The 57,671-nt window shown below is 53.6% G+C and carries 45 protein-coding genes and 1 riboswitch (2 of these 46 cut by a window edge); of the genes, 37 read left to right on the top strand and 8 right to left on the bottom strand.

From position 1 onward, the window contains the following. Positions 1 to 630: the 5' portion of a hypothetical protein gene (locus tag DEP07_RS14900; protein ID WP_287102670.1), read on the bottom strand. The gene continues 693 nt to the left of window position 1, outside the view; only the first 630 of its 1,323 coding nucleotides appear in the window; the start codon lies at positions 628 to 630; its stop codon lies off the left edge, out of view. A gap of 292 nt (positions 631 to 922) precedes the next feature. Here DEP07_RS14900 and DEP07_RS14895 point away from each other — a divergent pair, with 292 nt between their 5' ends. The 16 genes from DEP07_RS14895 (at position 923) to DEP07_RS14820 (ending at position 19,528) form a co-directional block, all read left to right on the top strand. After that, on the top strand, positions 923 to 1,966 hold the full coding sequence (locus DEP07_RS14895; RefSeq protein WP_122962311.1) for an extracellular solute-binding protein: 1,044 nt from the start codon (positions 923 to 925) through the stop codon (positions 1,964 to 1,966). A 12-nt stretch (positions 1,967 to 1,978) separates the two neighbouring features. Beyond that, positions 1,979 to 2,794 (top strand): ABC transporter permease, encoded by an 816-nt coding sequence (locus tag DEP07_RS14890; RefSeq protein ID WP_122962312.1) that lies wholly within the window; start codon positions 1,979 to 1,981, stop codon positions 2,792 to 2,794. Further along, the gene (locus tag DEP07_RS14885) at positions 2,794 to 3,585 is read left to right on the top strand and encodes an ABC transporter permease (protein WP_122962313.1); all 792 of its coding nucleotides are present in this window, start codon (positions 2,794 to 2,796) and stop codon (positions 3,583 to 3,585) included. Before DEP07_RS14890 ends, DEP07_RS14885 begins: the two co-directional genes overlap by 1 nt. Further along, positions 3,586 to 4,638: an ABC transporter ATP-binding protein gene (locus tag DEP07_RS14880; RefSeq protein WP_229049777.1), complete on the top strand. Its 1,053-nt coding sequence runs from the start codon at positions 3,586 to 3,588 to the stop codon at positions 4,636 to 4,638. It abuts the gene before it with no gap. Positions 4,639 to 4,648: 10 nt separating this feature from the next. Next, positions 4,649 to 5,449 (top strand): sugar phosphate isomerase/epimerase family protein, encoded by an 801-nt coding sequence (locus tag DEP07_RS14875; RefSeq protein ID WP_173598943.1) that lies wholly within the window; start codon positions 4,649 to 4,651, stop codon positions 5,447 to 5,449. A gap of 48 nt (positions 5,450 to 5,497) precedes the next feature. Further along, positions 5,498 to 8,731, top strand: a complete 3,234-nt coding sequence (locus DEP07_RS14870; RefSeq protein ID WP_287102669.1) for a glycerophosphodiester phosphodiesterase family protein — start codon at positions 5,498 to 5,500, stop codon at positions 8,729 to 8,731. 151 nt (positions 8,732 to 8,882) lie between these two features. Next, a complete protein-coding gene (locus DEP07_RS14865) occupies positions 8,883 to 10,751 on the top strand; it encodes a sigma-54-dependent Fis family transcriptional regulator (protein WP_281868589.1) in 1,869 nt (622 codons plus the stop codon). 28 nt (positions 10,752 to 10,779) lie between these two features. Continuing rightward, positions 10,780 to 11,613: a lipoyl protein ligase domain-containing protein gene (locus DEP07_RS14860; protein WP_287102668.1), complete on the top strand. Its 834-nt coding sequence runs from the start codon at positions 10,780 to 10,782 to the stop codon at positions 11,611 to 11,613. Between the two features lie 358 nt (positions 11,614 to 11,971). After that, complete coding sequence (locus DEP07_RS14855) at positions 11,972 to 12,964, top strand: thiamine pyrophosphate-dependent dehydrogenase E1 component subunit alpha (RefSeq protein ID WP_217022013.1); 993 nt, start codon at positions 11,972 to 11,974, stop codon at positions 12,962 to 12,964. 18 nt (positions 12,965 to 12,982) lie between these two features. Further along, entirely contained in the window at positions 12,983 to 14,020 is a 1,038-nt protein-coding gene (locus tag DEP07_RS14850; protein WP_173597241.1) for an alpha-ketoacid dehydrogenase subunit beta, read from the top strand. Between the two features lie 91 nt (positions 14,021 to 14,111). After that, complete coding sequence (locus DEP07_RS14845; RefSeq protein WP_287102667.1) at positions 14,112 to 15,398, top strand: dihydrolipoamide acetyltransferase family protein; 1,287 nt, start codon at positions 14,112 to 14,114, stop codon at positions 15,396 to 15,398. Positions 15,399 to 15,409: 11 nt separating this feature from the next. Then, positions 15,410 to 16,789 carry a dihydrolipoyl dehydrogenase gene (gene lpdA / locus DEP07_RS14840; RefSeq protein WP_287102666.1) on the top strand — a complete coding sequence of 460 codons (1,380 nt, stop codon included), beginning with the start codon at positions 15,410 to 15,412 and terminating at the stop codon, positions 16,787 to 16,789. 87 nt (positions 16,790 to 16,876) lie between these two features. Continuing rightward, positions 16,877 to 17,215, top strand: coding sequence for a zinc ribbon domain-containing protein YjdM (locus DEP07_RS14835; RefSeq protein WP_122962323.1), 339 nt, complete (start codon positions 16,877 to 16,879; stop codon positions 17,213 to 17,215). A 144-nt stretch (positions 17,216 to 17,359) separates the two neighbouring features. Then, positions 17,360 to 18,103, top strand: coding sequence for a YwqG family protein (locus DEP07_RS14830; RefSeq protein ID WP_287102665.1), 744 nt, complete (start codon positions 17,360 to 17,362; stop codon positions 18,101 to 18,103). Between the two features lie 29 nt (positions 18,104 to 18,132). Then, complete coding sequence (locus DEP07_RS14825; protein ID WP_122962325.1) at positions 18,133 to 18,684, top strand: NADAR family protein; 552 nt, start codon at positions 18,133 to 18,135, stop codon at positions 18,682 to 18,684. A gap of 25 nt (positions 18,685 to 18,709) precedes the next feature. Then, positions 18,710 to 19,528: a metallophosphoesterase family protein gene (locus DEP07_RS14820; protein ID WP_217022017.1), complete on the top strand. Its 819-nt coding sequence runs from the start codon at positions 18,710 to 18,712 to the stop codon at positions 19,526 to 19,528. Between the two features lie 95 nt (positions 19,529 to 19,623). Here the strand turns inward: DEP07_RS14820 and DEP07_RS14815 are convergent, their stop codons facing one another. From DEP07_RS14815 to DEP07_RS14800, 4 genes are read right to left on the bottom strand one after another with little or no spacing between them, the layout of a single operon-like run. Further along, complete coding sequence (locus DEP07_RS14815; RefSeq protein ID WP_267901855.1) at positions 19,624 to 19,752, bottom strand: hypothetical protein; 129 nt, start codon at positions 19,750 to 19,752, stop codon at positions 19,624 to 19,626. Positions 19,753 to 19,800: 48 nt separating this feature from the next. Beyond that, positions 19,801 to 20,337: a GNAT family N-acetyltransferase gene (locus DEP07_RS14810; protein ID WP_122962327.1), complete on the bottom strand. Its 537-nt coding sequence runs from the start codon at positions 20,335 to 20,337 to the stop codon at positions 19,801 to 19,803. 15 nt (positions 20,338 to 20,352) lie between these two features. After that, complete coding sequence (locus tag DEP07_RS14805; RefSeq protein WP_287102664.1) at positions 20,353 to 22,512, bottom strand: ABC transporter transmembrane domain-containing protein; 2,160 nt, start codon at positions 22,510 to 22,512, stop codon at positions 20,353 to 20,355. A 14-nt stretch (positions 22,513 to 22,526) separates the two neighbouring features. Further along, positions 22,527 to 23,057 (bottom strand): hypothetical protein, encoded by a 531-nt coding sequence (locus tag DEP07_RS14800; protein ID WP_173597300.1) that lies wholly within the window; start codon positions 23,055 to 23,057, stop codon positions 22,527 to 22,529. Between the two features lie 241 nt (positions 23,058 to 23,298). Here DEP07_RS14800 and DEP07_RS14795 point away from each other — a divergent pair, with 241 nt between their 5' ends. From DEP07_RS14795 to DEP07_RS14700, 20 genes are all read left to right on the top strand, one after another. Then, positions 23,299 to 26,793 carry a cyclic nucleotide-binding domain-containing protein gene (locus DEP07_RS14795; protein ID WP_274874598.1) on the top strand — a complete coding sequence of 1,165 codons (3,495 nt, stop codon included), beginning with the start codon at positions 23,299 to 23,301 and terminating at the stop codon, positions 26,791 to 26,793. A gap of 57 nt (positions 26,794 to 26,850) precedes the next feature. After that, positions 26,851 to 27,213 carry a DUF3307 domain-containing protein gene (locus DEP07_RS14790; RefSeq protein ID WP_173598946.1) on the top strand — a complete coding sequence of 121 codons (363 nt, stop codon included), beginning with the start codon at positions 26,851 to 26,853 and terminating at the stop codon, positions 27,211 to 27,213. A gap of 41 nt (positions 27,214 to 27,254) precedes the next feature. Further along, a complete protein-coding gene (locus DEP07_RS14785; protein WP_287102663.1) occupies positions 27,255 to 29,033 on the top strand; it encodes a CHASE2 domain-containing protein in 1,779 nt (592 codons plus the stop codon). A gap of 27 nt (positions 29,034 to 29,060) precedes the next feature. Continuing rightward, entirely contained in the window at positions 29,061 to 32,120 is a 3,060-nt protein-coding gene (locus tag DEP07_RS14780; RefSeq protein WP_287102662.1) for an Ig-like domain-containing protein, read from the top strand. Positions 32,121 to 32,159: 39 nt separating this feature from the next. Next, positions 32,160 to 33,314, top strand: coding sequence for an NHL domain-containing protein (locus tag DEP07_RS14775; RefSeq protein ID WP_287102661.1), 1,155 nt, complete (start codon positions 32,160 to 32,162; stop codon positions 33,312 to 33,314). 198 nt (positions 33,315 to 33,512) lie between these two features. After that, on the top strand, positions 33,513 to 33,938 hold the full coding sequence (locus tag DEP07_RS14770; protein WP_122962334.1) for a hypothetical protein: 426 nt from the start codon (positions 33,513 to 33,515) through the stop codon (positions 33,936 to 33,938). Between the two features lie 235 nt (positions 33,939 to 34,173). Beyond that, a complete protein-coding gene (locus tag DEP07_RS14765) occupies positions 34,174 to 35,142 on the top strand; it encodes an ABC transporter substrate-binding protein (protein ID WP_287102660.1) in 969 nt (322 codons plus the stop codon). Between the two features lie 153 nt (positions 35,143 to 35,295). Continuing rightward, positions 35,296 to 36,300 carry a FecCD family ABC transporter permease gene (locus DEP07_RS14760; RefSeq protein ID WP_217022025.1) on the top strand — a complete coding sequence of 335 codons (1,005 nt, stop codon included), beginning with the start codon at positions 35,296 to 35,298 and terminating at the stop codon, positions 36,298 to 36,300. 47 nt (positions 36,301 to 36,347) lie between these two features. Beyond that, the gene (locus tag DEP07_RS14755) at positions 36,348 to 37,313 is read left to right on the top strand and encodes a FecCD family ABC transporter permease (protein ID WP_279635052.1); all 966 of its coding nucleotides are present in this window, start codon (positions 36,348 to 36,350) and stop codon (positions 37,311 to 37,313) included. Between the two features lie 242 nt (positions 37,314 to 37,555). Then, positions 37,556 to 40,231: a YhgE/Pip domain-containing protein gene (locus DEP07_RS14750; protein WP_287102659.1), complete on the top strand. Its 2,676-nt coding sequence runs from the start codon at positions 37,556 to 37,558 to the stop codon at positions 40,229 to 40,231. Positions 40,232 to 40,355: 124 nt separating this feature from the next. Further along, positions 40,356 to 40,554: riboswitch (cobalamin riboswitch) on the top strand. A gap of 153 nt (positions 40,555 to 40,707) precedes the next feature. After that, positions 40,708 to 40,953, top strand: a complete 246-nt coding sequence (locus DEP07_RS14745; RefSeq protein WP_122962338.1) for a hypothetical protein — start codon at positions 40,708 to 40,710, stop codon at positions 40,951 to 40,953. Next, on the top strand, positions 40,943 to 42,052 hold the full coding sequence (mmgD, locus tag DEP07_RS14740) for a citrate synthase (RefSeq protein WP_122962339.1): 1,110 nt from the start codon (positions 40,943 to 40,945) through the stop codon (positions 42,050 to 42,052). Before DEP07_RS14745 ends, mmgD begins: the two co-directional genes overlap by 11 nt. 39 nt (positions 42,053 to 42,091) lie before the next feature. Continuing rightward, positions 42,092 to 43,522 (top strand): bifunctional 2-methylcitrate dehydratase/aconitate hydratase, encoded by a 1,431-nt coding sequence (locus DEP07_RS14735; RefSeq protein WP_412679198.1) that lies wholly within the window; start codon positions 42,092 to 42,094, stop codon positions 43,520 to 43,522. A 37-nt stretch (positions 43,523 to 43,559) separates the two neighbouring features. Then, a complete protein-coding gene (gene prpB / locus DEP07_RS14730) occupies positions 43,560 to 44,444 on the top strand; it encodes a methylisocitrate lyase (protein WP_409362254.1) in 885 nt (294 codons plus the stop codon). 129 nt (positions 44,445 to 44,573) lie between these two features. Further along, on the top strand, positions 44,574 to 46,265 hold the full coding sequence (locus DEP07_RS14725; RefSeq protein WP_287102657.1) for an acyl-CoA dehydrogenase family protein: 1,692 nt from the start codon (positions 44,574 to 44,576) through the stop codon (positions 46,263 to 46,265). A gap of 30 nt (positions 46,266 to 46,295) precedes the next feature. Beyond that, positions 46,296 to 47,084 carry an enoyl-CoA hydratase-related protein gene (locus tag DEP07_RS14720; protein WP_287102656.1) on the top strand — a complete coding sequence of 263 codons (789 nt, stop codon included), beginning with the start codon at positions 46,296 to 46,298 and terminating at the stop codon, positions 47,082 to 47,084. Positions 47,085 to 47,098: 14 nt separating this feature from the next. Continuing rightward, positions 47,099 to 48,169, top strand: coding sequence for an enoyl-CoA hydratase/isomerase family protein (locus tag DEP07_RS14715; RefSeq protein ID WP_122962344.1), 1,071 nt, complete (start codon positions 47,099 to 47,101; stop codon positions 48,167 to 48,169). Positions 48,170 to 48,327: 158 nt separating this feature from the next. Continuing rightward, positions 48,328 to 49,587: a glycosyl hydrolase family 18 protein gene (locus DEP07_RS14710; RefSeq protein ID WP_287102655.1), complete on the top strand. Its 1,260-nt coding sequence runs from the start codon at positions 48,328 to 48,330 to the stop codon at positions 49,585 to 49,587. 332 nt (positions 49,588 to 49,919) lie between these two features. Further along, positions 49,920 to 51,524 (top strand): bifunctional metallophosphatase/5'-nucleotidase, encoded by a 1,605-nt coding sequence (locus DEP07_RS14705; RefSeq protein ID WP_287102654.1) that lies wholly within the window; start codon positions 49,920 to 49,922, stop codon positions 51,522 to 51,524. 48 nt (positions 51,525 to 51,572) lie between these two features. Further along, positions 51,573 to 52,118: a hypothetical protein gene (locus DEP07_RS14700; RefSeq protein WP_122962347.1), complete on the top strand. Its 546-nt coding sequence runs from the start codon at positions 51,573 to 51,575 to the stop codon at positions 52,116 to 52,118. Between the two features lie 114 nt (positions 52,119 to 52,232). On the opposite strand, the gene gcvPB is transcribed toward DEP07_RS14700, so the two are convergent. The 3 genes from gcvPB to DEP07_RS14685 all read right to left on the bottom strand — a co-directional run bounded on the left by gcvPB (position 52,233) and on the right by DEP07_RS14685 (position 56,079). Next, the gene (gcvPB, locus tag DEP07_RS14695; RefSeq protein WP_287102653.1) at positions 52,233 to 53,822 is read right to left on the bottom strand and encodes an aminomethyl-transferring glycine dehydrogenase subunit GcvPB; all 1,590 of its coding nucleotides are present in this window, start codon (positions 53,820 to 53,822) and stop codon (positions 52,233 to 52,235) included. A 23-nt stretch (positions 53,823 to 53,845) separates the two neighbouring features. Further along, the gene (gcvPA, locus tag DEP07_RS14690; protein WP_287102652.1) at positions 53,846 to 55,231 is read right to left on the bottom strand and encodes an aminomethyl-transferring glycine dehydrogenase subunit GcvPA; all 1,386 of its coding nucleotides are present in this window, start codon (positions 55,229 to 55,231) and stop codon (positions 53,846 to 53,848) included. 65 nt (positions 55,232 to 55,296) lie between these two features. After that, positions 55,297 to 56,079 carry an SDR family NAD(P)-dependent oxidoreductase gene (locus tag DEP07_RS14685; RefSeq protein WP_173597265.1) on the bottom strand — a complete coding sequence of 261 codons (783 nt, stop codon included), beginning with the start codon at positions 56,077 to 56,079 and terminating at the stop codon, positions 55,297 to 55,299. A gap of 282 nt (positions 56,080 to 56,361) precedes the next feature. On the opposite strand from DEP07_RS14685, the gene DEP07_RS14680 reads away from it, so the two are divergent. After that, positions 56,362 to 57,671: the 5' portion of a sigma-54 interaction domain-containing protein gene (locus DEP07_RS14680; protein ID WP_287102651.1), read on the top strand. 445 nt of this gene lie beyond the right edge of the window; 1,310 of the gene's 1,755 nt are visible here — the first part of the coding sequence; the start codon lies at positions 56,362 to 56,364; its stop codon lies beyond the right edge, outside the window.

Below are 57,671 nucleotides of genomic sequence, written 5' to 3'. Positions count from 1 at the left end.
AGTGGTATTCTCCCATTTATTCTGCATCTGAGTAGTGTTTATAATTCTCTTTTTGTTTGGCTCGCTATTGTTTTCCCTCTTCAATTCATCTATTGACTTTCCTTTATCCTTACCTTCAATTACAACGCCATCGTGATTAACTGAAAAATGCTGAAACTGGTTAGAATATAAAGTTTTGTTATTATCGAAATATGAAGAATCAATCTTTTCAAAGGAGAATTGAAGCAGCTCGCCGCTATCGGAGTCCACAATAACGAACCCTTCTGTGAAAATAACAAGAACCTCTGATAAGCGATCTTCCAAGTCATGCACAGGAATAATTTTCTTTACTTTAAATATGCCTTTCTTTATTTGTTCAGCCCAAGGGGATTCTGTATCGACTGCGGAAATAACCATACTCTCCATTAGAGCTTGAGCGGTGCCATTTGCTATTTTTTCAAGATCGTTTGTACTAAGTATTGATTTCCTATTCTTGGGAATATATTTTCCGATTTCTTTTACAAATCGCTCGTTACTACTTTTACTGATGAGCATAGATGAAGAAGACTCTTTTGCTACTCCGGTATCTGGATAAGCTAAAGTTGATAAAAGAAGTGCGCCAGCAACTAGTAAGAGATTTTGTTTACTCATATTACCTCAAAAGTAAAAAAATGTAATTAAATCACTTTGAGTATATTTATTATACATTTTATTGTAAATATTTTACCAATCTTTAACATTCATTAAAAATTGTAACACATTCCCTTAACATTCAAGGCTTATAGTAAAAGCAACAAGCAAATAGCTTCGGAACCATTGGGTGGAGACATGTGAAAACCCATAGTTTCTTCGTACGTGCGCCAGGTGGCATGCGGAAGGACTATGTGTTTTTTTTGTGTCTCCCTTTTTGTGTTCCGCTCAAAACGACAGGAGGAATCAGAGGATGAAACGTGGTTGGCTTGGCTTGACCTTGGCAGTGGCAATGGTGGGTATGGTCGGTTGCTCTGCGGCGGGAAGCGCAACTGGAGCAGCTGGGGGCGCCGGAAAAATGGCGATTGTGTACAACAACTCTGATGAGTGGGCGAGCTTTGGCACGATTCGCCAGGCGTTCAAGGAAAAGACCGGGATCGAAGTACCGAATGACAATAAAAACAGCGGCCAATCCGTGACAGCGATGATTGCGGAAAAAGACAGCCCGATCGCCGATGCGGTCTACTACGGAATCGTCTTCGGCTCTCAGGCGGTCGAGAAAGATTTGGTGGAAGGCTACAAGCCGCCGCATTTTGACGAGATTCCCGCAGCGTTGAAAGACCCTGACGGCAAGTGGATGACAGTGCACTACGGCGCGATCTCGTTCATCGTCAACAAGCAGGCACTGGGCAGCACCCCTGCACCACAATCGTGGGCAGACCTTTTGAAGCCGGAGTACAAGGGCAAAGTCGGATTCCTCGACCCGTCCTCGGCTGCCGTAGGCTACAGCGTGACCGTAGCGGCCAACCTCGCCATGGGCGGCGATTTGGACAACTGGAATCCGGGCATCGATTACTTGAAAAAGCTGGAGGCAAACGGAGTCATCCATCCAAAAGGAACAGCCAATGCCAAAGTGATGAAAGGCGAAATCCCGATCATTATCGACGCCGATTTCAACGGCTACAAGATGAAGTACGAAGAAAACGGCCCAATCGATGTGGTCATTCCAAAAGAAGGCTCGCTGAAGCTGCCGTACGCCATGTCGATTATCAAAAATGCGCCGCATAAAGAGGCCGGACAACAATATCTCGACTTCCTGCTCTCCGACGAAGGTCAGCAAATGTTCGCCAAAGGCTTTGTCCGCCCGATCCGCAACGTGCAGATTCCAGGCGAGGTCGAAAGCAAGTTCTTGCCAGCGGCTGATTATGAGCGCGTCCGCGACGTTGACTTTGCGAAAATGAATCAGGTTCAAAACGCTTTTATCGAGCGTTGGAAGAGTGAAGTTCTTGCCAACTAGAGGAGTTTGTCTATGAAAAGAATGGGCGTTGCCGTCTTTGTCTTACCGATTTTCCTGCTGTTTGCGTTCTTTTTCCTGTATCCGCTCATCGTGCTGGTCGTAGCGAGCTTTCAGCGCGGCGGCGAGCTTACGGCGGGCAATTACGCTCAGATCATCACCAACCCGCAGTATTTGCACTCGCTGTGGAACAGCTTGTGGCTGTCTCTGTCCGTGACCTTGGTTGCGCTGGTTTTGTCTGCTGTGCTCGCCTTCTTTTTGGCCCGGCATTCGTTTCCGGGGAAGACGCTTTACTTTACGCTGCTGACTTTTCCGATCTCTTTTCCGGGCGTTGTCGTTGGCTTCATGATCATTATTTTGTTTGGTTCGACGGGCATTTTGCCGATGTTGTCCGAGCTTTTGACCGGGGAAAAAAAGCTGGTGTTTGCCTACACGATTGCCGGAATTTTTTTGGCCTACCTGTATTTCGAGATTCCGCGCATTGTGATGACGCTGTACGGGGCGATCAAAGATTTTGACCAGACGCTGGAGGAGGCTGCCCGAACTATCGGGGCTACGCCATGGCAGGCGATCCGCTATGTGGTACTGCCGACGCTTTATCCGATCTTTCTCTCGGCGGGAGCACTTGCCTTTTCCACGTCGATGAGTGCATTCGGCACAGCTTTCACGCTGGCGAACGACTTCGATATTTTGCCGATCCTGATGTACAACGAGTTCACGCTCAATTTCAACATTGAAGTAGCCAGTGCGATTGCGGTCGTCATCGGGCTTGTCTGCGTGGGGATTAACCTCGGGTATCGCGTGCTGGTCGAAAAGGAGGGGCGTTCTTGATGCAAACAGCAGGAAAAGCGTTGGTCTACGTGCTGGTTTTTCTGATCAGTGCGCTCATCCTCTCTCCCTTGTTGTTTACCGTTGCCGGATCGTTTGCGGTGTACTGGGGCGCTGACATGTATTCGGCGGGCGTGACCTTGTCCTGGTATGCAAAAGTATTCGAGAAATTTGGGCATACGATTGGCTTTACGCTGGTGCTCGCTTTTTGCACGGTGCTGGTCAATACGGTGCTGGGCACGATGGCCGGCTACTGGTTTTACCGTTGGAAAAGCCGCTGGGTGTTTGTGCTGGAGGAACTGCTGTCTTTGCCGATCGCCGTACCAGGCATTGCGATTGCCCTGGCGCTGATTCAGACGTATCCGGCGATGCGCGCATCCGGTGCCTTGATGCTGGTCGGGCATGTAATCATTACGTTTCCGCTGATGTTTCGGACTGTGCTCGGCACGCTGCGGACAAAAGATTTTCGCACGCTCGACGAATGCGCAGCTACGCTGGGAGCCGGGCCGATGTACCGCTTTTTCCATGTGATTTTTCCGAGCATTCGCGGGGCGATTCTCTCCGGTGCCGTCATGGTATTCATGCTGTCGCTCGGCGAGTTCAACATGAACTTTTTCCTGTACACGCCGCTGACGGTGACATTGCCGATCGGGCTGTACGAAGCGTACTCGACGCTGCGGATTGAATTGGGCAGTGCGTACACGACACTGTTTTTGGCGATGGCGATTCCGCTGATGTACTTGCTGCATCGCCTGAACCAGAGTTCGGCCTTTTCGCGAAACGGAGGGGTGTAGATGGAGGAGAGCACGGTGCAATCGATGGAAATTGCCATTCGTGGCGTATCAAAAACTTTTCAGGATGGAACGACGGCCTTGCAGCCGATCGATTTGCAGGTAGCGGCAGGCGAGGTGCTGGTGCTGCTCGGGCCATCTGGCTGCGGGAAAAGCACGCTGCTGCGGATGATTGCCGGGCTGGAGCAGCCGACAGCCGGACGTATTTTGATCGGGGATCGCGACGTTACCCAGCTTCCGCCGGAAAAGCGGGGGATCGGCTTTGTTTTTCAGCAGTACGCCTTGTTTCCTACGATGACGGTGGAAGAAAACATCATGTTCGGCATGAAGCTGCGCAAAATCGGCAAGCAGGAGCAGAAGGCCAAGCTGGAGGAACTGCTCGCCTTGATGAACTTGACGGAGCTGCGCAAGCGACTGCCTATTCAGTTGTCTGGCGGGCAGCAGCAGCGTGTGGCGATTGCCCGCGTGCTGGCGACTGACCCGATGATTTTGCTGATGGACGAGCCGTTGACGGCACTGGATGCCAAATTGAAGGAGCACCTGCGGTTGGAGCTGGCCCAGTTGTTTCGCAAGCTGCACATTACGACGGTATACGTGACGCATGACCAGACAGAAGCGATGGCGATTGCCGACCGGATTGTCGTGATGAACAAAGGGGTCATCGAGCAGAGCGGTACGCCGAAAGAGATTTACCTCAAGCCGAAATCTTCATTTGTGGCCCAGTTTGTCGGGCAAGTGAACCGCTTGCGGGCAAAGGTCAAGACAGCGGAGCGTGGCAACGTCCTCGATTTGGGATTTTACCAGCTTCCGTACAAAGGGGAGAGCCGGGCAGTCGCGGACATCGACGTGTTCCTTCGCCCGGAGGACGTATATCTCACGCAAGAAGCAGGCTTTTCTGCACGCGTGCAGGACGTGATTTTTCTCGGCGATCATTACCGCGTCATTGCCGAGTCCGGCGGGCAAAAGCTCGTTATCGACGTCGGAAACGACACGCTGATCCACGAAGGAGATCAGGTGCAACTGGAAATACGCGAAGACAAAATCATTTACGCATGAGGTGACGGGGATGAAAAAAGAAATTTGCTACTCCGACTTGGCGCTTTTGACGCAGCCGATTGAGGCGAATATCGAGCTGCTTCTGGAACACGGGGCAGACAAAATCGAGCTTTTGATGGACGGGCTGCAATGGGATGCCATGGACGATCAGATCGCCCGCATGAGCAAAGTGTTGCCCCAGTACAACGCAGGGTACACGGTGCACCCGCCAGCGTGGGACACCAGCTTGACCAGCGAGAACAAAGCGATTCGCGAAGCGTCTTTTTCCGAGTACGCGAAAGCGATCCAGTTCGCGCATAACATCGGGGCAGAGCATGTCGTGATTCACCCCGGCTTTTGCTTCTCGCCCGTCTTTGACAAAGAAATTGCCCAGATGCGAGCGGCTGACGCGATTCATCGCCTGTGCAAAATAGCCGCGCCGCTCGGCGTGAAGCTGGCTGTGGAAAATGTAGGTTACAAAGGCGCGTCGATTTTCAGCGAAGCGGAGTTTGCGGCTTTTCTGGATGGAATGGACAGCGTCGCAGGGTACTTGCTCGACACCGGACACGCTTATTTGAACGATTGGGACATTCCGGCACTCATTCGCAGTATTTCGCACCGACTGCTTGCCGTGCATTTGCATGACAACTACGCAACAGGAGACGATCATTTGCCGATTGGAGAAGGCGGCATCAGCTGGGAGCCTGTTTTTGCCACACTTGCGCAGACCGCGCCGGATTGCCAGCTGATTTTGGAATATGCGCCGGGCACAGAGCTGGTCAAGCTTCAGCAAGGAAAAAGCATGCTGCTGGAGCGATTGCAGCTCGTGTAAGCAAACAAACCGCACTACTACCATGATCAAAAGGAGTGGAGAGGGAGCATGAAAAGAAAGCAGACGAAGCAAACAGGCAAAACAGGAACGCAAAAGAGGGCAACGGCAGCATCTGTACTAGCGTTGACCGTCCTGCTCAGCAATGTCCCGGTGCATGCCGAGAATGCGACAGCGGTCACTGAGACAGAAGCAGGAAGCAGCACAGCAGGCGACACGAAGGCAGAAGAGACTGGGACAGACGCGCCAGAAACCGGAGCAGCCGAAGACGCTACCGCCGGCGAGAACGGCCCAGCAACTCCGGAAGCGCCAGGGGAAGTGCCCGCAGGTGATGCCGAGACGACACCAGGAGAAGCTCCTGCCGAGGTGCCGACTGATGCGCCAGCTCCAGAGGAAATTCCTGCTGTATCGAGCGTGGAAGCTTTGCAGATCACGCAAGACTCGCCGATCAAAATTACGGAAATTTTGTACGATGCAGACGGCTCCGACGATGGAACCGAGTTTTTGGAGATTTCCAATCTGGGAACGAAAACCGTCGATATTAGCGGCTACATGATCGGCGATGAGGAAACAAGAGGCGGCGGCGAGGGAATGTTCGCTTTTCCGCAAGGCACGAAGCTTGCTCCCGGACAATCCATCACGATTGCCCAATCGTCGCTGATCAACAAGGCCAAATACCGCTATACTCCCGATTTTGAGCTTCCGCCTGTCGAGCAGTACAACCCGCAAGACGACCCGGATGTGCCGAATTTGCTGCCGACCGATTGGGCAACAGGGACGATTGTCATGGCAAACGGCGGCGATGACGTGCTGCTGATGGACGACAAGTACAACGTTCTCGACTATGTTCCATACATCAAAGACACGACTTTTAACGGCAAAAAAGTCAAGGCGGCCAAGCCGTTGAACAACTTGGGCGAATCTTTGCAGCGAATCAAGCAAACGGGAGATGCTTCGGTCGACTTTTACTCGCTGTTCCCAAGTCCGGGAACGTGGAGCGACAAGGAGCCGGAAGAACCGGACTTTGGTCCGAGCGACTCTTTGATCATCACAGAGGTTATGAATGATCCGCTGTTTGATGAAAGCACGGGTGAATTTGTCGAGATTACGAACATATCGGATAAAGCTATCGACATTAGCGGCTATTTGATTGGAGATGAAGAAACAAAAGGCGGCAGCGAGGGAATGCACGCGTTCCCGCCGGGGACAATCATTCAACCGTACCAGCCAATCGTTGTCGCCCGTTACGCGGATGGCATCGTAGAGCGTCACCAGACGAAGCCGGACTTTGAAATTTTCGAGTCGATGGACGATGTACCGCAAATGCTGCCGACGAAGTGGGCTACTGGCAGCCTGTATTTGGCTAACAGCGGCGATCATGTGATTTTGGCTGATCCAGAGGCGCGCGTCATTGACGCCATGGTATACGGCGATGCCAAATTCCCGCAAGTAACGGCACACCCGGGAGTGGCAGGCGGTCACACGATGGAACGCTTGACAGGTGAAGATACGAACGACGCTTCCAAAGATTTTGTCGACCAGCCTAGTCCGACTCCGGGAGGTCTTCTGTTCGGCCCGGATGCTCTCGTAGACAAAATTCCGAAATCCGATTTGAAAGACAACGTCCTGATCGTGAAGGAGCCAGAGACTGGTGTCGTATCGCCAGTGACAGTAATTGGCTGCTATCAATCCGGCGATGTCTCGGCATTGGCTTCGTCCGGTGTTTCCTCCGTATTTTTGATGGTGGGCAAAAATATTGACGGACAACTGATTGTGTCGGCGGGAGACAGACCGCTTTTGGCCGATGCCCTCGATCAATTGGCGAACAAAGCGATTCCGATTTTGTCCATCGAATCGAAGGAGCTGGTGCCAGCTGTTGACCAACTGTTGACAGAGCGTTCCTTGACGGATGTGCACATCGTATCGAGCAACCCGGAGATTGTCCGTGCAATGCGGGAGAAAAACGATGAATACCGCGGCGCGATCCTGGACGGTGTGGACGAGCTTGATTTGGCCAAGCAAAAGCAGTTGGTAAAAACCGTGCGCGCCAGCAAATCGAACGTGCTGATTTTGCCTTACGACCGTGTGAATGCGGAAGTGGCTCGCTATTTCCGTCTGCGGGGAATTACGGTATGGGCAATCGAAAAAGCCGGAACCGTGCAGCATCACGATCTGGTCAGCATGGGTGTGCGCGGAATCATCTCTGCACAGCCAGAAACGGTGTTGTCTGCTCTGGCAGCCTATCCGACCGAGACGTTGACACAGCCGCCAATCGTCTACGCGCACCGCGGCATTCCGTCCAAAAAGCCGGAAAACACGATGTATTCGTTCCAGGAAGCGATTGACCTGGGAGCAGATATCGTGGAGACGGACATTCATAAGACGAAGGACGGCAAGCTTGTCCTGATTCACGACTTTGAGCTGGAGCGCACGACAAACGGCACGGGAAAAGTAAAAGACTACACGCTGGCAGAGCTTCGCGCACTGGTTGCCAACAAGCAAGACCCGGAAAACCCGGACTGGTACCAGCCTGAGATTACAGATGCCCGCATCCCTACACTCGACGAGCTGCTGGAAGCGGCAAAAGGCAAAGCCGTACTCGATCTGGAAGCAAAAAGCATCGGCTACGAAAAAGAAATCATCGAAGCCATTGAAGCGCATGACATGGTGGAAGACGTCATTCTTTGCAGCTTCAGCTCGGAAGTATTGAACCGTTTTGCTGCTTTGAATCCGGAAGTCGGGCTGGGCTATGTGCTGAGCGGCTCCAAGCCGGAAACGAAGAAGGATCAATACGCGGAGAAGCTCGTCACAGATGCGATCCAGCTCAATGCCCAATACTTCCTCGACCAGGCGATTTTGACACCGGAGCTGGCGCGCTACGCCAAGCATCGCGGATTGCCGCTCGGCGTGTACACCGTAAACGAAAATGCGCAGATTGAAGAAGCGTTGCGTACAGGTGTGAGCGGGGTTGTTACCGACTACGCACAACGTTTGCTGACAGCGCCAATTCGCGTCGATGCGCCGCAAAGCTCGCTGGAATTGACCGCAGGTGAAGTGAAGCCGCTCGAAGCGATCATCGACTATCGCGTGGCGGAAGACCAGTTGGCGCCAGCCCGCATTCGCCTGATTGACAACCATGACGCCGCAGTGGAAGTGGCAGCAGACGGCAAGAGCCTGATCGCCAAAAAGGCTGGCACAGCCAAGGTTCAACTGAGTGTGGAAGTGCCATCTGGCGGCAAGACGTGGAAAATGGTCACGACCGTGATCGAAGTGAAGGTCAATTAATTGTTTCGCGAAACAGGAGGGGGAGCTGCTTCCCTCTCCTTTTGCTACTATGACGTTTGTGCGAAATCAGAGGACAGACCTTGAAACTTCTGAACATTCGGGATACTCTTGATGAAAAGGCTTGATTCGTAGAGCGGAGGGTGGTTGATGCATGCTCGAGGAAAGCGTTTCGTTGCGGATGTGGAAACGTTTTGTTCAAGAAGGTGTAATTGACTCAGCACGAATCAACAAACGGATTACAGAATCGTGGCATCGCTGCAAAAGCAGCCGGGTAAACCCGTATGCAGGCACAGGGCAGGTTGTACTCGCCGGGGATGCGCTGAAAAGACAACAGGAGAATAGTCGCCTGCTGCTGGAGCTTGCCTTGCCGCAAATTGACCGACTGTCGCCTTTTATCCACGACGTGGGGATGATCGCGCTCGTGATTGACCCCGAGGGCTACGTCTTGAGCATGCGTGGCGAAAAGCGGGCGCTTCACGATGCCAATGCGATCAATTTTGTCGAAGGGGTACGCTGGACAGAGGATGAGGTGGGCACGAACGCAATCGGCACGGCGCTTTTGGCAAAAGAAGCGATCATGGTCAACGGAACCGAGCACTATTCGGTTGCCTCGCATCGCTGGAGCTGCTTTGCGGCCCCCATCCGGGACGACAGCGGCTCGCTGCTCGGAATCATTGACGTATCAAGCCCTGTCGAGCGCAGTCACCCGCAGACGATGGCGACTGTCATGACGCTTGCTTACTCCATCGAGCAGGCTTGGATGAAGCAGCGGCAGCAGGACGAACTGGAATTGCTGCAACGCGCCATGATATTGCCGAACGAAGGACAGCGGCCCATCATTTTTTGCAACCAGGAAGGCCGGGTAGTGTATGCGAGCGCAGATATACGCAAGCGAATCGCCAACTGGACCAATCTGAGAAGACATGAGGTTGCGGAGTACGGCTTTTTCGAAGCGCGGCAAGCGCCGTTGTTTTCCGAACGTCATCCGGGCTTGATTGGCTGGGTGATCGAGCTGGCGACAAGCGATGCGGGACTTGCGCGGATGTTTGTGAACCGTTCCTCCTCATTCCGCTTCCAAGGCGAGCCGGGAACGAGCGCAGCCTTTTGCAACGTCCTGCGGGAGCTGGAGCGGATCGCGCCAACGGACGGGAACGTGGTGATCTATGGCGAAAGCGGCACGGGAAAAGAGTTGGTCGCACAAGCGATACACGACAACAGTCCGCGCCGGGAAGGGCCGTTTGTGGCAGTCAACTGTGGCGCTATACCTCGCGAGCTGATGGAAAGCGAGCTGTTCGGGTATGTGGAGGGGGCGTTTACCGGAGCGCGCCGCCGCGGATATACAGGAAAGCTGGCGCAAGCGAACGGCGGCACGTTGTTTTTGGATGAGATCGGGGAGATTCCCGCTGCCATGCAGGTCGCTTTGCTGCGCGTCCTGCAAGAGCGAAAAGTCACGCCGATCGGCAGTACGGAAGAGCATGCACTGAATATTCGCGTCATCGCGGCTACGCATCGCAATTTGCGGCAACAGGTGGGTGAGGGCAGCTTTCGCGAGGACTTGTACTATCGGCTGCACGTCCTCCCTGTATCACTGCCGCCGCTGCGGGCGCGGAAAGAAGATATTCCGCTGCTGATTCGCCACTACTGTCACAAAAACGGCTATCAGCTTGATTTGCCAAAAGCGTTGCTGGATGAGTTGATAGCGTATGACTGGCCGGGCAATATACGCGAGCTGTACAACGCCGTTGAACGTCTGCGAGTCCTTCCCCGAGAGGATTGGAAGCGGTTACTTTGCGATGTGATGCAGGCAGGAGCTGATTATGAGCTGCGTCCGCAGGCAAGACAGTCGATTCAGCAGCCGTCTTTTTACGAAGCCGACTCGCTCTGTTACCGCGAACAACTGGAGCGGCAGACGATCGTGCAAGCTCTGGAAAAAAGCGGCGGCAGCGCTTCGGTAGCGGCTGAGCTGCTAGGTATTCCGCGCAGCACTTTTTACCGCAAGCTGAAAAAGTATCGGCTCTGACGAAAGAGCACGAGAGGGGGGATCACGCATGCCATTTTGGTGGGAGCAAACGCCTGTTCAACTGCTTGCTACGGTCTCCCGGCCGTATCGCGGGGAAGTGTTGATCCCTTTTAGCGTAGACGAGGCGTATGCCCGGCTATGTTCACAGGAGCCGACGACTGCTCCTGTCATTCACTTGTGGCGGCATGAAAAAGCGATTGTTTTGGGCGCGCGTGATGCCAAGCTGCCGCATGCGGCTGAAGCTGTGCGACAGTTGGAGGCAGCGGGGTATCAGACCGCTGTCCGTCCATCAGGCGGGGCTGCCGTTCCGCTGGCGCCGGGAGTGATCAACTTGTCGCTGGTGATGCCTGTTGCCGCTTCTGATTTGAATCCCGAGCCGTTTTTTCTGCGGATGGTGGAGTTGATCCGGGCGACGTTGGGCGACGACGGAGCGAAAATGAGCAGCGGTGAAGTAGAAGGGGCTTATTGTCCGGGCACTTACGATCTCGCCATTGAAGGATATAAATTTTGCGGGATCGCCCAGCGGCGTTTGACTCGGGCGGTTGCGGTCCAGGCGTTCATCAATGTCGAAGGCTGCGGGCGCACGTACGAAGAGATCATCCAGTCTTTTTACGAAAAGGCAGCTATGGGCGCTCCCGGCGAGCAGTTTCCGCAAGTACAGCCGGGGCGGATGGCAAGCTTGTCCGAGCTGGGAGTGCTCGGGGGAGTGGCAGAGTTTGTCCTGCGCTTGCAGGAACTGCTGCACGCACACGCGGAGTCATCTGTTGCGGTGCTGGATGCTTGTCCAGACTCGCTTGCGCAAGAGGCGAAGAGTGCGCTCGAGCTGTTAAAAGGAAGGCAGCGCCAACTGGTCGGTTCTTAAAAAGAACCGGCTTTTTTTGTGCGTGAAAATCGGTTCGGCTTTTTCATGAAAAACGTATGAAAGCTCATGAACGCGGATGTACCTTTTCGCGTGCAATCACACGGTCATGACGGCTGGATCGTATCTGTACAGTCGGGAAACCGATCTCAAGTGAGCCTTCGCTCCACAAGCTGCTGTGAGAAAAAATGAGACAAAACGGGACGATGTCTCAATTTGTACTACCTGGTGCCGACAGTCCAAGCAGAAAAAGCCGCAAAACCGCGCAGTTGCTGGCTGGCACAGAGATTGCACATAAGAAAAGGGCAAGAGCGATCGACCGGGTCGTTCCAAACAAGTCACGATGGAGGAGGCGTATCTGATGAAAGTAATCCAGGCGGAAGAACAGGTGCTGTCCCGTGAACAGGCGAAATGGATGTACCGCAAAATGCTGGAGATTCGCAAGTTCGAGGACGCTGTTCACGTATTGTTCGGACAAGGCAAGCTGCCGGGGTTTGTCCACTTGTATGCAGGGGAGGAAGCGATTGCGGTGGGGCTTGGCGTCCATCTGAACCAGCAGGACAGCATCACCAGCACACATCGCGGCCACGGCCACTGCATTGCCAAGGAATGCGACTTGAATGGAATGATGGCAGAGATATACGGAAAAGCGACTGGCTTGTGCAAAGGAAAGGGAGGCTCCATGCACATCGCTGACCTGGACAAAGGCATGCTGGGCGCGAACGGGATCGTCGGAGGCGGTTTCCCGCTGGCATGCGGCTCTGCCTTGACCGCCAAGCTGAAAAAGACCAATGCGGTCAGCGTTTGTTTCTTCGGAGACGGAGCCAACAACCAGGGCACCTTCCACGAAGGCTTGAATTTGGCGGCAATCTGGAAGCTTCCCGTCGTATTTGTAGCGGAAAACAATGGCTACGGAGAGGCGACGCCGTTTACATACGCCTCCAGCTGCACACATATCGCTGATCGTGCAAGCGGTTACAATATGCCGGGAGTGCGCGTGGACGGAAAAGATGTGCTGGCTGTTTACCAGGCGGCCGAAGAAGCGGTTGCCCGTGCGCGGCGGGGCGAGGGGCCGACTTTGATCGAATGTGTGACCTACCGCAACTACGGCCATTTTGAAGGGGATGCGCAGAAATACAAAAAAGAGATCGACAAACAGGAGCATCTCAATGAAAAGGATGCGATCACTTCTTTCCGCAATCATTTGACGACATCGCAAACCATGTCTGACACAGAGCTGACAGAAATCGAGCAAGCCGTAGACAGTGCGATCCAGGAAGCGATCCGCTTCGCCGAGGAAAGTCCGTATCCGAGTGCAAGCGAACTGCTGACTGACGTCTACGTGTCGTACTAAGAGAGGGGGATGGAGGACATGACGAGAAAAATCAGCTTTTCCGCAGCGGTTAATGAAGCGATGAAACTGGCGATGAGAGCCGATGAAAACGTGATTTTGCTGGGCGAGGATGTGGCTGGCGGGGCGCAAGTCGACCATTTGCAGGACGATGAGGCGTGGGGCGGCGTACTTGGCGTGACCAAAGGGCTTGTGCAGGAATTTGGCCGCGAGCGCGTTCTGGATACGCCGATTACCGAAGCTGGCTACATCGGCGCTGCGATGGCAGCGGCGGCAACAGGCATGAGGCCGATTGCCGAGCTGATGTTCAACGATTTTATCGGCAGCTGTCTCGACATGGTGATGAACCAGGGGGCGAAATTCCGCTACATGTTTGGCGGCAAGGCACAGGTGCCGATCACGATCCGCACGATGCACGGAGCAGGCTTCCGTGCGGCAGCACAGCACTCGCAGAGCCTTTACGCCATGTTCACGCACATCCCCGGCATCAAGGTGGTTGTGCCGTCCACACCTTATGAGGCAAAAGGCTTGCTGCTTGCCGCCATCGAGGACAACGATCCCGTCATTTTCTTCGAGGACAAGACGTTGTACAACACGACAGGAGAAGTTCCGGAAGAATATTACACCATTCCGCTCGGTGTTGCGGATATCAAGCGTGCGGGCAGCGACCTGACGATTGTCGCCATTGGCAAGCAAGTTCAGACGGCGCTTGCGGCAGCCGAGCAATTGGCGAAAAAAGGAATCGAGGTCGAGGTGGTCGATCCGCGCACGCTGTCACCGCTCGATGAGGATACGATTCTCGCCTCTGTCGCCAAAACGAATCGCCTGATTGTGATCGACGAAGCGAATCCGCGGTGCAGCATCGCAACCGATATCGCCGCGTTAGTCGCCGACAAAGGCTTTGATACGCTGGATGCACCAATCAAGCGGATTACTGCGCCGCATACACCTGTTCCGTTTTCTCCGGTGCTGGAAGATTTGTATCTCCCATCGCCGCAAAAGGTCATTCAGGTCGTGTCGGAAATGATCGGAGACGAATCGATCACGGTCGTTTCCTGATCGACTGGGAGCACTCGGCGTCGGCAGCAGCTAATGCCGGGTGCTTTTCGCGCTGAAAAGGGACAGACAAAATAGGAGAGGAGAGAGCGGGATGGCAGAAAATATCATCATGCCCAAGCTGGGAATGGCGATGGTGGAAGGAACGGTGATCGCCTGGAAAAAACGGGAGGGCGAGGCGGTCAAAAAAGGAGAGGGCATCGTCGATATCAGCTCGGAAAAAATTGAAATGGAAGTAGAGGCTGCAGCAGATGGCGTACTGCTGAAAATTGAAGTTCCCGCGGGTGGCGTCGTTCCTTATGGCACCGTGCTGGGGGTAATCGGGCAGCCTGGCGAATTGGCAGCCACTCCTGCGGTCGTTGCCGAGGCGCACGCCAAAGCCGAATCGGCTGCAACGCTGGCGACCGCTGACGGACAGAGCGCTGCGACAGGTACGAGTGCAGGTGCATCCATAGCCGCGACAGCTGTTCTGGAACGCCCGCGCGATGGCGTGAAAATTTCTCCTGTAGCTCGCAAAATCGCCGAGGAAGCAGGGTTTGACTTCACCACGATTGCCGGGACAGGGCCGCAAGGAAGAATCACCAAGGAAGATGTAGAGCGCGCGATCAAGGCTGCACAGGAAACCGCAGCCCCGGCACAGGCAGCTCCCGTAGCTATCGCAGTAGAAACAACCGACCGCGCAGCGGAAAGCCAGCCGGAACGCATCCCTGTCGCTGGCATGCGCAAGGTGATTGCCGAGCGAATGTATCAGAGCCTCCAGCAGAGCGCCCAGCTGACCATCACGATGCAGGCGGATATTACAGAGCTTTTGCAGCTAAAAGAGAAGCTCTCGCCGGAAATCGAGAGCCGCTATCAGCTCAAGCCGTCTGTCACGGACTGGATTGCCCGAGCAGTAGTCTTGGCGCTTGCCAAGCACAAGCAAATGAACAGCGCGCTTCTGGACGACCGGATCGAGCTGTATGACGACATTCATTTGGGTGTGGCGGTAGCCCTCGACAAAGGTCTGGTCGTCCCGGTCGTCCGCCACGCCGGACAAATGACGCTGGTGGAGCTGTCGCGCCAGCTGAAATCAGTGAGTGCGCGTGCCAAGCAAAATCAGCTCGCACCGGAAGAAATGAAAGGCTCGACTTTTACGATTACCAATCTCGGCAGCTACGGCGTAGACACGTTTACCCCTGTGTTGAACCCGCCGGAAACCGGAATATTGGGCATTGGCGCGGCAAAAGACACTCCCGTGTTCGTCGGTGACGAGTTGCAGCGGCGAAGCCTTTTGCCACTCTCGCTGACTTTTGATCATCGCGTACTCGACGGCGCTCCGGCAGCGGCGTTCCTGGCGACAGTCCGGTCTTATCTGGAAGCGCCGCACAGTCTGCTGATCTAGGAGGGAAGAGCATGTACGATATCGCGATCATCGGCGGAGGCCCTGCGGGTTACGTAGCTGCCATCACAGCGGCGCGTGCCGGGAAACAGGTTGTGTTAATCGAGAAAAAGGAACTCGGCGGCACTTGCCTGAACGAAGGCTGCATGCCGACAAAAGCGCTGCTGGAGTGTGCAGACACGTATCAGCACGTGCTTCATGCCGAGCGCTTTGGCATCGAAAATGCTGCTGACCATGTACAGGTCAATTGGGCAAAAATCAACGCCTACAAACAAAGCATCGTGCAAAAGCTGACCGGCGGCGTGCACTATTTGATGAAGCGCAATCAGGTACAAGTGATACGCGGCAGCGCAGCCTTTGAAAATGAGCGTGCGCTCCTGGTAGAGACAGCCAACGGCACGAGCAAAATCGAAGCAGAGAAGTTCATCGTAACGACGGGGGCGGAGCCGATCGCCCTGCCTTTTGCCCCATTCGATGGCGAATGGATTATGCACAGCAGCCATTTCCTGTCGCTGGAGACACCTCCGCCTGTGCTCGTAATCGTAGGCGGGGGAGTGATCGGCTGCGAGTTCGCTTCCGTATACAGCAGGCTGGGGAGCCAGGTGGTCATAGCGGAGATGGCTGAGCAGCTGTTGCCGGGAGAAGACCCGGACATTGCGGCGTTTCTGGAACGAAGCCTGAAACAGCAAGGAGTGCAGATTCATCTTTCCAGCAGTGTCGAGGCGCTCGATCGCACGACGCGGACGGCGCGCATCCGCACACCCGAAGGAACGGCGGAAATAAAGGCCGATGCTGTGCTGGTTGCGATCGGAAGGAAGCCGCGTTTGGACGGATTGCTGCTTGAGCGGGCAGGAGTCAAAGCTACAGCGCGTGGGATAGAGGTAAACGAGCAAATGCAGACAAGCCAGCCGCATATTTTCGCGGCGGGTGACGCTTGCGGTGGCATCCAGCTTGCCCACGTGGCCTTTCATGAAGGCGAAGTCGCTGCCCGCAACGCATGCGGGGAAGAAGCCATGCTTAACCTGCGCGCGGTGCCGCGCTGCATCTATACGTCGCCAGAGGTCGCTTCCGTCGGATTGACCGAGCGTCAGGCCAGGGAGAAATACGCTGGGCTGCTCGTGGGCGAGTTTCCTTTTTCAGCGAACGGCAAAGCGATGATTTTGCAAGAGACAGCGGGAAAAGTAAAAGTGCTGGTGGAGCCGACGTATCACGAGATCGTAGGAATTACGCTGGTTGGGGCGCGGGCAACGGAACTGATCGGCCAGGCCGCGCTCATGATGCATGCCGAAATGACCGCCGACGCGATGGAAAACTTTATCGCGCCGCATCCGACACTATCAGAGATTTTGACAGAAGCCGTACGCGGTGCGCTCGGGCACGCCATTCATGGCTAATGGGTCAGGGAGCAATTATGCCTCCACCATGCAGGAAAGCTCATCCTATGTTAAAATGAGCCGTAATTGGATGGAGGTATGAAATGCATGAGTAAATTGCCAAATTGCCCAAAATGTAATTCCGAGTACACGTACGAAGACGGAAGCATGCTCATCTGCCCGGAGTGCAGCCACGAGTGGTCACTGCAAGGGGATGCCGAGGATAGCGGAGAAAAAGTCATCAAGGATGCAAACGGAAACGTCTTGCAAGACGGCGATACCGTAACAGTCATCAAAGATTTGAAGGTAAAAGGCACTTCCCTGGTAGTGAAAATCGGGACGAAAGTAAAAAACATTCGCCTCGTTGACGGCGACCACGATATTGACTGCAAAATCGACGGCTTCGGCGCGATGAAGCTGAAATCCGAGTTTGTGAAAAAAGTATAGAGATTGCCAGGCCAGCTTCCGTGGGGGAGCTGGTTTTTTCATTCTTGTTTGCGGGAGGCACTATGATTCGCTAAAATACACGTATGCATTTCCAATAATAGGATGATTTCAGCGATTTCATCAGAAGTGATGAGGTGAGTGTCGATGCAATTTCTTGATGCCAACAAGCAATGGACGCCAGAATTTATGCAATATATCGAGCAAACAGCGAAGCCATCTGTCAAGTTAACGCTCTCCAAAGAGCCTGCGACGATAACCGACAGCAAAGTGGGAGGAACGCCGTGGCTGCCTCCGCAGCTCGCGATCCCGCAGGACGAAGACGGAAGAGATTATTTGTTCATCGCGCAAATCAATTGGGCACAGATGCCACCGCTGGAAGGGTATCCGACGAGTGGACTTACCAGCTTTTTTGTAAAACAGGACGATACTTTCGGCTTGCTCGACCAGGCTTTTCACGTCTGGCATTTTCCTGACGTGATCGACTCGGAGCAGATCGATCCATATCAGCCCGAAGACCCCGACTTGTACAGTCCCGTTTTGGGCGGCCCGTACAAGCTGACGGGCAAGCTGGAAAAACAGCTGATTCCTTACAAAAATCACAGGGCAGATCAGTACCAGCTCCCTACCGATCAGGATGAAGTGGCCTATTCGAAATACTGGGATTTGACAGATGCAAGCGGGTCGCGGATCGGAGGCTACCCTTACTTTTCGCAGGACGATGTCAGAGAAGAAGAAATGGAGCTGCTCTTTCAGCTGGATATGGAAGGCGATCACAAGAGTTACTACGTTTCTTGGGGCGACAGCGGGGTAGCGAACTTTTTCATTCGCAAGCAAGATTTGCTTCGCTTGGATTTTTCCCAAGTTTTTTATACGTGGGATTGCTTGTAATTATTTTGACCAAAAGGGGTGAGCACGCAATGGTGCGTATAGCGGATGTTCAGACTTTGATTCAGGAAGCGAAAAAAACAAGATTCAAATACTTGCTGTTCTGGGGCCACACACCAAAGCAGCAGGGCGTTGTCGATAAAGCGTGCTTCAGCCAGTGGTATCCGGCTGCTTTCGAGGAGGATGGCGTCCGCTACTTGACGGCAGAGCACTACATGATGGCAAAAAAGGCGGAGCTGTTTGGCGATCATGCAGTACGTGAGGAAATTCTCCGCGCACAGCATCCGAAGCAAGCGAAAACATTGGGACGAAAAGTTCGCTCCTTCGATGAAAAAATTTGGGATGCGCACAAAAGCGAGATCGTCCGCCAGGCGAACCTGCTCAAATTCGCGCAACATCCCGATTTGAAACAGTTTTTGTTGAATACACAGGACCGGGTTCTGGTTGAAGCAAGTCCGTACGATCGAATTTGGGGAATTGGTCTGGGGGCGGATCATCCACATGCAGAGCGTCCCGAGCATTGGCGCGGTGAAAATTTGCTCGGTTTTGCGCTGATGGAAGCAAGAGAACAGCTGCGGTCGTGATCAGCCTTCGGGAAGGAGCAGGGGCATGCGAATTACAAAAATGGCGCAGGAACCGATCGAGCAATTCCCCTACCTGACAGCGGGAGCGGGCGACAAAGGAGTCATCCAAAGCTGGCTGCCGATTTATTTGGGGGAAATGGCTGAGATGCCAGATTGGTGCGATGCCGTTATCGTGACATCTGATTTGCAGGGGGTGACGGAATCTGACGAGCATGAGCAAGTGTTGCTGGGAGAAGTGCTGCCAGCCTTTGTTTCGCTGTTGCTGCAAGTCGAGAAGCCGTCGGTACGTTCGGAGCGCACGCTAGTATTGCTGTGCGGCGATTTGTACGCCGATCCGCTAAAAAGGGGAAGCAGCGGCGATCCACTCTCCGTGTGGACTGCTTTTCGCCAAGAGTTCGGGCATGTAGTCGGTGTGGCGGGCAATCACGATTTGTTTGAAGCAGATTCTATCGGGAAGCTGCGCAATATGGAGCGGGTCACGCTCATTTCTGAACCGGAAATCGTACTGGCGAATCAGCTTCGCATCGCGGGTTTGGGAGGAATTATTGGCCGTTCGGACAAAGCGAATCGCCGGGATTTGCCGTCATTTTTGCAATCGCTTGCGGCGCTGCTGCGAAAGGAGCCGGATGTGTTGCTGTTGCACCAGGGGCCAGACGAGCCTGCTCTGGGGCTTCCGGGAGTGGCGGAAATCAGAACGAAGCTGCAACAGCACGCTCCTACGCTGGTTTGCTGCGGACATGTGCATTGGGCGGAGCATTTGGTCGAGTGGACACAAGGGACGCAAGTATTGAATGCGGATGGGAAATTGTTTGTGTTTACGAGGGCAAACGAAAAAAGTGATTGAGCAAGGTTTCCCGTTGCCAACCACTTTTTTCAATTGGAACGGTTTAGGAAAGTCAGAACAGCTACGACAAACATAGCTTGTTCAGCTTTTTGGCGTTACTTCGCGGAAGAAGCAGCAACGCGCAACTGCTCATTTTTCATCAGAAGAGTAGAGAAGTTTTGAACAGAGGCAGAGAAAGGCTTTTTGCCACCTTTACTTTTAAAAGTTGGGACCATAACCATCACGTAGTCCTCCTTTCCTATGGTATGGGAATATCTTCTATAGGATAGCATTTAAGTTTCTTTACCGTCAATTGGCTGTTTGGTCATGCCCAAATAGGCGACAAGTCGGGATAGCTCCACTCTGTAGATGTTTTCCTGACCAAAATGCCCCTCTTGCTCACCGACAACCTGCGCGAATTTGGAATAAAGCCGATTCAGGTAGTCATCTTCACAACGCGCACAAAACTCAACATATCGCGCTTGATGATTGACGGCTTGAATCTGCTCTGCGAGATAGCGAAACCCCCGCAAAAACACTCTGCTGCTTCGATAGTCCAGGGAGACGAAGACAGAGTGGATGAAAGCAGTCTCCCCGTCTGGAGCTGCTTCCCGCTCCGCATTCATGAATTGATAATGCCCCCAGCCAATCACTTTGGTCGACCCCTCCTCGATCAAAATGACTTGCGAGTCGGAAAGAAAACCAAGGAGATGGATGAGAGAGTCGGCGAGCGAAAAGGACGGGCTGAATGCATGACGGTTTTGCAGAAAAAAGAGCGTAAACCTGGCGTAGTCAAGATCGCTGTTACAGCTTCTAAATTGGACGAGCATCCCGTTCCCCTCCTGCTATTTTTTTCGTTCCAGTATGATTTGTCTGACATGGGCATCAATCTCAGGATGTTTGGTCAGGATGTAGAGCAATACTTTGCGTTGCAGCGTCAAACATACGCAAGGCGCAAGGGCCGTCACGGTTGCTGTCCGGGGAACATCCTCCAGGAGAGCGATTTCGCCAAAATGGTCGCCATCTTCCAGAACGGCAAGCCGGATGCGGCCTGACTTGGCCTCGCCAGACTGTTTGCTGACTTCGACACGCCCCCGGGCGATCAGGTAGAACTTTTCACCTGTCTCGCCTTCCGTGATGATCGGCTGTCCGGCTGCGAACGTCTCTGTGTTGAACAGATGGGAAATATCAGCCAGTACGTCGGAACCGACACCGCGGAAAAACGGGAGCATGGACAAGCGCGCCGGATCGATGGTTGCTTCCTGGCCGCTATCCGAGATGGACAAGCCGCTTTGCTTGTCCCACAGCTCTTTGTAGTACCCGTCTTTTGCCAGAAGCTGCATGTGGCTGCCAGCGTCGACGAGCCTGCCTTGTTCAAACACAAAAATTTGATCGACTCCCGTGATGGAAGCGAGGCGGTGTGTGACGGTAATGACTGTCCGATCGCGGGCCAGCCGTTCAAATGTCCGGTTAATCGCCGCTTCCGCTATCGGATCGAGGGCAGAAGTCGCTTCATCGAGCAAAAGCAGTCGCGGATTGCGCAAAATCGCGCGGGCAATCGCCAAGCGTTGCCGTTGACCGCCTGAAAAATTGCTGCCTTCGTCCAACACCATCGTGTCGTACTGATCGGGCAGCGTCATGATGAAATCATGAATTTCCGCCTGTTTGGCGGCTTCGACGATTTCCTGCTGCGTTGCATCCGGTTTGCCGAGCCGAATATTTTCAAGCAGCGACCCGTGAAACAAAAAATGATCCTGCAAAACAATGCCGAGTTGTTCACGGTATGAGCCGCGGTTTAACGATTGCAAGTTTTGACCGTTTAGCCGGATCGCTCCGGAATCAGGCTCGTAAAAGCCGAGCAAAAGCTGGAGCATCGTGCTTTTCCCTGAACCGCTGGCACCGACAAAGGCAGCTTTCGTCCCTGCGGGGATGTGCAGGGTAACATCGCGGATCACCGGATGATCGGCTTGGTAGCCAAACGTAACACCATCTACAGTCACGTCCGGCACAAGACTTGGGAGCGGCGGAGCGTGCGGGTTGTCGAAAGCTTCGCGCTGCTCCGAAAACACTTTTTGGATGCGCTCCATGCTGACTTGCGCATCCGTAATGATCGGGAGTGTAAAAGTCAGGTTAAACACAGCGTTGCCCATCGATGTATACATGGTGAAGAAAGCGACGAGCGAACCGATTGTAATATGGCCTTTGAGGGCGAGATAGGAGCCGAAGCCAATAATCGTGAAGTTGATCAGCAACAGACTGACCATCGGGAGCCGTTCCAATTGCGCGTTCATCATATTTTTGCGGTAGCTGCTGATCAATAGCGACTGGAGCCTCGTGTTGAACTTGGCGATCATGGCTTGCTGCAGGTTGAAGCCTTTGATGACTTTTTGCGCCTTCATGTTTTCCTGCACGTCGCTGGTCAGTGCGGTCAGAAGCTCTTTGTGAGCGGAGTTGATCGCTTGGGCGCGCTTGCCAAGCAAATACGGTCCGAGAAAAATCACGATTGCTCCTGCCAAAATGCACAAGGCAAGCGTCCATTCGAGATAAAACAGGACAATCGTGCTGATGATGACAACCGCGAGAGACTGCAACCCTGTCGTGAACAGGACGCCTATAGCTCCTTCGATGGCGGGGAGATCCACGGAAAAATGCGAAACCAAATCACCGGAGCGGGACTTTTGATAGAAGCCGATCGGCAGATGCTGCATGTGAGCGAACAGCTTTTTTCGCAAATCATTTTGCACACGGGCATTCAGTTTGGCGAGGGCGTAGTCACTGACTACTCCTGCGGCAAGGCAGATGACACCCGTGATGCCGAGCACGAGCATGATCAAGCTGAAAAAGCTCATATCTTTTGGCTCAATCGCTTTGTCGATAATGATTTTGAAACTGAGGGGAGCAAAAGATATGAAAGCGAGGTCAAGAGCGAGCGTGAGGAAAAACAAAGTGGCCAACAACTTGTGGGGACGTATGTAGCCCAGTAAGTTTTTGAGAACAGCCAGCATGGTAACGTCTCCTTCTATGAGTTGAAAAGCGCCGTTTGACGGAATTGGGAAGCATAGCTTTGCCACTCGGAAAAAGAAGCCCGATACTCATCGAGCGGACCAGAGTCCGTTTCCAGGCTGGCAGTGAGCGAGGATATTTTGCTGAACAGCCTGCGCAAAGAGTCGTCGGAAGGGGCAAAAAATCGGAACTCCTGTACCTGTTCCTCGCCATGGGCAAGGTACTGCGTGAAATACTGTAAGGCGTACAGAAACAAACGAGTGCAGCGGTGCTCTTCTGCGATGCAGGCAACTTGGATTTGGACAATATGCCGATCTTCGTACTGGTGTTCACCTGTTCCGCGAATGTACGAAAATGCCCCGATCACCTGATTGTCCTCGTTGCAAATGAGAAAAGCAGCTTCCCCCATGAGCAGAGGGCTGGCAAGGAAGCTCAGCGTAACGGGGAAAGGGTAAGGCAGGCGAATATGCGCGTAATTTTCCAACAAAAATGCCAAATAGGCATCGTAATCCAATTCAGAAGAACAGACGGAAAAGGAGTAGTTCATTTGCTCCAATGCGCCTCCTTGGTTATGTCATTGGTTAAGAATACCGTATTTTGTACGCATGGTAAATTGGTCTGATCACAGAAGCGCTGACCATCTGTCGTTCTTTTTGCAAATTTTGACGCAGATAAAAAGGAATTAGGAGGAAAGGCGCAGAATATTCGATTACCACGATTTTCCCATCCAGCTATCCCGCCTGTTTTCCCATCCAACATGTCGCATCCCATGAAGTGAGGTTACTGCATTGATCAAAGACGTTGTGAGTCGTTTGTTCACGCATGGACAAACGAAGATCGAAGGGCCGCTTTTCCGGCAAGTTTTGCTGCTGACGCTTTTTTACACGCTCATCATGATGGCGACTGTCATCGGGACAACTACGGCAGACACGCTGTTTTTGAGTCACTACGACACGAAGCAGCTTAGCTACATGTATTTGTATATTACGATAGCGGTTGTGATCGCGGGTATCCTTTTCCAGAAGCTTTCCGAACGAATGCCGGCGCATCGCTTGCTGAATCAATCGATTTTGTATGTCGGTCTGTTCAGTGTTTTGACGGGACTGGCGTTGAAAACAGGAGCCGCGTGGATTTATCCGGTGATGTTCGTGGGGTATGAAGCGAACAGTGTGTTGGTTACGATGGCATTTTTTACGTTTATGGCATCCGTACTTGATGCGAGGCAAGCAAAGCTCCACATCGGCACCGTGGCAGCCGGTGGTGTCGGCGGTGCGATTGTCGGTGGCTTCGTGACCAGTACCATGGCTCCCCTGATCGGCACCGAACAACTGGTTTACGTCTTCGCAGCCCTTGTCTTGTCCGGTTTGTGGTTTGTCAGACGACTTTCTGCGGCATATGATACGCATGAAAAGCTCACTCCTCCTGATAGCCCTCCTGGAAATGATCAAGCACCAGACCACCCTCAAGGAAATTTGTTCAAACAAATCCCCATTCTCAAATACATTGCTGTCATCATCGGGACGATATCCGTCGCCATTACCCTTAGCGATTATCAGTTTAAAATGACGTTGGCGCAAAGTTTGACAGAAGAAGAGCTGGCCCGGTTTCTCGGCCAATTTTACAGTGTAGCTGGCATCATCTCTTTCATCTTTCAGATTTTTATCTCGACTCGTCTGCTTACCCGTTATGGAATTGTCCCGTCTTTTCTTGTCATGCCGCTTTGCATGCTGACAAGCTCAGTTGCCTTCTGGTTTGCGCCCGTTCTCGCCGTCGCCGTTGTCATGAAAGGCAGCTACAGGGCTTTTGCCGAGACGATTCACCAATCAGTCAGCGAGCTGATGTACTTTCCGATTCCGGCTCATTTGCGGGGCAGGGCAAAAGGACTGGTCAACGGCGTGATCGACTACGGGATGAGCGGTGTGGCAGCCATCTTGCTCATCGTTTTGGCAGACCGCATCAGCTTGACCAGTTTCAGCTTCATCACGGTGCCCATGCTTGCTGTCGCTGTCATCGCCATTTTTCCCGTGAAAAAAGAATACGTGCACATGCTGCTCGCTACTTTGCGCACCAGACAGGAAGCGGCGGAGCTTGACTTGTCCGTGTTGCAGGCTCCGTATCTCATCAAGGTGATGGAGGATCGCAGCAAAGAGACGTCTGACATGGAGCGGCTGCAAGCATTCCGACTGTTGGCGCGGCTTCCGGGGATTTCGCTGACACGGCATCTGGAAGCGCTTTTGCGGGAAGCTCCGCCCGTGCTGCAAATCGAAGTGTTGCAGTATATCGAGCAAGAGAGAGTACCTTCCTGGAAACCGTATGTGTTCCCTTTGCTCCACGCGGAGAATCGCCAACTGCGCGCGCAAGCTATTCAAACATTTGCGGCATATGCCGATCAAAGTGAAAAAAGAGTGTTGCTGGATTGTTTGCACGACCCTGCCATGGAGATTCAGTTTGCCGCCATTTATGGACTGCTCAAGTATTTTGGCCCGGATGAACAGCTGTACGCTTCGCTCCAGAGCTTGCTGCACGATGTCAGCCCATCTGTGCGGCGCCTTGCACTGGCAACAGCGGGTAAACTGGCCGATGAGCGCTTGCTCCCGGATCTTTTCCAGCAGCTTGCGAACTCCGGATTGAAAAAAGAGGCGCTCGCCGCTTTGTCCGGGTTTCCGGTGGAGACGTTGCTTATGCAGCTTCAAGCCGAATGGGACCGACCGGAAGCCGACGAGACAATCTCCCATTTCACTGCGCGAATCGTAGGACAGCAGGCTGATGCAAAGACGTACCCATTTTTACTGCAAGCGTATGAAAAGGCACCGACGAGCATCCGAAGCGAGATCGCAGATGTGCTGGTCAAGCTGAAGACGGAGGAGCCGCAGGACAGTCAGCGGCTTGCGGGGTTGCTTGAATTGGAAGTGCGGCATGCCCACAATGGACTGCGCGCCTTGCAGGAGCTGAGTCCGCATCCAGACACGGCATTGGTTATGGATGCTTTGCAATACGAAATAGAAGTGAGCATGAAAAATATGTTTGCCTTGCTGGCGCTGCATTACGAGAGAAGATCGATGGAAATGATCCGGTTCAATCTGGAAAGCGGCGACGAGCGGCAAAAGGCAAATGCACTGGAAGCGCTGGATCAATGGCTGTCCAATCAACTGCGTGCGCTAATATTGCCTGTTGTTCTCGCGAAGTACGACAAGCAGTCGATGCTCAAAAAGGCAGATGCGCATGTATGGCAGTCTCTTTTTGCAAAAGGAGATGCTTGGTTGCAGACTTGCCTGACTTATTTGTCCCATGCGGATCGATCCTTCGTCTGGCAGAGCGAAAGAGACTTGACCGAGGAGGAGCACAAACGGCTGACCATCGTGGGCTTCCTCAAACGAACAGGCTCATTCTCCGATTTGCCAGGCGGCATATTGGCAAAGCTGGCTGCGCGCATGTCTCATCGCGATGTGGAAAACGGCACGGCGATCATTCGCCAGGGCGAAATGGGGCAGGCGATGTACTTGCTGCTTCGGGGCGAGGTCGATGTCGTCAAAGATCACCGCGTCCTGCAGCATTTGCAGGAAGGCGAACTTTTTGGCGAGATGTCCCTGTTTGACAGGGAGGAACGCTCTGCCAGTGTAATCGCCGCTTCTCCGGTCACCATTGGCATGATTGACGAGGAAGAATTTGCGGATTTGCTGCACGGCAACATGGAGTTTGCCCTGCGCGTAGCGAGTGTGCTGAGCAGGCGCATCAGGGCGATGAATGAGACGGGCGGGGGGCGGAATTTGCAGAGCAGGGATGTTCCCGAATTACCCGATCAAGCCAGCCGGACGATTCCGGATGAAGCGGAGAGAGCTGCCCCATCATTGACAGAGAAGCTCATGGTTTTGTTCAAGGTAGATATGTTTGCCTCCTTGTCCCATAGCCAATTGGCAGCTTTGGCCGAAGGAACCGCAGAAGTGAGGTATCGCGCAGGTGAAACGATCGTCCATTACGGTGAGACGGGGGATGCCATGTACGGCATTATCGCGGGCAGCGTTCGTGTGGAGCGCGAAGGACGAGCGATTGCCGAGCTGCACCAGGGGGATGTTTTCGGCGAGATGGCTCTGTTGGAGCGTTCCCCGCGCTCGGCAACCGTAACAGCGCTGGAGGATGCGAGACTGGTGAAAATCAGTGATGAGCTGTTTTACGATTTTTGCCTGGAAGACGAGACGGTCATTACAACGATTATCGCGGCACTGGCGGCAAGACTTCGCCGGATGACCGCAGAAGCGGCAAGCGAAGGGGCAGATGTACGCTGAACATGAGCATGGCACAGGAAGCCGCCCCCGGTTGCTGATAAAGGAGACGAAGGGAAAGTGAGTGCATTTAGCCAGTTTGACGTATTGTTTCTCGCCCATTTGATCGGCGACTATTTGCTGCAAACAGAGTGGATGGCCAAGTACAAGGCGCAGCAGTGGAGACCGCTTTTGGCTCATTGCTTTGTGTATACGCTGGTCGTGGGCATTGTAGCGTTTTTGTTTTTGCCGGGAGGACTTTCCTGGTGGGCGATTGGCCTGATTTTTGTGTCCCACGTCATTTTGGACCGCAGAGGGTTCGTCGGTTTTTGGTATCGTCGCGTAATGGGTGTGACAGACGAGAAGAGCAAATGGCTGATGATTATGGTCGACCAAATTTTCCACCTGATCATTCTCGCAGCAGCGGTAAGCATTTCTGTCTGAGTCTGAGTGCAGCGACGATGGAGTAAGGAGACGAAAGAGCGATGAATAAAAAAATCCGGAATTACTTGCTTGCGGGCAACGTCCTGACGTTCCTGCTTTGTCTGGCTTTGCTGTTTACCGGGTCATTGCAGGTGCTGGGCCGGGCCTTGTACGACTACAATCAGCAGACGACGATGACCCACCAGCCGAACGAAGATATTATCGTGATCGAGATCGATCAGGAGTCGCTTGATTTGATCGGCACGTTTCCCTGGCCGCGCGATATTTACATACCGCTGCTGGAGCAGATCGCAGGCGCCAAGGCGATCGGCTTTGACATCACGTTCACGACGAAGAGCGAAGATCCTGCTGTCGACCAGGCTTTTGCTGCCGAGCTTGCCAAGCATAACAATGTCATTATTCCTTCCTATGCCGAGATGGAGAACTTTTTCCGCAAAGAAACCAAGGTGAAAAAGGACGAGCTGGTGAAGGGGCAGGCTCTGTACAAGCCGATACCCGAGATTGCCGCCGCTTCCCAAACCGCGCATATCAACGCGTTGCTTGACGAGGACGGAGCTATTCGGCGCACGTGGCTGATGCTGGATACGCCGGAAGGGCCGATCCCGTCGATGGCGTACAAAATGGCGGAGATGGCCGGGGCCAACGTCCAAAACTTTTTAACCGACAATCCCCAGGCGGAAATCCCGATCAAGTACAACAGCACGACAAAAGATTTCATGAGCATCCCGTTTTACATGGTAGTAAACGGTGAGGTGCCGCCGGAAACTTTTCAGGATCGGATCGTCCTGATCGGCTTTGCGGCAGCAGGAACGGACGCCCATCCTACTCCTGTCGACAACCATATGTACCTCGTATACGCGCACGCCAACATTATCGATCAACTGCTGCGTCACGAAAAAATCACGATAACCGATCAGTGGTACGTGCTGTTGCTGATGCTCGTCATCATGGTCTGCTCGGTCTGGGTAACGTGGCGGACGAAAACAGTAACGAGCATCGCGCTGCATTTTCTCGGTACGGTGGCGCTGCTAGGCGGTCAGTGGCTGCTCTATTCCTCGACTTTGCACCACTTCGACGTGATTTACCCGCTCGTGGCGCTGTGGCTTGTGTACGTGGTGAATCTCGCGGTGAAAACTTTTTTCGAAATGAAGCAAAAGCAGTTTATTACCAAGCAATTCGGGCGTTATCTGTCGCCAGAGCTGGTGAAAGAGATCGCCAAAAGCGATGCGGAGCTGCCCCTTGGCGGCGTCAACAAGGAACTGACGATTTTGTTTTTGGATATACGCGGATTTACCCCGTTGTCTGAAAAGCTGAAGCCGGAGGAGATCGTCGATTTTCTCAATATGATGTTTGACATGATTACCAATCAGGTGCTGGCGAACAAGGGCACGATCGACAAGTTCATCGGGGATGCGGCAATGGTGTTGTTCAATGCCCCTTTGGATGTCGCCGATCATGAGTATTGCGCTGTGAAAACTGCTCACGAGATTCAGAATGGGATGAAAAGTGTGCAGGCACATATTTTGCAAAAATACGGCGTCGAGGTCAGCATCGGCATCGGCATCAACACGGGTAATGTGGTAGTCGGAAACATCGGCTCTTACTTGCGGGTGGACTACACAGCCATTGGAGATGCGGTGAACACGGCCGCGCGCATCGAGTCCAATGCTTCCGCCAACCAGATTCTCGTGTCGGAGGAGACGTACAGGCGGACGAAAGATTTTTTCCACTATCGCGATGTGGGTGAAAAACAGATGAAGGGCAAAAGCGAGGCTATACGGCTGTACGAGGTCGTAGACTTCCTTGCTGCGCCCCGCTAACAAAACGTGAGAGGTGAGTGACAAGTGATGGATCAGCCGATCAAACAACCTGTCGGGCTGGCAAAAGTGTTGACGGTCCTTGGCATGCTCTGTTTCCTCCTGCTGGGAATGGCTGCAGGGACAGAGGCAGAGACGGCCCGGGTAGCCAAGGTCGAGCAAGTGACAGGGACTGTGATGGTGAAAAAGGCAGGCGGCACGAAAGAGTACAAAGCGTTCAAAAGCATGAGCCTGAACAAAGGGGATCAAATATCGACAGGCCCCAAATCAAGTGTAGTGCTCTCCATTGTGGATCGCGATGATGAGATTACCGTCAACGAAAATACGATCATCTCGCTGGCGAAGCTGCAAGAGGCGGCAAATGGCAAGCAAACGAGCGTCCAGGTGACATCTGGTTCAGCGTACATCAAAGTAAAATCGCTGACGAAGCAATCCGATGAATTTTCCATCCAGACGCCGACTGCGATCATGGGAGTGAGAGGGACACAGTTGCAGGTGAGTGTCGACCCGCTGACAGGGAAAAGCAGTGTTTTTGTGGCAGCAGGGAAAGTCCAGGCAGAAAATCGTACGGACAGCAAGCAGGTCATGGTGTACCCGTTGATGCAGCTGTCCATGTTCGATGGAGGCAAGCAACAGCCGCCAGCTTCCCAGGTCGCTTTTATTCGACCGGAGGATCTGCTCAATACGATGTCGCCTGCGCTGCTGGAAGCGATGATTCGCAACAAGGCGATGATGGATCAGGAAAACGATGAGTGGATCGAGCAAATGAAGCGGCATTTGACTGACAAAGCAGCAACAGGAGAGCTTCCGGGCCTTCCGCTGAATGAACAAAGGGATTTGGAAGAATACGCAAATAACATGAACGTCTGGCTGAATAACTTGGTCAAAGAAGCTCTGGCAAACAACAAGGTGTCAGAGAGCGATATCCGCGATCTGATCAATCAGGTCAACAAGGATTTGCAGCGGAAAATTGAACTGAGCGGGAACGTTCCTCCGGTCGAGTGGAGCGAACTGCAGCAGCAAGAAGCACGAAACAAGCTGCTGGAATTGGAGCGGGAACGGCAACGAAAAGCGCTGGAAGAACAAAAGCAGCGCAATGCTGCTAGAGAAAACATTTTGCAGAAAATCCAGGAAGAGCAGGAGCGCCTTGAAAAGCTGAGGGAAGCAGCGCGTCAGCAGGAACTGGACAAGCTGAAAAATAGCATACCGACGGTTCCGACAGGATCAGGTACAGGAACTTCCGGAGGCGGAGGCGGTTCTGGCTCAAGTGGCTCCGGTTCGGGAGGTTCGGGAGGCTCAGGAGGTTCCGGCGGTTCTGGCGGCAAGGACAAGGACCCGGGAAAAATCGTGCGCATCGCTGATCTGGAAGAAACGATTCGCGCAGGAGTCAGCTATCATTTGCCCGGTACAGTCCTGGCTCAAATGGAAGATGGCACAAAAAACAAAGTTTCTGTGACGTGGGAGCAAACGACAATCCATACCGACAAGACGGGAAGCTTCTCTTTTATCGGGAAAGTGAGCGATTACAAAAACGACGTCCGTCTCCTTCTCCACATCTATGCGCCGTTTGGGAAACCAGTCAAGCTGCACAGTGGAACCATGTTGTTCGACAAAGGCTTCGAGCTGGATATGGGAGCCAATCCACTGCCGGAACAGGCAACGGTAACGATTCGAGAAGTGAAGCAGGAAAGTGCGTTGGAACAGGCTGGTCTTGTCCTCAGCTTTGCCTTTGAAGCGATTGAAGTGAAGCAGCCTGTCACATTGTCTTATCCGTTGAAGGCACGAGAGAGCGGGGCGGACGTCGGCGTCTTTTACAAGCGCTCAGATGACCGTTGGGAATACGTGCACGGAACCAGTGTAGTTGATGGCCGGGTCATTGCCAGTGTGGAGCATTTCTCCACGTACGGCGTGTTCCATGCTCCACAGGCAGCGCCAGTGCTTGCTTCGCCAGAGGCGGGATTGGTGGACGGAAATCCTGATATTACACTACAGACAGATACGCCGGGTGCAACCATCTACTATAAAAATGGCGGTCGCTATGAGCGCTACGAGCCGGGTTCGACCATTCATCTGACCACAGGAGCGGTAGAGGCTTATGCCACCGCTGACAACATGCGGGACAGCGAGGTGGCGAGATATGCCTATACCACGGTGTCAGCGAGCGTAAAAGACAGTCAGCATGTCGAGCTTACTTTTTCTGAACCGATTCAAAGCGGCTCGGAAGCTGGCGTTACTTTGCAAAATGGCCGATTCTACCGTTTTGACATCCCGGCAGTGAACGGCTCGCAAACGTTGGCAGTCGCAAGTGGAACGCAAATTTCAGATCACACCGTTCTGTTGACGCTGGCAAGCGATACTTCGACGATGCTGCAAAATCGTTATGTCGTGAAGTTTTACGACGAGTCTGGCAGCTATGCGGCGCAGAGCAATTCGTTTTTGCTCGGCTACGTGCCCGAGCAGCCCAGACCACAACCTGAGCCGGAAGTTGGCACCATCGATATTGATATCGGCCAGGACGGATGGGTTTATATCAGATGGGATCAGGTGCAAGATGCAGAAAGATATGAAATTTGCCTGACGGACAATGCGTGCGAGACGCTTTTGCAGCCCGCAGGCCCAGGTCAGCTGGAGTATGAGTTCAAGGACTTCTCGTATCGGCAAAAGTATACGGTGGACGTGACCGCTTACAATGCGCGCAACCAGATTATTGCCAAAGGAAGAGACTTTTTCAGAGTAGTAGCCGAACCGGAATATATGAACGTAGGAGCAACAGCCACCGGATCATCGGTCAGAGTCACCTGGAATGAGGTGAGCGACACGGTTAAGTATTCGGTTTGCCTGGAAGATACGTGCGAGGAAGTTAGCAATAGTCAGGAATACACCTTCGCCAATGTGTCAGCAGGGAGCTATGAAGTAAAAGTAAGGGCATTTGATGAGTTCGATCAGGTGGTGGGCAGGGGATATGCAGATGTCACCGTGGAAGAGCCGGGCCCAGGTCCGATTCCACCGCCGCCGCCACCTGTCGAGCCAGGGCCAAGCCCGCTCGTTCAGCTCATTCAAAACAGGCCGCTGTTCAGCCAGCTTTTCTAGCAGAGATCATCGAACAGCGGACAAGGAGGGACTTTCGCATTGATACGTAAAAAGCGAAGCATATCGAAGGCAGCTGTGTTGGGCGTGTTTGCTCTGGCTGTATGGGCAGGTGCTGTCCCGGCATTTGCGGCGACAACAGAACCTGCCCCCGTGGCAGACAAAAAGATCGTGGCTGGCTCAGGACAAACGGGCGATGAAAACGGTGCCGCCCTGTCCGCATCGTTTCGCGAACCGTCGGGGATTGTCGTCTTGCCCGACGGCGCCGCCTATATCGCGGACTCCGCAAACCACAGCATTCGCAAGCTGGCTGCCGGACTCGTATCCGATTACGCCGGGCTGACGGTATCCCGCGATGCAAAAGGCTTGCCGGAAGGAATGTGGCTCGATGGCCCACTGAATCAATCGATGTTTCAACAGCCTCAAGGCATGGCAGCAGATGCACAAGGAAACCTGTACATCGCAGATACGGGCAACCATGTCATCCGCAAAATCACCACGCAGGGGACGGTCACGACGCTTGCCGGGGATGGCGTGCAAGGACACCAGGATGGGACAGGAAAAGCAGCGCGTTTCTACTCCCCTGGCGATCTCGCTGTCGCTGCTGACGGAACGATTTACGTGGCAGATACGTTAAACCATGCGATTCGCAAAATTACCGCGGATGGCAAAGTGACGACCTTGAACAGTCTGTCAGAGCGGATTGTGCAACTTGCTCCCGGATATGTGGAACGAGCGGGTGATTTTCGCGACGGAAAGCTGAAAGAAGCCAAGTTCAATGAGCCAACCGGAATCGCCATCGATGGACAAGGCAATCTGTACGTGAGCGACACGGGCAACCAACGGATTCGCTATATCGATCTGAAAAACGGGACGGTAGCTACCGTAGCGGGGGCTGCCACGCTGACTTATCCGCAAGACAGCCTGTACGCAGAGGGAGGTCAGGCAGATGGCGCAGCAAGTTCCGCCCAATTCCAGTTCCCAAAAGGCATCTCAGTAACGGCCGAGGGTGGACTGGTAATCGCCGATAGCCGCAACCATGCGATTCGCTACCTGCATAATGGCAAGGTCACTACGCTGGCTTCCTCGTTTGATCAGCCAGTCGATGTGGCAGCAACAGGGCAAGGGAGCATCTGGGTAACAGATTCGTCCGCCCAGACCATTTCGCAGGTGAGCCTTCCGCCGCAGAGCAAATAGACGTAACGCTTGCAACGACCTCTGATTCATAGAGGTCGTTTTTCTTTTTCAAAAAATCTACGTCTACAGGCGAAAGAACTCCCTGCACAGGTAGAGGAGGGCAAGCTTGATTATTACTATCAAAAGTAACCCCCTGCTACCGTCACTCACCTGTACAAATGACTGCAAAACAAAATGAGCTGAGAAAGGGAGAGGAAAATGGAAATCAAACAAATGGACGGGCAGCCGATTTACAAAGCTGTCGCTGCTACGACCGTAGACGTTCACCAATTCACGCAAGAGCTGGATGGCATTTTGGCAGCGCAAAAGCCTTTCGGGTTGATGATGGTCAAGCCTGCGGAAGCGGGCGAGGAACGCAATCAGGAGGCAGACCGCGAGTTCAGGAACACCATGGCAAAGTGGCTAAAAGCAAACAAGCCGAAAATGAGCACGTATTGCGTCGGTCTGGCGACGATTGCCTCGAACGAAGCGGAATGGCAAAAGTACGCCGAGTCAGCAGCGAAAATGACCAGCAGCATATACGGCTGCCCGGGAGCCATGTACCTGGAGGAAAATGAAGCGGCGGCCTGGTTGCAAGAGCAGATCAACTACTACGCGACCAAATGGAAGCTGAACGAATTTTAACAAAGAAGTGCCGTGAAAGCTTGTCTTGAAAAAGACAAGCTTTTTGCTGTTTGCAGACAAGCATGCCCTAGTCTGTGGGCGCAGCTTTGCCGTAAACAAAATGACGTTAATTATCGCAATGAACTTAAAAGCGTTAATCAGCACAATATTTATTTTGAAAATAGCGGTTGTTACAATAAACCCGTCCTTCATCAATAATAATTCTCATTATCATCAAGAGGGGGTAAACAAAGAAATGAGCAAAAAAAGCAGATTCAGACAGTGGGGGCATCTCGCTTGGAGTCTTGCCCTGGCATGCGCGGTCGTCCTGACCGGATGCGGCAGCAGCGGGACAAAAAATCAGGCTGCCAGCCAGGACAGCGCACAAGCTGCACAAAAACGGACAATCAAGCATGAGCTTGGCGAAACCGAGATCACCGGAGAGCCGAAACGTGTCGTGGCACTGGAGTTTTCTTTTGTCGATGCGTTGTGGGAGCTTGGTGTAACCCCTGTGGGCATTGCTCACGAAAAAGAAACCGACGTAGAGGGACTGCTCGGACAAAAGATCGAATACACGTCTGTCGGCACGCGTCAACAGCCGAATCTTGAAGTCATCAGTACGTTGAAGCCTGACTTGATCATCGGCGATTTGAACCGCCACAAGGACATTTACAAGGAGCTGCAAAAAATTGCTCCGACAATCATCCTGAAAAGCCGCAATTCGACTTACCAGGAAAACTTGAGCTCATTCACTGCAATCGGGGAAGCGCTGAACAAGCAAAAAGAAGCCGAGCAGCGCCTGGTCAAGCATAAGGCTGTCATCGACGAGCTGAAAAAGAACATTCCTGCCGGAGATTCCCGCACCGTGATGCTCGGCGTGTTCCGTGCAGACTCGCTTTCGGCACACGGAGCCAAATCGTTTGACGGTGAATTGCTGGAAATGGTCGGGATCAAAAACGCCATTCAGGATGCAGCAGAACCGACCGTGAAAATCAGCCTGGAGCAAATGGTGCAGTGGGACCCGGACGTCATTTTCCTCGTGGAAGCTGACGATGCGCTGCTCTCGGAATGGAAGCAAAACCCGCTGTGGAACAACATCACCGCCGTGAAAAACAAAGAAGTGTACCAAGTGAACCGCGATCTGTGGACGCGTTACCGCGGCTTGAAATCGGCGGAAAAAATCGTCACAGAGGCCAGCGAGATTTTGTACAGCAAGAAGAAGTAAAGGAAGCATGACACATGGAAAGGAAAGGGGCCGGATTGCGATCTGGTCTTTTTCTGTTTGGTTCTGATGAGAACGCATGAGGCTGCCAGAGCTTCGCAATGGCGCTGCCAAGCCTTCCATGGATCGCGTGCGCAGGAGGTGCTTACTAGCTTGATGACCATGAGACGAACGAATAAACGTTCCCTCGTTCAGACGTGTATTTGCCTGACAGTGCTGCTCGCTATCGGATTATGGCTCAGCCTGTTTACGGGTGTAGCCGCGATTCCGCTTCAGACCGTTCTCAAGCAGTGGAGCTTGGCGGAACCGTCCAAGGAGCTGCTCATTTTTCAAACGATTCGCCTGCCGCGAGCCGTTCTGGGAGCATTGATCGGAGCGAATCTCGCCGTAGCTGGAGCGTTGATGCAAGCCATTACCCGCAATCCGCTCGCTTCGCCGCAAGTTTTTGGCGTCAATGCCGGAGCGTCGCTTGTCGTCGTCCTGGCGATCCTTTTTTTGCCTAGCATCGGTTCGGCAAACTTGATTTACTTCGCTTTTGCCGGAGCGATCCTCGGGGGCTTCACTGTGCTGGGGTTTGCCTCTTCCAGAGGAATGACCAACTTGAAGATTGCGCTGGTTGGGATGGCGGTACATCTGCTGCTGACCTCCATTACAAAAGGATTGATCATTTACAATGAGCACATTTCCGACGTCATGTTTTGGCTGTCCGGCTCGATCAGCGGAGCGACTTGGGCGGATGTCCGAATGATTTTGCCCTGGTCTGTGCTTGGGCTGGCGCTTGCAGCGGGCTTGGCCGGGTCATTGTCGGTCTTTCGGCTGGGCGAGGAAGTAGCGATGGGCTTGGGGCAAAAAATAGTGGTCGTGCGGCTCTTGGCTTGTGCAGCTATTGTAATACTGGGCGGAGCGTCAGTAGCTGTCGCGGGGGCTGTCGGGTTTATCGGGCTGATGATCCCGCACATTGCCAGAAAGCTGGTCGGCACAGATTATCGCGCGGTCATTTTTGCCTCTGCCTGGGGCGGGGCTGTTTTGGTGACGTACTCGGACGTTGTCGCCCGCCTGATTTCGTTCCCGTTTGAGTCGCCGGTCGGGATTGTGACTGCTTTGCTCGGCACGCCCTTTTTTCTTTACTTGGCGCGAAAAAAAGGGAGGGAGCTGGTGTGAAGGTGGATACAACAGCAGCGAGCAGCAAACGGAGTTCGCGTAAAGCCATCGCTCTGTTTGCCCTGGCAGCGGTGACGATTGTGGCGGCGTTTCTCGGCATGAGTGTCGGTTCTGTTTACGTTGCTCCCGGCCTGATTGTGGCGATTTGGACCGGAGAGTCGTCCTCGCTGTCGTTCATCGTGGAAAACTACCGCTTGCCAAGGGCGATCCTGGCGATTTTGGCGGGAGCGGGCTTCGCGATTTCCGGAGTGATTTTGCAAGGGATGATTCGCAATCCGCTTGCTTCCCCGGATGTGATCGGGGTGACAAAAGGAGCGGGCTTGTTCGCCGTAGCGATTATTTTATTTTTCCCCCATGCATCTCCGCTCGTGCTTCCGCTGTTTGCCTTTCTGGGCGCGTTGGCCGTTGCGCTTGCCCTGATCGCGTTTGCCAGAAAGAGCGGGGCGCAGCCGAGTACATTTGCGCTCGTCGGTCTGGGGGTAGGGGCGGTCTGCCAGGCATTGACGGAATTTGTTCTGGTGAAATACCCGATGCAAGCCAACGATTCGCTCGTATGGCTGGCGGGAAGCTTGTGGGGAAAAGGCTGGGATGAAATATACGGCTTGCTGCCCTGGCTTTGTGTCCTGATTCCTGCCGCTTTCGCCTTGCATCGGCAACTGGATATTATCAGCCTGGACGAGCACAGCTCTACGGGGCTTGGCCTTAGGGTCAGCCAGTCCCGCTACGGATTGTTGCTGCTCGCAGTCGCATTGGCAGGCGCTTGCGTCGCTGCGATTGGCTCCATCGGTTTTATCGGGCTGCTCGCTCCGCAAATAGCGCGCAAGCTGTTTGGCAACCAGCACCGGATGTTGTTGCCGGGAGCGGCGATCATCGGGGCGCTGATTTTGCTCATCGCAGACGCGATCGGGCGGGGAGTGAATCCGCCAGTCGAGATTCCCGCGGGAATTTTGACAGCGCTGATCGGTGTGCCCTACTTTTTGTACCTGGTGCGGGTGGAAAAGAAGCGAACATAGCACATGCAGGCAAAAATAACCCAAGAGGAGCCGTCTGTCTTGCGAAACTAGCAAAACAGGCGGTTTTTTCGCTCTATGCGCCGCTGCCTGATCGCCAAAAGGCACAGCCCGCAAAATCATAAAATGACGGACAGGGGCCAATGCTACTATTGGCAGCTTCCTTCCCGCTAATTTCCTTTTATGGTAGACTGTCATGTAAGTGTTTGACGCCCTTCATTCCTAATTAATCAGGTGGTACACACATGCGCTCTATATGGCAGATTTACAAGACGGACTGGATCAATATTTTCAAAGTACCGACGGGGATTTTCCTGATCATCGCGATCATCCTGCTTCCTTGCCTGTACGACTGGGTGAACATCAAGTCAGTCTGGGACCCGTACGCCAATACCCAAGGGGTAAAGGTTGCGGTGACGAGCGAAGACAAGGGCGCGACAGTGATGGACAAAGAGATCAATATCGGGGAAGAGCTGCTAAAAAGCTTGCAGCACAATGAAAAGCTGGGCTGGACGTTCGTGACGAAGGAAGAAGCCGAACGCGGCGTGGATCGCGGCGATTATTACGCCAGCATCCTGATTCCCGCCGACTTTTCCGAAAAGATTACCGGAATCGTCAATGGTCGGCTGGACAGGCCCGAAGTCATTTATACCGTCAACGAAAAAGTGAATGCCGTAGCTCCGAAAATCACCTCTTCGGGTGTATCGGCGATTGCCAAGCAGATCAACGAGAGCTTCACGGAAGCGGTCAGCGAAGCGCTTTTGACCAAGCTGACGGAGATTGGCGTGAAGCTGGAGGAGCAGTTGCCGACCATTCGCAAGATCGAGAGCGGCATTTTCGAACTGGAAAGCAAGCTCCCGGAGATTCATGCGGCAGGTCAGAAAGTGTTGGAGATCGAAAAAAAGCTGCCGGACATTCATGAAAAAGCGCAAATCATCCCGGAAGTGGAGAAGCGCATCCCCGAGATTAACCAGGCGGCCGATGCTCTTTTGAAGATTCAGCAAAACTGGCCGCGCATCAACGACGCTGCTTCCGCCGTCATCGCGATGGAAGAAAAGCTGCCGATGATCGATCAGGCGGTCGGGCGCATCGTCGAGCTGGACCAAAACTTCGGCAAAGTGACCAATGCGGTGACTACGGCCACGCAAAAGGCCAGTCAGGCAATTGAGATAGTTTCGGCGGCGCAAAACGCCTTGCCGCGCATCGGAGAATTGGCTGACAAGGGAGTCGATTTTGCCGATCGGCTCAATCAATTTTTCACGGCGCATGACGGCGCTTTTGAAACAATCGCTCCGCTCATCAAGCAAAATCTCATTTTGGCTCAGCAGGCGTCCGATGCGCTTGTGCAACTGACAGACAGGCTGCTGCAAATCAATCCCGAACGGTTGCCTACAGCTGCCGAAGTGCAGGCTGTGTCTGACAAGCTAGGCAAAGCTGCGCGTATCGTCGAACACACCTCTGCGCTGGTCGACAAGCTGAACCGCTACATTCCGGGGCAGCCGCTGACGCCTTTTTCCGAGCGGCTCCATAAGCTGGAAGAGAAAATGCATCGGCAAATCGAGATTCTCGATACGATAGCGAAAGCGTTGGCAGACGGGAAAAAGCCCGCAAGAGACTTGATCGAGAGTCTGAATCAGTTGGCGAAAAACACGAGTGCGGAGCTGGGAGACATCCTGGCGCGCTACGATAGCGAAATCGTTCCGAAAATCGCGGAGGGCATCGAAAAGCTGAAAACAGTCGTGGGCGATTCCGCCGAACTGCTGCAAAAAGCAAAAGACAGGCTGCCGGATATCGAGGCGATTTTGAAAGAGACAAAAGCCGGACTGGAGCTGGGGCTGGCCGAACTGAAACGAATCGAGCAGGAGCTGCCGCAGATTCAGGCGCGGGTCCATGAACTGGCGCAAACGTTGCAAAGCAAGTCCGAAGCGTTTGCCAAAGCGATCCACACGGCAGCGCCGTTCCTCAAGCAGCATTTGCCAGAAATCAAGCAAAAGCTCGACCAGGCGGCTGGCTTCATCCAAAACGATTTGCCGCAAGCCGAGGCGGAGCTGACCAAGCTGGCTGACTTTGTCCGTAACAAGCTGCCGGAGGTGGAGAACGGCGTCCACAGGGTAGCCGAGCTGGTGCGCGATGATCTGCCCAAGCTGGAGAGTGCGATTGCGCAAGCGGCGGACAAGCTGAGAGAGGTCGAGGCGAACAATCACTTTGCCGATCTCGCCAAGCTGCTGCGCGGGGATATCAAGCGAGAGAGCGAGTTTTTGGCAAGTCCGGTGCAGATCAAGGAAAACCGCAAATATCCGATTCCCAACTACGGTTCGGCAATGTCGCCTTTTTACGGAGTATTGTCGCTATGGGTAGGAGCGACCTTGCTGATTTCTTTGCTCAAACCAGACCCGGAGAACCCGGACGGACGCTACAAGCCGTACCAGCTGTACCTTGGCCGTCTGGGCACATTCGTGACAATCGGGCTGTTCCAGGCACTGTGTATTACGCTCGGTGACTTTTACATTTTGGAAGCGTATGTGGCGGACAAAGTTCCGTTTGTCCTTTTCGCGATGCTCGTCAGTATGGTGTTCGTGACGATCACGTATACGCTGTTGTCGGTATTCGGCAATGTCGGCAAGGGTATCGCGATCATTTTCATGGTCTTCCAGTTTTCCAGCTCCGGGGGCACGTTCCCGATCAGCATGACGGCGCCTTTTTTCCAGGCACTCAATCCGTTTATGCCGTTCACCTACGCGATCAGTTTGTTGCGTGAAGGGGTCGGGGGCGTCCTCTGGGAGACGGCGATTCGGGATATTCTCATGCTGTGCGGCTTCATCGGCATCAGTCTGTTTATTGCGCTGGCCTTGAAACGACCGCTGAGCGGGCTGATTCAAAAATCGATGGAAAATGCGAAGAAAACGAAGATCATCGGGTAATCCGCTCGGCCATGATGCCAGCCTGTCAGTAGATGGGCTGGCTTTTTCTATGGCTGAAATATCCAATATTTAGCAAAGAAAAGAATTGTTAATTTTCAAAATAACTGATATATTGAGAGCAAACTTCATACGTGTACAAACAGGTGCAGATAAATTCAACACTTTTATCTGCTTAAAAGGGAAGTTCGGTTCGAATCCGACGCTGTCCCGCAACTGTAATTGGGAGCGATTCGAAGATACCACTGTTTTCGCCAGCCGAAAATGGGAAGGTTCGAAAAGCGATGATCATAAGCCAGGAGACCTGCCTGTTTGAGCGCAACATCAATACCTACGAGGATAGGGGGTGTTAAGTGCGAGATGGATAGGCGTGTTTTTGATTTTCACAATCAGCATGCTTATTTCGGTATTCATTCGCCTCTTAACAACTTCTGCGGAAGTTGTTTTTTTGTGCGGATTTTCAGGAGGGTACGTGACGGATGAGTGATTTTTTGTTTGGAACGGTGGAGTATTTCACCAACGATTTTCAGGCGTGCATTATGAACAACTTGACGATAGAGAACCCGAGCGCGATCAAAGCGCATTACGCGAAATTAAAAGCAGAGGTCATCAGGCGAGCAGAAAATCAGGCAGATCAAGAAAAGCTTTTGCACAATCTCGACAAGGCTTATCAACGTCTAAAGGTCAACTTAATCGGGGCGGAGGATGAAGAGAATGGGAGCTGAAGAAAAGTTTTTTCCAGGTCTGGAAGGTGTAGTCGCTGCGGAAACGAGCATTTCCTTTTTGGATACGAAGCAAGGGGAAATCGTCATCAAAGGGTACGATTTGATCGAGCTGTCCAAAGCGCATCGTTACTTGGATATCGTCCATCTTTTGCTGGAAGAATCGTTGCCGAACGAACAGCAAAAGCGCGAAGTGGAAGAAAAGCTGAAAGCCGAGTACGACATACCGAACCAAGTATTCGACATGCTCAAGCTGCTGCCGGAAAAAACGCATCCGATGGACGGCTTGCGCACCGGGCTTTCTGCGCTTGCCGGATACGACAGCCAACTGGACAACTGCACGGCGCAAGCCAACAAGGAGCGGGCTTACAAGCTGCTGGGCAAAGTGCCGAACATCGTCGCCAACAGCTACCGCGTGATTCAAAAGGAAGCGCTGATCGCGCCGCTGCCGGAGCTGTCGTACAGTGCGAATTTCCTGTACATGATCACGGGCAAAATCCCGTCCGACTTTGAAGAAGCCATCTTCGACCGTTCGCTTGTTTTGTACAGCGAGCATGAGATGCCTAATTCGACGTTTACGGCACGCGTCATTGCCTCGACGATGTCGGATTTGTACGGGGCGTTGACCGGGGCGGTCGCTTCCTTGAAAGGGAACTTGCACGGCGGCGCGAACGAAGCGGTGATGCACATGCTGCTTGAGGCAGGCTCGGTCAAGGAGTTTGAAGCTTTGCTGGAGTCCAAGCTGGCCAACAAGGCGCGGATCATGGGCTTCGGGCACCGCGTGTACATGAAAAAGATCGACCCGCGCGCACTGATGATGAAGGACGCCCTGAAGCAATTGTGTGATGCAAAAGGCGACGACTTGCTGTACCAGATGTGCGAGGCAGGCGAAAAAATCATGGAGCGCGAGAAGGGCATTTACCCGAATCTCGACTACTATGCCGCTCCGGTTTACTGGATGCTGGGGATTCCGATTCCGCTGTACACACCGATCTTTTTCAGCGCAAGAACAGTGGGGCTGTGCGCACACGTCATCGAGCAGCATAGCCACAACCGCCTTTTCCGTCCACGGGTCAACTACATCGGCCAACGCCACGCCTAAATCCAATCCAAGCAGAAAGGAATGAGTCGCTTGTTGAAAATGAATGATCGCACCAAAACAGACCAGTTGCTGGAGGAGATCGCAGACTATGTGCTGACGAAGGAGATTACGAGCGAGGAGGCGTTCCAGACCGCGCGCTACGTACTGTTGGACACGCTCGGATGCGGCATTTTGGCCTTGTCCTATCCCGAGTGCACGAAGCTTTTGGGGCCTATCGTCCCGGGCACAGTCGTTCCGAACGGCAGCCGTGTTCCCGGCACAGCGTATGTGCTTGATCCTGTGCGCGGAGCGTTCAACATCGGATGCATGATTCGCTGGCTCGACTACAACGATACGTGGCTGGCAGCCGAGTGGGGACATCCGTCCGACAACCTGGGAGGCATTTTGGCTGTAGCCGACTATGTGAGCCGTGTGCGCCTGGCAGAAGGAAAAGAACCGCTCGTCGTGCGCGATGTTTTGGAAATGATGGTGAAGGCGCACGAGATTCAGGGAGTGCTCGCGCTGGAAAACAGCTTGAACCGCGTGGGGCTTGATCACGTCCTGTTCGTCAAAATCGCCACGACTGCGGTCGTGACGAAGCTGCTGGGCGGGGGCCGGGAAGAGATCATTAACGCCTTGTCCAACGCATGGATCGACAATTCCAGCCTGCGCACTTATCGCCACGCGCCGAATACGGGATCGCGCAAGTCATGGGCTGCGGGAGACGCGACCAGCCGGGGCGTGCATCTGGCACTGATGGCGCTAAAAGGAGAAATGGGCTACCCGTCCGCACTGTCTGCGCCAGGCTGGGGATTCCAGGACGTTTTGTTCAACAAAAAAGAACTGAAGCTCGCTCGACCGCTCGACTCCTACGTGATGGAGCACGTGCTGTTCAAAGTATCGTATCCGGCAGAGTTCCACGCCCAAACCGCAGCAGAGTGCGCCGTAACGCTGCACCCGCAAGTCATCGACCGACTGGAAGAGATTGATTCCATCACGATTACGACTCATGAATCGGCTATCCGGATTATCGACAAGGTCGGCCCGCTGCACAATCCGGCTGACCGTGACCACTGCCTGCAATACATTACCGCCATTGCTCTGCTCAAAGGAACGATTACAGCGGAGCATTACGAAGACGAAACCGCCAGCGACTCGAGAATAGACAGTCTGCGCGCGAAAATGAAGGTGATCGAGAACAAGCAGTACACGTACGATTACCTCGATCCGAACAAGCGCTCAATCGCAAATGCGCTACAGATTCACTTCAAGGATGGAACGAAGACGGAGAACGTCGAGTGCGAATATCCGCTCGGACACCGTTTCCGCCGTCAGGAAGCGATTCCGAAGATCGAGGAAAAGTTTTCGGATACATTGCGTACCCATTTCCCAGCCGGGCAGCAGCGCAAAATCGAGCAAGTCTGCTTTGACCACGAGCAATTGGGGCAGATGCGCGTGAACGAGTTTATGAATCTGTTTTTGATCGGATAAGGAGGCGTTTGGCTTGGCGTGGATCGTGGATCAACCTATGACGCAAAAGGAGCTGGCCGAACGACTGCGCTCGCTCATGTCGGCGCCTGACATTTTGCAAATACCCGGAGCGCACGACGCAATGGCTGCTATCGTCGCCAAACAGGCGGGCTTTTCGGCTCTGTACTTGTCAGGGGCTGCCTATACCGCGAGCAGGGGCTTGCCGGATTTGGGCATCGTCACTTCATCCGAAACGGCTGAACGCGCGAAAGACCTCGTACGAGCCACCAACTTGCCTGTGCTGGTCGATATCGATACGGGATTTGGCGGCGTGCTGAACGCGGCCCGCACCGCGCGGGAAATGGTCGAAGCTCACGTCGCGGCGGTGCAGATCGAGGATCAGCAGCTTCCGAAAAAGTGCGGTCACTTGAACGGGAAGCAGTTGGTCACAACCGAAGAAATGGCGCAAAAAATCAGCGTCATGAAAGAAGTTGCCCCTACTTTACTGATTGTGGCACGGACAGATGCGCGTTCTGTGGAGGGACTGGAGGCAGCGATTGCACGAGCAGCGGCGTATGTGGAAGCGGGAGCGGATGCCATTTTTCCGGAAGCGCTGGAATCGGAGGGGGAGTTCCGTTTGTTCGCGGAAAAAATCAAGGTGCCTTTGCTCGCCAACATGACCGAATTTGGAAAAACGCCGTACTATTCGGCGCAGCAGTTTGCCGAGATGGGCTACCAAATGGTCATCTATCCCGTGACGTCGCTTCGGGCAGCCGCGAAAGCGTATGAACGCATTTTCTCAATGATCAAGACGCACGGGACGCAAAAAGCAGCGCTGTCCGACATGCAGACCCGCAGCGAGCTGTACGAGGCGATCTCGTACTACCGATATGAGGAGCTGGACAACCGGATAGCCAAGACGGTTCTCACAGACGAACAATAGCGCCAGGCACATCGTTGACGGCACACCATAAGAGGCGATGATACGCATTCTTGAGCAAAATGACTGCTTGCTGTGAATCGGATCATCGCCGTTTTTCTCGTTTGTTTGCAGGTGAAAGGAGGGGGCAGGATGGAAACAGCCGAGCTGCGCTGGTATCAGGATGGGTTTACGCCCGAAGATTTTACCGAGGAAGATCAGCTTATCGCCAAAACGACCGAGTTGTTTGTCAAACAAGATGTGGCCCCGAAAATGACGGCGATCGAGCAACACGATTATGCCGCAGGGAGTAAGTTGTTTGGCAAGGCAGGCGAGCTTGGCCTGCTCGGGATCGAGGTGCCCGAGCAATACGGCGGGCTTTCCCTGAACAAAAAAGTCGCGGGACTGGTCGCGGAAAAGATGGGGTTTGCCGGGTCGTTCAGCGTGTCCTTCAACATTCATGCAGGTGTGGGAACTTTGCCGTACGTCTATTTTGGCACGGAGGAGCAGAAGCAAAGCTACTTGCCCAAGCTCGCCGCGGGAGAATGGATCGGCGCGTACGCATTGACAGAGTCCAATGCCGGATCTGACGCGCTGCACGCGAGAACGAGCGCGGTGTTGAACGAGGATGGAACTGGCTGGATTTTGAACGGGGAAAAACAGTGGATTACAAACGCGCAGTTGGCGAATGTGTACGTTGTTTTTGCCAATACGAGCGAAGGCATGACGGCGTTTATCGTGGAACGGACGTATCCGGGAGTGTCTGTCGGGCCGGAAGAGAAAAAAATGGGGATCAAAGGCTCGTCCACGGCTACGTTGCTGTTGGAGGATGTGCATGTTCCGCAGGCAAATGTCCTCGGCAAACCGGGGCAAGGCCATCGGGTCGCGCTGAACATTTTGAACATGGCGCGGCTAAAGCTGGCGTTTTCCAACATCGGCTCGGCCAAACAAGCGCTACAACTGGCGGTCACGTACGGAAAAGTCCGCAAGCAATTTCAAAAATCGCTCGTCGACTTCACGATGATCCAGGAGAAAATCGCCAATATGGCGGTGTCCATCTACGGAGCCGAAAGCGCAGCCTACCGGACAGCCGGGGCGCTGGATGACGCTTTGCAAGCCGTAAGCGACAGCGAAGACATGCTCAAAAAGCTTGCCGATTTTGCCATGGAGTGCGCGATCAATAAAGTGTACGGCTCCGAAGTGCAGGATCAAGCCGTGGACGAGGCTGTGCAAATACATGGCGGGTATGGCTACATGCAGGAATACGAGGTAGAACGTCTGTATCGCGATGCCAGAATCAGCCGAATTTTTGAGGGAACCAACGAAATCAACCGATTGACGATTGGCAAAATTTTAATGAAAAAATATGCAGGCAACCCCGAATCACTTCCACTCTCTCCGGTGATCGCTGGCGGTGAAGCCGGGCGAAACGAGCGGTTTGTCGCGTTTGCCAGACGTTTGTGTCAGCAGTCTTTGTACACGATTGGGCATTCCGCGCTACAGGTTGACCAGGAGCAAGAGTATTTGCGCCTCTTGGCTGACATCGTGAAGGACTTGTACGTCATGGAATCGGCACTGCTCCGTACGCAAAAGGCCATCCGTACGAACGGTCCGGGTAAAGAAGCGATCAAGCAAGCCGTCGCAGATGTATTGTGCGAGGAAGGGTATCGGCGGGTAGAGGAAGCGGCGATATCGCTTGTATCCGGCGCGGAGACGGATGCGCAGAAGCGGGCGGAAATCCTCCAGCAAATTCGCAATCTTCCAGTGCCCCTCTACGAAAATCTGTTTGTAAAAAAACGGGCGATTGCCAAAGAGATCACGAATCGCGCGCGTTATTTTGTGTAGCGGGAAGTGTGCAGAACGAAGGGAGGAAAGATGAATATGTACGCATTTGCCAAGGTCAAAAAGGACGCCGGAGTCACAACGGTGGAGATCGATCACGCGCCAGCAAATACGCTATCGTCGGCGTGCATTCATGAGCTGCGCGCCCTTTTTCGGGAGCTGGACCAGGATGAAGAGACGAAGGCCATCATCTTGACGGGAGCGGGCCGCTTTTTTGTAGCAGGGGCGGATATCAAGGAATTTGTTTCGGCATTCGGCGATCCGGCAAAAGCGCTTGCTCTGGCCGCGGCCGGGCAAGCTCTGTGCAATGAAGTCGAAAACATGCAAAAGCCTGTCATTGCCGCAATCAATGGCCCTGCACTGGGCGGCGGGCTGGAATTGGCGCTTGGCTGCCACTACCGGATCGCTGCACAAAATGCGATTGTAGGCTTGCCTGAGTTGAAGCTGGGCTTGATTCCGGCTTTTGGCGGAACACAGCGGCTCAGCAAAGCGGTCGGCACGGCGCTCGCGACGCAGCTCATTTTGAGCAGCAAACAGCTGACGGCGGAGGAAGCGGCCAGCCTCAACCTGGTGCAGGCTGTCGTGCCTTTGGAAGAGCTGCTGCCTACAGCGACGATCGTCGCCCAGTCGCTCATCGAAGGGAAGAGCATGACAAGTGTGACGCGAGCGCTTGCGTGCATTACGCATAGCGGTCAAGGCAGCTTGGCGGAAGGTTTGGAGAAAGAGCGGGAGAAATTCGCCGAGCTGTTCGCGACCGCAGATGCCAAAGAAGGCATCCAAGCTTTTATCGAGAAGCGGCAGCCGCAGTTTACTCATTCCTGACAGGAGGAGATTTGATGACACAAGACGTTCTGTTTTCCGTTGGCGAACACGGTCTGGCGACGATCACGCTGAATCGTCCCAAGGCAATCAATTCGCTTACGCACGAGATGATTGCAGCGATTGGACAACGTTTGCAAGAGTGGGCGAGTGATGAGCAGGTTCGGCTGGTGGTTGTAAAAGGCGAAGGGTCGAAGGGGCTTTGCGCTGGCGGGGATATCAAAGCGCTGTACGAAGCGAATACAAGTGCAGAAGCCATGGAAAAAGCTGTCCGTTTTTTTGCGGACGAATATCAGGTGGACCAGTTGATTTACGAGTTCGCCAAGCCAGTGGTCGCCGTCCTCGACGGGGTGGTGATGGGTGGAGGCGTAGGGTTGACTTACGGTGCCAGCCACCGCATTGTGACGGAACGCACGAAGTGGTCCATGCCGGAAATGAATATCGGCTTTTTCCCCGATGTAGGCGCAGCCTATTTTTTGAATCAAGCGCCAGGACAAATCGGCAAGTATCTCGCCTTGACTGCCGCGATCATTCAGGCTCCCGATGTATTGTACAGCCAGGCAGCAGACGCGTATATGGCGAGTGAGCGGCTGGAATCGTTTCTGCTTGCGCTGGAGCGAAAGGATTGGTCAGCGGCGGGAGACGGAACGGAGGCTGAGTTGAACAGGCTTGTGGCTACCTATGCAGAAAATCCGGCAGGGGCAGGGAGGCTTGCCGGAGTGCGCGAGCAGATTGATCGTCATTTTGCTTTTGCCACGCTGGAGGAAATCGTTGCGTCCCTGGCAGCAGAAGAGAGCGAGTTTGCGAGAGAAACAATCGAGGCTTTGCTGTCAAAATCACCAAGCTCGCTGAAAGTCACCTTGAAGCAGCTGATTGACGGAAAAGGCAAGACGAGAGAAGAATGCTTTGCGACTGACCTCGTGCTTGCGCAAAACTTCATGCGGCATCCCGATTTTTTTGAAGGGGTGCGCTCGGTGCTCATCGACAAGGATCGCTCTCCGCGTTATGCGTACCGCACGTTGGCAGATGTTTCGCCAGAGCTGGTGGAACGGTTTTTTCAGGCGAGCGACAGTGTGGCGTCATCTTGATCGAGAAAAGTGTCTGGCTGGGAAGGAAGCTCCCGGCTGGGCACTTTTTTGCGTGCTGCTTATCCCGCTACGGTTGGATCGCAATGGGTGCAAGCTCCTTTTGATCGCCTGCCTCATATAAATGTACATCGTATGAAATGGCAAAAAGGAGCGTCTACATGTTCATCTACACAGTAAAACCGGGTGATTCTCTCTATTCTGTCGCCGCGAAATTCGAGGTTCCGATGGCGGTCTTGCAATCGACCAACGGTTTGACAGTAACGACGCTCGTGCCCGGGCAGGATTTGGTTATCCCGACAAAAACATACATCGTCCAGCCAGGCGATTCGCTGTATGCCATCGCCCAGATGAGTTTTGTGACTCCAAAGGCGTTGCAGGAAGCGAACGGACTGACTTCGTACGCGCTTACTCCCGGCAAAAGGCTCAGACTGCCAACCAGAGCCAAATATCCGGTGGAAAACTTCAGTTATTTGCTGCTGACGACACCGGAAAATGACGAGAAAATCATCGTCAATTCAGCCGCGAACAACACGTATTACGGCATTTTCGAGCACCATCTTTTACCTGGCGGTGCCCTTAGCCAGCTGGACGATGCGGCTGTCATTCGTGCCAGCAGACGGCATCGTGTTGCGCCGCTGGCCGTCATTACCAATCTGACGGCAACGGGCTTCAATGCAGAGCTGGTTCGGCAAATCCTGAACAGTCGCGAGCAGACCCAACGTCTGATCGACAACATTTACACACTGGTGCGGACGAAAAATTACGCGGGCGTAAACGTTGACTTCGAGCTGGTTCGCCCGCAGGAACGCGATTTGTATACGAACTTCCTGCGCGCTTTGCGGCAGCGGTTGAAGCCGCACGGTTACTTTCTTTCGGTCGCGCTGCCTGCGAAGACAAACGATGAAGTCGAGTGGCTGAAAGGCTACGACTACAAAGGGATCGGCGCGGCAGTGGACTTCGTTTTTCTCATGACGTATGACTACCATGAAGCAGGAAGCGAGCCTGGCCCAGTCGCCCCGATTGGGGAAGTGCGCCGCACGATCGAGTACGCCATTTCCCAGATGAACCGGAAAAAAATCATTTTGGGAGTCGCGCGTTACGGCTACAACTGGATGATGCAGGGAGACAACGTCGTGAGCGCGCAGCCTGTGAGAGTAGCCGATGCTGTCCAGCTATCGATGCGCTACTCGGTGCCGATCCAGTTTTCTGCCGAGTACCAGCAGCCGCATTTTACGTACTGGGATGAAAATGGGAGGAAGCACATTGTCTGGTTCGAAAACGTGCGCGGCCGCGCTGAAAAATACAGGCTGGTTTACGAGTACCGTCTGCGCGGTGTAGGCGCGTGGCAGCTCGGCTTCGAGTTCCCGCAATCGAAAGTGTTGATTCCGTTCTTTTTCACGGTGAAAAAAGTGATCTAGCCAAGCTGGTATGAGACAACAGTCGTCTGTGAGCAGGGCGGCTGTTTTCTGGATTTTGCGTTATTATAGGCACCTTGTTTTACATCGTCCACTTGTTGAAGACGGAGCAGCCGCGAATCATTGAGCAGCGGCTGCAAAGAAGCTTGCGCCGCCCGCCTGACCGGAGCGACAAAAAGCTTGAAGAGCAGGGCATGGATGAACAAATTTGATCGGATCAAACATGGTTGGGACGATTGTCAAATTACCATAAAGCTCTTGTGAAAAGCGGTTTTTCAGCAGGCGAATCCGCTATGATAGGGGAAGAAGCGCGAGAGAGAACGGAGTGAATCAACATGCTGGCACCTGATCAGGAATGCACCTTGACGATTTTGCAAACGAGTGATTTGCACGGGAGCATTTTCCCGCATTCTTATGCCAATCATGAGCCAAAAGAGCTGGGATTGGCCAAACTGGCAACCCGAATCAGGGAAGAGAAACAGCGGGCGGATCAGTTGCTTGTCATCGACTGTGGCGACCTGATCCAAGGTACGCCGCTTGCCTATCATCATGCCCGCATCAGCCACGAGCAGCCGAACCCGATGATTCTCTGCCTGAACGAATTGGGCTATGATGCCGCTATACCGGGAAACCATGAGTTTAATTACGGGTTGCCGTTTTTGCAAAAGGCGATGAGCGAAAGCCGCTTCCCCTGGCTGTGCGCGAATTTGACCGATGCGGACGGAAAGCCCTTTTTTGGCCGGGCGTACACAGTCAAGCGCTTCGCAAACGGACTTGCGATAGGCATAATCGGTCTGACTACTTCTTATATCCCGCATTGGGAAAATCCGGCGCATATTGCTGGCATTCAATTTCGCGATCTGGTCGAAACGGCCCGCTACTGGGTGCGCTTTTTGCGCGAAGAAGAAGCGGTCGACGTTGTTGTGGTCGCCTATCACGGCGGGTTGGAACGGGATGCCGAGACAGGGGAACCGACCGAACCGCTCACTACGGAGAATCAAGGATATGAGCTGTGCGCATCTGTCGAGGGCATCGATGTTTTGCTGACGGGACATCAGCATCGGATGCTCGCTGCCACTGTTCACGGTGTCGCGATCGTGCAGCCGGGGCACGAAGGACGGATGGCGGGAAAAGTCGTCCTGAATTTGCGGGCAAAGGAGTCGCGATGGGAGATTAGGCAAAAACAGGTCAGTCTGCTGTCGGCAGAGGGCGTGCAGCCAGATGCGTCCCTGCTGGAACTGGCAGCGGATTACGAGGCGGAGACGCAGCAATGGCTGGATCAGCCAATCGGTCGAATTGAAGGCAATATGCGCATAACTGATCCGCTGGCGGCGAGATTGCAGGAGCATCCGTTCATCGAGTTTATCAATCGGGTGCAGATCGAGATGTCAGGGGCGGCGATTTCGAGTACGGCGCTGTTTGACAATGCCGCAGCCGGATTTGCGGAAAACGTGACCATGCGCGATATCGTCAGCAACTACATTTATCCGAATACGCTAAAAGTATTGCGTGTGACCGGACAGGATATCAAGGATGCATTGGAGCAGACGGCAGGCTACTTTGATCTGGACGAGACGGGAGAAATCGTCGTCAGCCCGCGCTTTCTCGTACCAAAGCCGCAGCACTACAACTATGACATGTGGGAAGGCATCGAATACCGGATCAATGTCGCGAAGCCGCTCGGACAGCGAATCGAATTTTTGGCGCAAGAGCACAAGCCGCTTGAGATGGCTGCCGAGTACGAGGTCGTCATGAATCATTACCGTGCGGGTGGGGGCGGCAACTACACGATGTTCCAGCACAAGCCAGTCGTTCGCGAGTTGGCGATCGAGATCGCGGAACTGCTGGCGACGTACTTGCTGGAGCGAAAAGTGGTCAAGGCGACTGTCAATGCGAACTGGAGCGTGGTTGCGATTGGCGGGCAGGGGAGCGGCGGGTAAAGCGGAGTATAAGGAAAAAACGTAACGAGATAAGAAGTTCCCATTCGTATGGTTGATATGAGGTTACATATTGCTGTACCTTCAGATGACATCGATTTTCGCTTTATCGAAAGAGAAGCAAACACTTCCTTTTTCTCTATTCAGAACAAAAGTGGAATTCAGAGAGCCATAGATCCAAGCGATAGCAATTTTTTAGAGGCACTTTTGATCACGTATCAAGGTAAGTCAGTATCTGATTTCCGTTTTTGTGATGTCAGGCTGCTAACGCAATTGATTGCCGTGGTTGAGGATTACTACTTGAGTGCCAAAAAAACAATTAGCGAAGACATTTACGGTCTTGGCGTAATTACAATCGGTCTGAGACAAACGGGTGAAAACAAACTGTTGTTAACAGCTGTAAAAGACGGAAATACGATTGTACAGGCTGAATTGCCAGAGAAAGAATGGATAGATAAGTTGTTTGCATTATGTAGAGAGTATTTTTCTTGCCTTATTCAATACGGAATTGCTGAATCGTTTCATACAAAGCAACTATCCGTTATATGTGAGTATGAAAAAAGATACAAGGATACATACAGAAAAAACCTTGGGTAAGAAACAACCAGTGTGGTTCCTTTCGTGGAATCACACTGGTTGTTTTGTCTAACAAAACAATACGAGCTAAGGGTACTGCTGGAACACCATGAAGAAATCAGGGCGCAGAACGCCCTATTCCTTAGCCGTTTTTTTCAGATAGGCTCTCCATGTAATCGCCCACTGTTCGGGATCGTCCAGCACCGATTCGATGACGCGGTGGCCTGTGCTGTTGTGGGGGGCGGTTTGGACGATTTCCGGATTTTCGTATGCTTCCTGGGAGATGTGGGTCAAGGCTGCGATGTATTCGTCCAGCTCGGCTTTGGAATACGACTCGGTCGGTTCCAGCGTGAACGGCTCCGGCACGATATAAGGGTGATGGCTGGTCCAGTAATGGTGGGCGAAGTCAGCCATGCGCCGCTGGACATCGTAAGTCGTGACGCCCGTGTCTTCGGTGAGCTTCTGCCAGCTGTAGCGAACCTGTTCCAGCCGGCGGCCCTTGATATACGGGGCACTGGCGCCGCGAATCTGCAAAATTTTGTGGTACAAGTAATTGTTGTTGAGGCAGGCGATTTTCGCTGCTTCTTCCAGCCCTTCCGCTCCGAGCGCCCGAATCCAGGCGTAGGCGCGCAGGACAGCCGGCGGCACGCCGTAGAAGCTGCGGACTTTGCCGATGCTGTTTTTCAATTCTCGCTTGTAGTAATAACGCTCTCCGTCGAAGTCGACGAGCGGACCCGGCAGGAACTCCTCCAGCTTTTCCGTCACGCCGATGGCTCCAGTCGCAGGGCCGCCGCAGGCATGGGGGATGGAAAAGGTTTTGTGCAGGTTGAAGAAGCACATGTCGAAGCCAGCCTCCAAGGCGCGGGTAATGCCGAGCAAACCGTTGGCGTTTGCCTGGTCGTAGCAGCAAAGCCCTCCTGCGGCGTGAACCACGTCGGTAAATTCCTTGATGCGGGAGTTGTAGATGCCAGTGTCTTCCGGATTGGCTACGGCAAAAGCAGCCGTCCGTTTCGACACAAGCCCTTTCAGCGCCTCCAGATCAGGGTAGCCGTTTTCGTCGGCAGGCACGTAAATGATTTTGAAGCCTTTGACTGCGGCGGTTGCGGCTTGCGACGGGTGCGAAAAGTGCGTTGTCAAAAACTCGTTGCGCAGCTCGCCTTCGCCGCGGGATTCGTGGTATTTGCGGACGATAGAGGCTTGCGTAAGCAGTGCCTGCGTGCCGCTGCCCGGCTGGAAGGAGAATTTGTCCATGCCGGATACTTCGCGCAAAAACAGGTCGAGCTTGTAGGTGATTTCCAGCATGCCCTGAACGGTGGACTCGTCTTGCAAAGGGTGCAGCTCCGCCATTTTGGGCGAGCGGGCGAAGCGCTCGTTGATTTTCGGCGAGTATTTCATCGTGCATGTGCCTTGGCCGATCTCGACGTTAAAGTCCGCGCCGAGCACCTCCTGCGACAGGCGGGAATAGTGGCGAATCACACGGAACTGGCTGATTTGCGGGAGATTGGGGCGCTTTTTGCGGCGCAGACTGTCTGGAAGCTGAGACACACCGTCTCCGACAGATGCGACAATCTCCTGCTCGACGCGGGGAACCTCGACTCCTCGCTCGCCGGGCTGGCTCAGTTCAAAAATGACAGGCTCATCCCACTTGGCCTGGTGGAAGCGTCTGACTTTGTGATCGCGGGGAATCCGCTTCATTTTTCCGATCGTTCCTTCGGATGTTTTCATCGTTGATCTCCTCCTTTTCCTGTTTACACGATGCTTGCAAGCGCAGTAGCGAGCGCGTCGATCTCTTCTTTGGAATGGACTTCTGTCACGCAGAAAAGGGCGCATTGCTCAAGCTGCGGATCGTGTGTGGTCAGGTCGACGCCGCCGAAAATGCCGCGAGAGAGCAGAGCCGCGTTGATCTCCTTGACCGTTTTGCCTGTCTGCGAAAAGTCGATGACAAATTCTTTGAAAAACGGACCAGAAAACTTCAGCTCGACGCCAGGCAAGGAGGCGAGCTGCTTCGCGGCGTACTGGGAGCGTTGCATGATGCCCTGTCCAAGCTCTTCCATGCCGTCCGGTCCCATGGTCGCCAAATACACGCCTGCGGTAATTCCCCACAGGGCGGTTTGCGTACCGACAGACTCTTTGCCTTTTTCCCGTTTGGCAAAAGAGGTGCGGTCGTACGCCACATCGCCGAAGCCATACTCGCCTTCGACTTCTGTCGGCGCGATGCCAAACAGGCGGGAAGGGTATTCCATGACGAAGGTTGGATCGTCGTGCGTCGCGATAAACCCGGATTGACCGCCGCCGTAATGCATGTGGACACCGAGCGGTTGCAAATCGCCGCACACGATATCCGCTCCGTAGTTGGCGGGCGCTTCCATGACACCGAGCGAGCTTGGATCGACACCGACGACACACAATGCCCCGGCAGCGTGGGCGAGGTCTGCAATCAATTGCCCGTTCGTTTCCAGCGAGCCGAGGAAGGACGGATTTTCAAAATAGACAGCGGCAGTGTTAGGGCCAAGCTTCGCCTGCAAGTCTGCCAGATCGATAGCTCCGGTATCTTCCGTGAAGTCCACCAGTGTAAGCGTCAGATCAGGGGAGGTGTAGTTTCGGATGATCAGCAGCTTGTCGGGATGGATGTTTTTCGGGAGCAACAGCTCGGTGCGCTTCGTAATGCGCGCTGCCATGCGCAGCGCAGTAGAAGCAGCCTGCGCCCAGTCAAAGGTCGGGACGTTGACGACATCCATGTCGACCAGCTCGGCAACCAGGCTCTGGTATTCAAACAGGGCTTGAAAACGTCCTTTGTCCTCGTATGGCTCACCTGCATAAGCGGTCAGAAACTCGGCGCGCGAGTTGATCTCGTCGCACACAGCCGGAATGAAGTGAGGCCAGCAGCCAGCCCCGAGAAAGCTGATGTATTCTTTCGTCGTAATGTTTTTGTTCATGAGCTGGTTGACGTGTCGCTCCAGCTCGTATTCAGTCAAAGCAGGGGGAATGTTCATTTTTTCTTTCAGGCGCAGCTCCTGCGGAATGTCAGCAAAAATCTCCTCAATGCTGCCCAGCCCGATTTCCTTCAGCATCTGCTCTTTGACAGCGGGCGCTGAGTTCGGGATGTACGGATGTGCAAAAGGTTTGGCGCTCATGTATGTGTCCCTCCATTTTTTCATACTTTTCTGTCATGTAAGAATGTAAGAACGGAAAGCCGCTTCTAGGCCAGTCCGCCGCCATCTACGACCAGCACGGAGCCTGTCACCCAAGTCGAGAGGTCACTGGCAAAAAACAGGACGGCGTTGGCGATATCTTTTGGCGTGCCAAGACGCTCCAAAGGTCGGCCCTGCGCGGAGGAGACGAGGAAAGCCCCTTCTTCCTTATTTAGCTGGCGAGCTTCTTCCCGCAGCAGTGGCGTGTCCGTATCGCCAGGCGAAACGCAGTTGACGCGAATGTTCTCCGGGCCGTGATCGATTGCCATTGCCCTTGTCAGGTTGACGATGCCTGCTTTGGCTGCGCAGTAGGCTGCTGCCTTGTCGCCGCCTTTGATGCCCCAGCCGGAGCCTGTGTTGATAATGCTGCCGCCGCCGTTTTTCGCCATGATCGGAATGACGAACTTGGACAGGTTGTACGCCCCTTTGAGCGATACATCGATGACGAGATCCCACTCGTCTTCCGCCAGCTCGACAACCGTTTTGCGCCGGATGACGCCAGCGTTGTTGAACAAAATATCGATGCGGCCAAAAGCTTGCTCCACCGACTCGGCCACTCGCTGACAATCAGCTTGGGAAACGACGTTGCACATAAAAAACTGGGCGAACCCGCCAGACTCGTTAATCTCGCCTGCGGCTTTTTCTCCAAGCTCCTGATTGATGTCGAGCAGCATGACCTTGACGCCGAATTGAGCGAGACGCTTTGCAGTGGCAAGGCCGATGCCGGAAGCGCCGCCTGTGACCAAGGCAATTTTTCCATCCAGTTGAAAAATATCGTTAACGTTTGGCAAGGTTGATCGATCCTCCCTGGCTGTTTCATTTCTTTTGCTTTTGTGATCTTACATGTTGCAAGCTCTGTGCCAATATTTTTTTGGCAACGATTTTCCGAGTTCCGCTGCCAGTCTGATGCCAGAAATGGCGATTATGCCGTTCTTCGCCAGAAGCGCAGACACGTATTGTTTGCCACGATTGACAAACGATTTGCCATTTTTGACACGGCAAAAGGCAATTTGATTGTAAGGTATCTGAATTTTTAATAAACTAAAAGGAAGAGGAAACAAAGGGGGATGCGCATGCTTTCGCTGGAACGCTACAAGCCGGCTATCGAAAAAGTGATCACTGGCATTTCGGACATTTTAAACGTCGATGCAGCCGTCATCAACGAACGTGGTTTGCTGGTGGTCAGCACAGAGCGCTATCTGAAACAGAAGGGCAACCATGTGCATATCCCTTCGCTGCAGTTCATCTTGTCAAAAGGCCAGTTTCTCGTAGACAAACCGGGTTTTATGGAAATGTGCGAGGGCTGCCGTTTTCTTGACAGTTGTCCGGCAAAGGTCGAGCTGCTCTCGTCGATCAAGATTGCGGATCAGGCGATTGGGATCGTTTCCCTCACGTCTTTTACAAAAGAAGGGCAGCATCGCCTGTCCAAGCATACAGAGAAATACCAGCAAATTTTGCTGGAAATAAGCGAGTTGATTACGACGATCGTCCAGACTCATTCGGCTACCCAAACCAGCTCTGCCGATGAAGAAAAGCTTTTGCTGGAAGGGGCGCTTGATACGCTGAACGACGCGTACCTGACTTTTGACCGCAGCGGCAATATCATCCATACTAACACCAGCGCCCGTACGCTTTTGGCTCAAAACGAGCTGCTTCCCGCCGACATCTCGCGGATGTTTCTACCGTCCTTGTCAGGCATGGCGGCGCACTATTTGCCAGTCGCCAACTGTCTTGTCGACAAGCTCGATGCTTCGGCGGAGGCGACGCCAATCGTTGTCGACAATCAACTGATCGGCGGGGTTTTGCGTGTCCCGCGGGAGTCTCCTGCGACTGCGCTGCCGCAAGCGGGGCAGCGACGTTCCCTGTCTCTGAGAGATGAGGGCTTGGATCATCTGGTTGGCAGCAGCGAGGCGATTCGCGAGGTCAAGGAAATCGCAAGGAAGATCAAGGACAGCAGCTCTACGGTGCTGATCACGGGTGAAACAGGAACGGGAAAAGGGCATCTGGCCAAAGCGATCCATGATTCCGGCAACAGGGCGTTTTATCCGTTTGTAGCGATCAACTGTGCGAGCATTCCCGAGAGCTTGTTTGAAAGCGAACTGTTTGGCTATGAGGACGGAGCTTTTACAGGAGCCAAAAAAGGCGGCAAGCCCGGGCGCTTCGAGCTTGCAGATGGCGGGACGCTGTTTCTCGACGAGATTGGCGATATGCCGCTGTCTTTGCAAGCGAAGCTGCTGCGCGTATTGCAGGAAATGGTGGTGGAGCGTGTCGGTGGAACGAGAGCGTTTCCGATCAACGTTCGCGTCATCGCGGCCACGAATCAGAATTTGGAGGAGCTGGTGGCGAACAAGGCATTTCGCGCCGATCTTTACTATCGGCTGAA

This window comes from Brevibacillus sp. (assembly GCF_003521185.1).
In the GTDB taxonomy this organism is placed as follows: Bacteria; Bacillota; Bacilli; order Brevibacillales; family Brevibacillaceae; genus Brevibacillus; species Brevibacillus parabrevis.
Note: the sequence above shows the minus strand (reverse complement) of the source record. Positions and strands in the feature narration are given on the sequence as shown.

Excerpts from the sequence above, each read along its gene's own strand:
- DEP07_RS14895 (WP_122962311.1), top strand. The coding sequence starts at position 923 with ATGAAACGTGGTTGGCTTGGCTTGACCTTGGCAGTGGCAATGGTGGGT.
- DEP07_RS14890 (WP_122962312.1), top strand. The coding sequence starts at position 1,979 with ATGAAAAGAATGGGCGTTGCCGTCTTTGTCTTACCGATTTTCCTGCTG.
- DEP07_RS14885 (WP_122962313.1), top strand. The coding sequence starts at position 2,794 with ATGCAAACAGCAGGAAAAGCGTTGGTCTACGTGCTGGTTTTTCTGATC.
- DEP07_RS14880 (WP_229049777.1), top strand. The coding sequence starts at position 3,586 with ATGGAGGAGAGCACGGTGCAATCGATGGAAATTGCCATTCGTGGCGTA.
- DEP07_RS14875 (WP_173598943.1), top strand. The coding sequence starts at position 4,649 with ATGAAAAAAGAAATTTGCTACTCCGACTTGGCGCTTTTGACGCAGCCG.
- DEP07_RS14870 (WP_287102669.1), top strand. The coding sequence starts at position 5,498 with ATGAAAAGAAAGCAGACGAAGCAAACAGGCAAAACAGGAACGCAAAAG.
- DEP07_RS14865 (WP_281868589.1), top strand. The coding sequence starts at position 8,883 with ATGCTCGAGGAAAGCGTTTCGTTGCGGATGTGGAAACGTTTTGTTCAA.
- DEP07_RS14860 (WP_287102668.1), top strand. The coding sequence starts at position 10,780 with ATGCCATTTTGGTGGGAGCAAACGCCTGTTCAACTGCTTGCTACGGTC.
- DEP07_RS14855 (WP_217022013.1), top strand. The coding sequence starts at position 11,972 with ATGAAAGTAATCCAGGCGGAAGAACAGGTGCTGTCCCGTGAACAGGCG.
- DEP07_RS14850 (WP_173597241.1), top strand. The coding sequence starts at position 12,983 with ATGACGAGAAAAATCAGCTTTTCCGCAGCGGTTAATGAAGCGATGAAA.
- DEP07_RS14845 (WP_287102667.1), top strand. The coding sequence starts at position 14,112 with ATGGCAGAAAATATCATCATGCCCAAGCTGGGAATGGCGATGGTGGAA.
- lpdA (WP_287102666.1), top strand. The coding sequence starts at position 15,410 with ATGTACGATATCGCGATCATCGGCGGAGGCCCTGCGGGTTACGTAGCT.
- DEP07_RS14835 (WP_122962323.1), top strand. The coding sequence starts at position 16,877 with ATGAGTAAATTGCCAAATTGCCCAAAATGTAATTCCGAGTACACGTAC.
- DEP07_RS14830 (WP_287102665.1), top strand. The coding sequence starts at position 17,360 with ATGCAATTTCTTGATGCCAACAAGCAATGGACGCCAGAATTTATGCAA.
- DEP07_RS14825 (WP_122962325.1), top strand. The coding sequence starts at position 18,133 with ATGGTGCGTATAGCGGATGTTCAGACTTTGATTCAGGAAGCGAAAAAA.
- DEP07_RS14820 (WP_217022017.1), top strand. The coding sequence starts at position 18,710 with ATGCGAATTACAAAAATGGCGCAGGAACCGATCGAGCAATTCCCCTAC.
- DEP07_RS14810 (WP_122962327.1), bottom strand. The coding sequence starts at position 20,337 with ATGCTCGTCCAATTTAGAAGCTGTAACAGCGATCTTGACTACGCCAGG.
- DEP07_RS14805 (WP_287102664.1), bottom strand. The coding sequence starts at position 22,512 with ATGCTGGCTGTTCTCAAAAACTTACTGGGCTACATACGTCCCCACAAG.
- DEP07_RS14800 (WP_173597300.1), bottom strand. The coding sequence starts at position 23,057 with ATGAACTACTCCTTTTCCGTCTGTTCTTCTGAATTGGATTACGATGCC.
- DEP07_RS14785 (WP_287102663.1), top strand. The coding sequence starts at position 27,255 with ATGAATAAAAAAATCCGGAATTACTTGCTTGCGGGCAACGTCCTGACG.
- DEP07_RS14780 (WP_287102662.1), top strand. The coding sequence starts at position 29,061 with ATGGATCAGCCGATCAAACAACCTGTCGGGCTGGCAAAAGTGTTGACG.
- DEP07_RS14770 (WP_122962334.1), top strand. The coding sequence starts at position 33,513 with ATGGAAATCAAACAAATGGACGGGCAGCCGATTTACAAAGCTGTCGCT.
- DEP07_RS14765 (WP_287102660.1), top strand. The coding sequence starts at position 34,174 with ATGAGCAAAAAAAGCAGATTCAGACAGTGGGGGCATCTCGCTTGGAGT.
- DEP07_RS14760 (WP_217022025.1), top strand. The coding sequence starts at position 35,296 with ATGACCATGAGACGAACGAATAAACGTTCCCTCGTTCAGACGTGTATT.
- DEP07_RS14750 (WP_287102659.1), top strand. The coding sequence starts at position 37,556 with ATGCGCTCTATATGGCAGATTTACAAGACGGACTGGATCAATATTTTC.
- DEP07_RS14745 (WP_122962338.1), top strand. The coding sequence starts at position 40,708 with ATGAGTGATTTTTTGTTTGGAACGGTGGAGTATTTCACCAACGATTTT.
- mmgD (WP_122962339.1), top strand. The coding sequence starts at position 40,943 with ATGGGAGCTGAAGAAAAGTTTTTTCCAGGTCTGGAAGGTGTAGTCGCT.
- DEP07_RS14735 (WP_412679198.1), top strand. The coding sequence starts at position 42,092 with ATGAATGATCGCACCAAAACAGACCAGTTGCTGGAGGAGATCGCAGAC.
- prpB (WP_409362254.1), top strand. The coding sequence starts at position 43,560 with ATGACGCAAAAGGAGCTGGCCGAACGACTGCGCTCGCTCATGTCGGCG.
- DEP07_RS14725 (WP_287102657.1), top strand. The coding sequence starts at position 44,574 with ATGGAAACAGCCGAGCTGCGCTGGTATCAGGATGGGTTTACGCCCGAA.
- DEP07_RS14720 (WP_287102656.1), top strand. The coding sequence starts at position 46,296 with ATGAATATGTACGCATTTGCCAAGGTCAAAAAGGACGCCGGAGTCACA.
- DEP07_RS14715 (WP_122962344.1), top strand. The coding sequence starts at position 47,099 with ATGACACAAGACGTTCTGTTTTCCGTTGGCGAACACGGTCTGGCGACG.
- DEP07_RS14710 (WP_287102655.1), top strand. The coding sequence starts at position 48,328 with ATGTTCATCTACACAGTAAAACCGGGTGATTCTCTCTATTCTGTCGCC.
- DEP07_RS14705 (WP_287102654.1), top strand. The coding sequence starts at position 49,920 with ATGCTGGCACCTGATCAGGAATGCACCTTGACGATTTTGCAAACGAGT.
- DEP07_RS14700 (WP_122962347.1), top strand. The coding sequence starts at position 51,573 with ATGGTTGATATGAGGTTACATATTGCTGTACCTTCAGATGACATCGAT.
- gcvPB (WP_287102653.1), bottom strand. The coding sequence starts at position 53,822 with ATGAAAACATCCGAAGGAACGATCGGAAAAATGAAGCGGATTCCCCGC.
- gcvPA (WP_287102652.1), bottom strand. The coding sequence starts at position 55,231 with ATGAGCGCCAAACCTTTTGCACATCCGTACATCCCGAACTCAGCGCCC.